Genomic DNA, 56,861 nt, shown 5'->3' with positions numbered 1-56,861 from the left:
TCCCGCTCCGGTCCCCGGCAAATCACGCCGCGCATCGCGGCGAACGCGACCATGTGCGCGGGCGCCTGCCCTTCGGTCTCGATCGGAACCCCCTCCGCGGCGAGCTCGGCCACCAACTCCGCCCGGGACAGCGCGCGGCCCCCGGCAAGGACGTCCCGGATCGCCGCCAGCCCTCGCTCGGCGGTGCAGTCGTCGATGCCGAGTTCGAGCCTGCGGCGCCGACCGCGTGCGGAGTACACGGGGCCCAGCAGGTCGACCAGCCAGCCGACGTCAGCGGCGGCGACCATGTGCAGAGTCCCGCGCATGGCCCACGTGCAGACCACCGAGCGCTCCCGCGCCACGGCCCCTCGCACGTCGCCCGCCGTGAGCCCCGCCGTCCGGGCGCGTACCGCCAGGCGCACGGCCCGCACGTCCTGGGCCTGTAGACCGGCCGCTCCGAGCACCGCCCGGCCGGCGTCCTCGGCCGGGGGGCCGGTCAGCATCTGCGCCCGCAGGCGCATCACGCGCAGGTGGTGGTCGGTGAGCACTGTGGACATGGATGTGTTCCCCTTCGCGGACGAGTCCGGTCAGGTCCACACACTGCCGCAATCGGCGGCGTTTGGAAACGAGGGGGGCGGGCAGTGGAAGGGCCGATGAGCGCATCGGGCGAGGTACACCGCAGCGACCTCAACGAACCGGGAATCACCCGGCGGCGGTGCGGCCGCGGTTTCCGTTACTTCGACCCCGAAGGGCGGCCGCTGCGCGAGGAGGAACGCGCCCGCGTCAAGGCGCTGGTGGTCCCACCGGCCTGGCGGAACGTGTGGATCTCACCGCACCCGGGCGGCCACATCCAGGCCACCGGCACCGACTCCGCAGGTCGGCTCCAGTACCTCTACCACCCTGACTGGCGCGCCCAGCGCGACCGGGAGAAGTACGACAAGGTCCTGGTCTTCTCCGAATGGCTGCCCAAGATCCGCGAGATCGCGCACTTCCACCTCCGCGAGCGGCGCTTCAGCCGCGACCGCGTCCTGAGTGCCGCCCTGCGCCTCATCGACCTCGGGTTCTTCCGCTCGGGTGGTGAGAGCTACGCGGAGAACAACGAGACGTACGGGTTGGCGACCCTGCTCAGGGAGCACGTCAGCTGTTCGCGCAACCGCGTGACGTTCCACTACCCGGCAAAGGGCGGCAAGCGGCGTGAGGTCGAACTACTGGAGGAGGACGTGTGCCGGCTCGTCGCCGGGCTCAAGAGGCGGAAGGGCGGCGGCGAGGAGTTGCTCGCCTACCGCGTCGGCGAGGGATGGCACGATGTCACCACCGACGACATCAACGCCTACCTGCAGGAACTCACCGGCGAGGAGTACACGGCCAAGGACTTCCGGACCTGGCACGCCACCGTGCTCGCCGCCGTGGGCCTGGCCGTCTCGACCAAGGCGGCGCAGAGCCGGACGGGGGAGAACCGCGCGGAAGCCCGGGTGGCCCAGGAGGTCGCCGAGTACCTGGGCAACACCCCCGCGGTCGCCCGCGCCTCCTACATCGATCCGCGGCTCTTCACCCTGTACGAGGAAGGGATCACCATCGCCCCGCGACTCGGCAAGATCGGCGCCGAAGCCGAGTACGGAGAACTGTCGACGCAGGGCGACATCGAAGACGCCGTCCGGAAGATGCTCCGGGAGAACTGAAAAAGGCGCAAAAAAAGAGGGGGGCGGGGCCGGCCAGACGATGCCTGGCCAACCCCGCCCCCTCTGCAAGAAAATGCGGCGGCGTCCTACTCTCCCACCCCACACCATGGAGGCAGTACCATCGGCGCTGGGAGGCTTAACGACCGGGTTCGGAATGGGACCGGGTGTGACCCTCCCGCCATCACCACCGCAAACCCCACACCCCAACAACCACAAACCATGGCCACCGGGGAAACCTAAGGGCCGCGCGGAAAAAAGCGCGAAACCATATGAAGAAATCAAACCAGTGTGTGCGATCCGTGCACCCCCTCCCGGGGGGGCGGATTCGTGTGCGCGAGCATCCAGTCATCTGCGGTGGACAAGCCCTCGGCCGATTAGTACCGGTCAGCTCCACACCTCGCAGTGCTTCCACACCCGGCCTATCAACCCAGTCGTCTACTGGAGGCCTTACCCACTCACGGTGGCAGGAGACCTCATCTCGAAGCAGGTTTCCCGCTTAGATGCTTTCAGCGGTTATCCCTCCCGAACGTAGCCAACCAGCCATGCCCCTGGCGGGACAACTGGCACACCAGAGGTTCGTCCGTCCCGGTCCTCTCGTACTAGGGACAGCCCTTCTCAAGTCTCCAACGCGCGCAGCGGATAGGGACCGAACTGTCTCACGACGTTCTAAACCCAGCTCGCGTGCCGCTTTAATGGGCGAACAGCCCAACCCTTGGGACCAACTCCAGCCCCAGGATGCGACGAGCCGACATCGAGGTGCCAAACCATCCCGTCGATATGGACTCTTGGGGAAGATCAGCCTGTTATCCCCGGGGTACCTTTTAGCCGTTGAGCGACACCGCTTCCACACGCCGGTGCCGGATCACTAGTCCCTGCTTTCGCACCTGCTCGACACGTCCGTCTCACAGTCAAGCTCCCTTGTGCACTTACACTCAACACCTGATTGCCAACCAGGCTGAGGGAACCTTTGGGCGCCTCCGTTACCCTTTAGGAGGCAACCGCCCCAGTTAAACTACCCACCAGACACTGTCCCCGAACCGGATCACGGTCCCAGGTTAGATGCCCGAAACAGTCAGAGTGGTATTTCACCAACGCCTCCACCCCCACTAGCGTGGCGGCTTCACCGGCTCCCACCTATCCTACACAAACCATCCCAAACACCAATGTCAAGCTATAGTGAAGGTCCCGGGGTCTTTCCGTCCTGCTGCGCGAAACGAGCATCTTTACTCGTAGTGCAATTTCACCGGGCCCATGGTTGAGACAGCGGGGAAGTCGTTACGCCATTCGTGCAGGTCGGAACTTACCCGACAAGGAATTTCGCTACCTTAGGATGGTTATAGTTACCACCGCCGTTTACCGGCGCTTAGATTCCCAGCGTCACCCGCCGAAACGGGCTGACCAGTCCTCTTAACGTTCCGGCACCGGGCAGGCGTCAGTCCGTATACCGCGTCTTACGACTTCGCACGGACCTGTGTTTTTAGTAAACAGTCGCTTCCCCCTGCTATCTGCGACCCCACCCAGCTCACACAGCACGTGTGCTCACCGGACAGGGCTCCCCTTCTCCCAAAGTTACGGGGACAATTTGCCGAGTTCCTTAACCATGGTTCACCCGAACGCCTCGGTCTACTCGACCTGACCACCTGCGTCGGTTTCGGGTACGGGCCGCCCACGCACTCGCTAGAGGCTTTTCTCGACAGCATGGGATCACTCACTTCGGCTCAACGCCTCGACATCACGCCTCACCCTCAACGGAGCACGGATTTGCCTGCACTCCGGGCTACACGCTTATCCCGGGACAACCACCGCCCGGTAGAGCTACCCTCCTGCGTCACCCCATCACTTACCTACTACCCCCTCAGGCCCCACGCCTCCACCGCCAGAAGCCCGAAGGCCACCAGCAGCTTCGGTGGTGGTTAGTCTCAGAGGCCCCGGTACGGGCGCACGTGAACGGGTACGGGAATATCAACCCGTTATCCATCGACTACGCCTGTCGGCCTCGCCTTAGGCCCCGACTCACCCTGGGCGGATTAACCTGCCCCAGGAACCCTTAGTCAATCGGCGCCGGCGTTTCCCACGCCGGTCTCGCTACTCATGCCTGCATTCTCACTCGCACACAATCCACCACACGGTCACCCCGCGGCTTCACCTCATGCACGACGCTCCCCTACCACACACACCCAACGGTGTGCATCCACAGCTTCGGCGGTGCACTTCAGCCCCGCTACATTATCGGCGCAGAACCACTTGACCAGTGAGCTATTACGCACTCTTTAAAGGATGGCTGCTTCTAAGCCAACCTCCTGGTTGTCTCAGCAACTCCACAACCTTTCCCACTTAGCACACGCTTAGGGGCCTTAGCTGATGATCTGGGCTGTTTCCCTCTCGACTACGAAGCTTATCCCCCGCAGTCTCACTGCCGCGCTAACTTCACCGGCATTCGGAGTTTAGCTGACCTCAGTAACCTTGTCGGGCCCATCAGCCAACCAGTCGCTCTACCTCCGGCAAGCAACACACGACGCTGCACCTAAATGCATTTCGGGGAGAACCAGCTATCACGGAGTTTGATTGGCCTTTCACCCCTACCCACACCTCATCCCCCAGGTTTTCAACCCTGGTGGGTTCGGGCCTCCACGAAGTCTTACCTCCGCTTCACCCTGGACATGGGTAGATCACCCCGCTTCGGGTCCACAGCATGCGACTCACACGCCCTCTTCAGACTCGCTTTCGCTACGGCTACCCCACCCGGGTTAACCTCGCCACACACCACGACTCGCAGGCTCATTCTTCAAAAGGCACGCCATCACCCCGAAAGGCTCTGACGGCTTGACAGCACACGGTTTCAGGTACTATTTCACAACCCCTCACCGGGGCACTTTTCACCTTTCCCTCACGGTACTCGTGCACTATCGGTCACCAGGACGTATTCAGGCTTGACAGGTGGTCCTGCCAGATTCACACGGAATTCCTCGAGCTCCGCGCTACTCGGGACCACACCAACGGCTAGACCGGGCCTTCACCTACGGGACTCTCACCCACTCCGGCGTCGCTTCCCAACGACTTCAGCTAACCCGACCATCACCGCGCCCAGCCGGCAGACTAGGCCAGATGCATCCCACAACCCCGCACACGCAACCCCTGCCGGGTCTCACACGCGCACGGTTTAGCCACCATCCCCTTTCGCTCACCACTACTCAGGGAATCACTATTGTCTTCTCTTCCTACGGGTACTGAGATGTTTCACTTCCCCGCGTCACCACCAACCACCCTATACATTCAGGCAGCGGCAACCTGCTATGAAACAGGCTAGGTTACCCCATTCGGAAACCCACGGATCAACGCCCGGTTGACAACTCCCCGTGGACTATCGCGGCCTCCCACGTCCTTCATCGGCGCCTGGTGCCAAGGCATCCACCGTATGCCACACTAACTTGGCCACCACAGATACAAGATGCTCGCGCACACTATCCACAAATCAAAACACACACCACACACCCGGCTAAAACAACCGGCAAACCCGAAACAACCCGGGACAACCAGCGTCTTCGCATGGGATGGCACCCGCGGAAAACAACCAGCGGTTGCTTCCTCAGACACCCAACAGCGCGCCCCCGGCCCTTCCAGACGACCAGGGGACTGCTCGTTCTCCTTCACGCCACCCCGACGACCTCCAGCAGAAACGCCAGAACATCGGGTCCACTCTCGAGTCCGTCAACCACGTCGGAAAAACGGCTGACTCTCACAGACTCCTTAGAAAGGAGGTGATCCAGCCGCACCTTCCGGTACGGCTACCTTGTTACGACTTCGTCCCAATCGCCAGCCCCACCTTCACGCACTCCCTCCCGCAAGGGGTTGGGCCACACGTTTCGGGTGTTGCCGACTTTCGTGACGTGACGGGCGGTGTGTACAAGGCCCGGGAACGTATTCACCGCGGCGTTGCTGATCCGCGATTACTAGCGACTCCACCTTCATGGGGTCGAGTTGCAGACCCCAATCCGAACTGAGACCGGCTTTAAGAGATTCGCTCCACCTCACGGCATCGCACGCCCTCTGTACCGGCCATTGTAGCATGTTTGCAGCCCAAGACATAAGGGGCATGATGACTTGACGTCATCCCCACCTTCCTCCGAGTTGACCCCGGCAGTCTCCCATGAGTCCCCACCACCACGTGCTGGCAACATGGAACAAGGGTTGCGCTCGTTGCGGGACTTAACCCAACATCTCACGACACGAGCTGACGACAGCCATGCACCACCTGTCACCCACCAACCAAATGACCCCGCATCTCTACGGGTACGTGGGCGATGTCAAACCTTGGTAAGGTTCTTCGCGTTGCGTCGAATTAAGCAACATGCTCCGCCGCTTGTGCGGGCCCCCGTCAATTCCTTTGAGTTTTAGCCTTGCGGCCGTACTCCCCAGGCGGGGCGCTTAATGCGTTAGCTACGGCACGGAGACCGTGGAAAGTCCCCACACCTAGCGCCCAACGTTTACGGCGTGGACTACCAGGGTATCTAATCCTGTTCGCTCCCCACGCTTTCGCTCCTCAGCGTCAGGTAAGGCCCAGAGACCCGCCTTCGCCACCGGTGTTCCTCCTGATATCTGCGCATTTCACCGCTACACCAGGAATTCCAGTCTCCCCTACCTACCTCAAGCCGGCCCGTATCCACTGCCCACCCGAAGTTAAGCCCCGGGCTTTCACAGCAGACGCGACCAGCCGCCTACGAGCTCTTTACGCCCAATAATTCCGGACAACGCTCGGACCCTACGTATTACCGCGGCTGCTGGCACGTAGTTAGCCGGTCCTTATTCCCCACCTACCGTCAACACCCGGAAAACCGGATGCCTGCGTGAGTGGTAAAAGAGGTTTACAACCCGAAGGCCGTCATCCCCCACGCGGCGTCGCTGCGTCAGGCTTCCGCCCATTGCGCAAGATTCCCCACTGCTGCCTCCCGCAGGAGTCTGGGCCGTGTCTCAGTCCCAGTGTGGCCGGTCGCCCTCTCAGGCCGGCTACCCGTCACCGCCTTGGTAGGCCATCACCCCACCAACAAGCTGATAGGCCGCGAGCCCATCCCCAACCGAAACAACTTTCCACACCGAGCCCATGCAGGCCGGCGTCGTATCCGGTATTAGACCCGGTTTCCCGGGCTTATCCCGAAGTCAGGGGCAGGTTACTCACGTGTTACTCACCCGTTCGCCGCTCGTGTACCCCGAAGGGCCTTACCGCTCGACTTGCATGTGTTAAGCACGCCGCCAGCGTTCGTCCTGAGCCAGGATCAAACTCTCCATCAAAGGCCAAACACCCCCCACCCCGACCAGGGCAGGAGGGAAACCTCGAAGAGAACAACCCCGACCAACCAACCCAACAAAAAGGGTCGGCCAATCAAAGGAACCCCACACCATCCAACGGACGATGCACGGGGCCAAAACAAACATGGCTATAAAGAAAAACAAACATCGCGCTGTTGAGTTCTCAAAAAACAACCGCTCATCCGACACAAGCCCGAAAGGCTCTTCTCAAGAGGCGGCGCTTCCGCTTTGTTATGTTCCCACACTATCAGGCTCTCAGTCCGGCGCCAAATCGGCACTTTTCGTGAGATCCCAATCAATATGGGATTCGGAATCCGGTTTCGGGCTTTTTGCCCGGCCCCTCGTTCCGTTGTGTCTTCACATTATCAGGCCGTTTCCGCTTTCGCCAAATTGACGTTTTGGAACTTCCTGACCACCGAACACGGTAAATGCCCACCGATTCTTTACGGGCACAGCGAGCATGCCAGAGCGAATCTGCGTTCAGGACCGTTGGGTGTCGGGCTCGGCCATCATCGGCTGATGTCCGTTGCGCCCGGAAGACGGCCGCCTCGGACGGGCCGAGGACCCGACCCGTTTCAGGCGACTCGATGAACTATAGTCCCGGCTCGCGACGACGCCAACTCGGACGGATGTGATCTGGGACACTCGCCCGCCGCTCGCCCACCGCTTGTCCGCCATTCGTCCCGAGTCGGCCGTTTGACCGCTTGACCGCGCGTCCGTGCACGGGTTCCCCCTCCCCTCCCTCCTCCCGAGTGTGAGAACGCGGTCGCCGGGTAGCCGGGCCCTCAGCGTCCCCGCCAGGGCTCCCGCAGCGGCGGGCGCGGTCGCGCGCCGATGACGCGGCGACGAAGAAGGACGACGAGAAGAGCTCCACCGCCATGGGAGGACGGGTCCATGAGGCACACGGACGAGGAGATCCATCGATACGCCACTTCGCTGCGCAGCGAAGCGGACCTCGACCCGCTGATCGAACGGGTGGGCGACGCGCGCTTCGTGCTCCTCGGTGAGGCGTCCCATGGCACATCGGAGTACTACGGACTGCGGGCGGAGATCACCCGGCGGCTGATCGAGGAGAAGGGCTTCACCCTGATCGCGGTTGAGGGCGACTGGCCCGACTGCCTCGCCATCCACTCCTGCGTCACCGGTTCTCCCGCCTCCCCCGAGGACCCGCGTGCGGTGCTGGACGACTTCGTCCGCTGGCCCACGTGGATGTGGGCCAACGAGGAAGTGCTGCATTTCCTGCGTCGGCTGCGCCGGCGCAACATGGAGGTGCCGATGCAGCAGCGGGTCGGCTTCTTCGGGATGGACGTCTACAGCCTGTGGGACTCCCTGCGCTCCGTGCTGGACTACCTGCGCGAGCACGAGCCGGAACACGTCGAGGCCGCGCTCGCCGCCTACCGCTGTTTCGAGCCCTACGCGGAGGATCCGCAGTCCTACGCCCGCTCGGTCGGCCTGGTTCCCGAGAGCTGCGAGCCGGAAGTGGTGTCGCTGCTGGCCGAGCTGCGCCGCGAGACACCGGCGCTGGAGCCGACCGACCAGCCGCCGCTCGATCCCCGGTTCGCCCGCTTCGCGGTCGAGCAGAACGCCGAGGTCGTGGCCGGTGCGGAGCGCTATTACCGCGCGATGCTGCGCGGCGGGCCGGACTCCTGGAACGTGCGCGACCACCACATGGTCAACACCCTCGACCGGCTGGTCCGTCACCACGGCGGCGACACGAAGGTGATCGTGTGGGCGCACAACACCCACGTGGGCGACGCCCGCGCGACCGACATGGGCTCGGTCGGCATGGTCAACGTGGGCCAGTTGGTGCGGGAACGGCACGGGGACGACAACGTGCTGATCGTCGGGTTCGGCTCGCACTCCGGCAGCGTGATCGCCGCCGACCGGTGGGGCGACCGGCCGCGGGAGATGTCGGTGCCGCCGGCCCGGCCCGACAGCATCGAAGCGCGGCTGCACGGCGCCGTCCCCGACGGGAACACGCTGTTCGTCTTCCCCTTCCCCGAGCGCGGCCACCCGCGCTGGCTGCGCGAGGAGGCGGAGCACCGCGCCATCGGCGTGGTCTACCGGCCCGGGCAGGAGCGCTGGGGCAACTACGTGCCGACCGTCCTGGGCCGCCGCTACGACGCCTTCGTGTACTGCGACCGCACCCGTGCGCTCACTCCCCTCCACGACTACGAGCCGGCGGTGGGGGAGCCGGAGACCTACCCCAGCGCCGTCTAACGCACCGGGTCGTCGTCGAGCGGCTCGGCGCGGGCGGCGCCCGCACCTGCGGAGGGGCGGTTGCGCCACGCGGCCCAGGCGCCCAGCAGCACGGCGCCCGCGAGGAACGCGGTGTTGTGCGCGTACTTGGCGAGCGGCGCGACGTCGCCCAGGGGAACGGCGAGGAACCCGATGGCGGCGCGCGCCAGCAGGGCGCCCGTTGCGAGCGCGGCGACGTGGCGGCCGCCCCAGCGTCCCGATCGGGACAGGTGGGCGACGGACGCGGCGCCGACCGCCGACACGGCGAGTGCGGCCGCGACGCCCGGCCAGGTCGGCGGCACGAGGTTGAACGCGAGGGCCGCGGCCAGGCCGAGGGTTCCGATGACGAAGGGCCCGGGCACGGCGGCGTCCCGGGACGGAGGGCGTCGGCGCCCGATGGTGAAGGCGAGGGCCGCCAGGAGCGCGACGGCGACGAGCGATCCGGTGACCTGCGCCGCCGAGGCGTGGTCCGCCTCGTTGTGGAGGTGGTCGGACAGGATCAGCGCCGCGGCCCCCAGGTACAGCAACGCCGTCACGGCGAGTCCCGGCGCGCGCAGCCACGGCCGCCGGGACGCCGCGGGGTGCAGGGACTCCACGAGCGCGATCGGGACGCCGTAGCTCCAGACGGCGTGGCCCACGACGAAGGCCACGGCGTTGTTCGCGCTGAGGCCCAGCGGCTCGATGAGCGTCGGCAGCAGCATGTCGTCCCAGTACTCGATGTCCCGGTAGGACGTGCTGAACAGCGACTGGTCCACCACACCGGCCTGGACGACCCCGAACGCGGCCGCAAGGGCGAGAATCCCCGGCCACCGCACCCCCAGGCGCCGCGCCGTCTCACGGATCAGCAGGGCGGGGGCGCCGTACAGCGGGGCGAGGATCAGCAGGCCGCCGGCGAGCGCCAGGGGATCTCCGGTGCTGGTGTCGTAGCCGGTGACGTACTCGGCGCACAGCGGCGCGAGGAGCAGAAGCCCGACGGCCAGGGGCCAGCGGGCCCTGCGGGGCGGTGCGCGGTGCGGGGACGGTGTCGAACGTGCCGACCGTGGCGGGCCGCTGTCGGACGTCACGACCGCCGGATCCGTTCCGCAGCGACGACCACGACGACGCCCAGAACCGCCAGGCTCAGGTTCGCGTAGAGCTCGTAGCCGGTCAGGAAGTCCACGCGGGGGATGACGAGGCGGTTGACGACGTTGAGGAACCCGAAGACGGGCTGGACGGCCAGGTAGTCGATGGTGCCGCTGACGCCCATGAGGGCGATGACGAACCCCACTGTCTGGATGACCTTGCGCATGCCTCGACGCTAGGGATCGGCCGCCGCTGCGCGGATCGGTCATCGGGACCTCCCTTCGCGGCCGGCGTAGCCGATCCCGGGCGTCGGAGCCGACGAAGGTAGCGGTCGCCGCGACTTCGGTATCGTCCGCCGCTCGAACCCGCGGAATCCGCCCTCCCGGTGGATAGGTTCGGGAGCATGGACGACGGTTCCGCGACCGCACCCGCGAGTGCCCCCGCGCCCGCATCCGCACCCCGGCGCAGCCTGCGCGACTGGCTCGTGGACATCGGTCTGTTCCTGCTGGCGGTGGGCTACGGGATCTTCACGTCCGGCCTGCGCATCGAGGCGTCGGCGGTACCCGACGTGATACCGGTGTGGCTGTTCAACCTGGACCAGCTCGTCGGCGCGCTGGGCTGCGCCGCGCTGTGGCTGCGCCGCCGTTGGCCGGTCGGGCTCGCCGTGGTGCTGGTGTCCCTGTCGGCGTTCTCGGAGATGGTCGCCGGCGCGATGCTGGTGGCGCTGTTCACGGTCGCGGTGCACCGGCCTCCGCGGACCTCGACGGCCGTCTTCGCGCTGAGCGTGCTCACCGCACTCGTCTACGTCGTGCTGCGCCCCGAGCCCGACACGCCCCCGCTCCTGCTGCTGCTGTTCGGCGTCACGGTCCAGGGCGCCGCGGTCGGCTGGGGCATGGTCGTCCACCATCGGCGCCGACTCGTGCTGTCGCTGCGCGATCGGGCGGAGCGCGCCGAGGCGGAGGCCCACCTGCGCGCCGAGCAGGCCCAGCACCAGGCCCGCGACGCGATCGCCAGGGAGATCCACGACGTGCTCGGCCACCGGCTGTCGCTGTTGAGCGTGCACGCCGGCGCGCTGGAGTACCGGCCCGACGCCCCGGCCGAGGACGTCGCCCGCGCGGCCGCGGTGATCCGGGAGAGCGCCCACCAGGCGCTGCAGGACCTGCGCGAGGTCATCGGGGTCCTGCGCGCCCCGGTCGGCGAGCTGCCCCAGCCCACCCTCGCCGACGTCGAGCGGCTCGTCACCGAGTCGGGCGGGGCCGGGATGCGGGTGGAGCTGCGGAAGGACGTCACGGGATCCGTTCCCGACCGGGTGGGGCGCACCGCCTACAGGGTCGTGCAGGAGGCGCTGACCAACGTCCGCAAGCACGCACCGGGAGCCGAGGTGTGCGTCGACGTGGCGGGGGAGCCGGGCCGGGGTGTGACCGTGGAGGTGCGCAACGCGGCCCCCGCTGAAGTGCCCGTTGGGGCGCCCGCGCCCGGTGGGCCCTCCGGTCAGGGACTGATCGGCCTGGCCGAGCGCGTCGCCCTGGCCGGCGGGCGCCTGGAGCACGGGCCCATCGATGAAGGCGGCTGGCTGCTGTCGGCCTGGCTACCCTGGCCGACATGACCTCTTCCTCGAGTTCCCCGGGATCCTCGGATTCCCCGGATTCCTCGGAGCAGCAGGCGGTCGGCGTGTGCATCGTCGACGACGACCCGCTGGTGCGCGCCGGCCTGGCGATGATGCTGGGCGGCGCCTCCGACATCCGCGTGGTCGCCGAGGCGGGTGACGGCACCGAGGTGCTGCCCCTGGTCGACCGGCACGCCCCCGACGTGGTCCTGATGGACATCCGGATGCCCTCGATGGACGGGCTGACCGCAACCGAGGCCCTGCGCTCCCGTTCCCGCGCACCGGAGGTCATCGTCCTGACCACCTTCGACGCCGACGCCCACGTCCTGCGCGCGCTGCGCGCCGGAGCGGCCGGATTCCTGCTCAAGGACACCCCGCCCGAGGAGATCGTGGCCGCGGTACGCCAGGTGGCCCGGGGCAATCCGGTGCTGTCCCCGGCGGTGACCCGGCGCCTCATCACCCGGGTCGCCGAATCCGACCGGGACCGGCGCCGCGCCCGGGCCAGGGAGCGTCTGGCGGTGCTGAGCGACCGCGAGCGCAAGGTCGCCGTCGCGGTCGGCCAGGGCAGGTCCAACGCCGAGATCGGGGCCGTGCTGCACTTCAGCGTCCCCACGGTCAAGACGCACGTCTCCGGCGTCCTCACCAAGCTCGGTCTCAACAACCGCGTCCAGATCGCGCTGCTGGTCCACGGCGCGGGGCTCCTCGACGACCGCTGAGGTCCGCAGTCCCTTCCGCGCCGGTCTCGCGCGTTCGTCCGCGCCGCCACCGGATCATCCGGCGTCGCGCAGCAGGCGGATGACCTCCTCGTCGGTGTTCTGCCGGAAGTCCTGGTACCAGAGGCCGACCGCCCGGAAGTCCGGCGGGGCGGACAGACAGACGACCTCGTCGCACTCCTCACCCAGGGAGCGCGCCGAATCGGCCGAGCACACCGGGACGGCCAGGCGCAGCGAGGCCGGGCGCAGCCCGCGCACGTAGGACAGGCCGGCCCTGGCGGTCACCCCGGTGGCCAGTCCGTCGTCGACGAGCACGACGTCGCGCCCGGCGAGCTCCGGCTCCGGGCGGCCGTCGCGGTAGGCGGCGAGCCGCCGGCGCGCCTCGGCGCGTTCGGTCTCGACGGCGGGTTCGAGGTCGCGGGGGTCGACGCCGAGCAGGTTCAGCTTCTCGGTGTCGAACAGCGCAGGCCCGTCGGCGGTCACCGCGCCCACCCCGAACTCGGGGTTGCCCGGCGCCCCGACCTTGCGGGCGACGACCACGTCCAGGGGAGCCTTCAGGACCGTGGCCACGACGTGGGCCACGGGCACTCCGCCGCGCGGCAGGGCCAGGACGAACGGGTCGGCCAGTCGCAGTCCGGCGATGCGTTCGGCCAACTGCTCACCGGCGTCCCGGCGGTCACGAAACGTCGTCATGGCCGGCCCGCTACCCCTGACTCCCCGTCGGCTAACGCGCGCGCCGGATCCCGGACCGGGCCCCGGATCCGGGCGGCCCTCCGGGGGCCGGGCCCGAGGCCCGCGCGGTGTCCGCGCGGTGTCCGTTCGAGGGGGCGAACCCTGGACCGGTGAATTCGCTCCGGCCGCCCCGAATCCCTTCTCATTCCGCTGAGAAGAGCAGCACCATAGATTGTCACAGCGGTGACAAAAACACTCTCCACCCCTTCAGGCAATGGCCTGTGGCGCACCCACCGTGAAGATCAGTCCCTCATTCGATTTACATAAGAGCAGGTCAGAGCCAATAAATAAGTCGACACCCCCTCGCCGAGCAAAAGCGGGAAAGAACCCGGGAAATTTCTGAAATACGTCGCTCAACCCCACTTGAAATCATGGCCGCATTTCCTCCACCATTATTCTCACTCGCGCTTGAACGCACTCGCCGGTCGGCTTCCCCGGTCATTCGTCATCGTCGACGCACCGAGGACCCGGCCCCTGGACCGTCTCGGGGGGACGGCCGGGATGACGGCGTGGCACATCGTCCGATGAGGAGACACAGATGCCGGATGAGTCCCCCGAGTCCCCCGAGTTCCCCGAGTTCCCCGAGCAGGCGACCGGGCACACCAACTGGGCGCGTTTCGCCCTTTTCACCGCTCCGGCCGCGGTCGGCGCCGCGGGGCTGCTGATCGCCATGGCGAACGGAGCGATCGCCGCCTCCTTCGCGGTGTCGGGTCAGCAGTTCAAGATCTCGGCGGACCGCCTCGACGGGACCGGATTCGCGATGTACGGATCGCTGGACCAGACCGTGCGCCAGGAGGTCCATCCCGTCGCCGTCGCGGCGATCAGGGAAGCCGAGCTGCAGAACCTCTGCCAGTCGGTGCTGACGGAGTTTCCCGTCCTCGGGAGCGTCTCCATGAAGCTCACGGCGGGCAGCGAGGACCGGCCGGTGGAGGCCGAGAACCTGTTCGTGGACATGGAGCAGATGGGCGGCGACGCGGAGTTCGACTCGATGGAGCTCGGCCGCGACGCCTCCACCCTCGACAAGGGTCCCGAAGGCGGCCAGGGCATGCAGGACCTGTTCGGCATGCAGTCCGACACCATTTCGGTCACGGGCCTGGAGCAGACGGCCTGGGCCGCCAACGCCGGCACGTTCCGGCTCTCCAACCTGAACCTGGCCGTCTCCCGCGGCGACTCCGAATGCTTCTGACCGGATATGCGGCCGTTCCGGCGGCCCCGCTGCGGCGGCGCCCGGCCGTCCGCCGTCCGCGCGCGACCGCGACCGCGAGCGCACCGAAGGGAGTGGAGAGATGACCAGGAGGACGCGGCGGGAGGGCCGCTCGGGCGCGCCCGTGCGGCCGTGGCGCCGGTTCCGGGCGTGGCGCAGGAGGCGCCCGTTCTGGGGCGGCTTCCACGCCGCCATGGCGGGGATCGTGATCTGCTCCCTGCCGCTGGCGCCCGTGGAGGTGATGATCCAGCAGGGGATCGCCGGTGTCCCCTCGGTCCTGATGGGGGTCTTCCTCATCGCCCTCGGCCTCATCGCGTGGGCGACGCCCCAGCAGCGCACCGTCACGGGGACCCTCACCATGCTGGTCGGACTCGCGGCCCTGGTGATGTCCAATCTGGGCGGGTTCGTCATCGGGAGCACGTTCGCCTTCATCGGCGGCGGACTGATGCTCGCCTGGCAGCCGACGCCCCGCCCGACCAGGAGGAACCGGAACAGGAAGAACCGGAAGGAGGAGAAGAGGAGACGCAAGGACCGGCGCGGACGCGCGGACGGCGGGGAAGGCGATGCCGCCCCCGGCCCGGCCCCCGAAGGCCCGGCCCTCGAACGGGAGCCGCCGCGGGACCGCGACGTCGACACCATCCACCCATAGAGCGTTCGGCCCCTCTCCCCGGAGAGAGCCGCGTGCGTCCACATGACCGATCCCGACCCGAAAGCGCCTCGGTGCGCCGGGGCGTCCCCTCACACCCGGAAAGGAGATCAGGATGCCGGGTGCCAAGAAGTCGAATGCCCGTTCTCACCGTTCCCTGCCGGTCCGCGGCGGCCTCGCCGTGATCGGCGCCGCGGGCCTGGCGATGGCGGCCGCGAGTCCGGCCGGCGCCGCCGCCGGACCCACCACGGTCGAACCGGCGGGGGCGTACTTCGCCGCCACCATGACCGGTTCGGCCACCTTCACGACCGGTGGCGTCACCGTCACCTGCGCCGTATCGGAGTCGGCACCGACCCAGCCGGTCGGCGCCGACGGCAACAACCGGATCCCGCAGGCCCCCGACAACAGCAACCCGGAGGGAGCGGTCGGCTCGACGATCAACCCTCCGTCGTTCGACGACTGCACCACCAACATGCCCCTGGTGAACGCGGAGGTCAGCACCTCCGGCGCCTGGGGGATCGGGATGCAGCACGGGGCGCCCACCACGGGCACCCTCACGATCCCCGCCGGAGGCATCACGGTGACCACCAGCGGCCTGGCCTCCTGCGACGTCACCGTGGCCCCGGGCGGGCCCGCGGAGGCGACCGGGGAGTGGGCCAACGGCGCGCCCTCCACGCTGGCCTTCTCCGGTGTGACGACCCCGGTCGAGGTGGAGGGCGGCTTCGGCTGCCCGACGTCGGCCACCGAGGGGACGTTCTCCGCGACCTACGAGGTCGGCAACGTCAGTGACCCGACGACACCCGTCACGATCACGGGCTGACCGGCGGGGGAGTGGGGCGCGACTCGCCGCCCCGCTCCCCTCGTCAACGGCGCGGGGAGGAGGAGACGGAACGGGGTAAGCCTGCTTGCCGGGTGGCGGGATGGTTTGGGATTGGGGGTCAGACGGGTGGCGACGAGCGGTGAAGGCCGGTAAGGCCGGTAAGGCCGGGGTTGCCTGCTGGGGGCGGGCGGCCGGGGTGGGCTTCGGGGTGGGCTCCGGAGTGGGCTTCGGGGTGGGCTTCGGGGTTGGGCTTCGGGGTGGGCTCCGGAGTGGGCTTCGGGGTGGGGCGTCCACGTGGGTTGTCCACAGGTTGGTGGGTGGGGGTTGGTTCTGGGTCTTGACAGGGTGAGGGTGGGGTTTACGCGGTTCTGCTGAGTTGGGTGGTCTGCCCCCGGATGGGGCGGGGCTTCGCCCGGTGGATTGGTGGAATGAAGGCGAGGGCTCTGCCGGGCGGCGCGGCTCCGGCCTGGTTGCCGGGCGGCGGGATGGTCTGCGGTCGGGGTGCAGGCGGGCAGCGACGGCCGGACGAGGGGCTGGGCCTACTTGTCGGGTGGCCGGTGGTTTGGGGTCGGGGTGCAGACCGGCGGCGACGGCCGGGGGGCGGGTTGGGCCTGCTGGTCGGGCAGTGGGATGGGCTGGGGCTGAGGCTCAGACGGGCGGCGACGGCGGAGCGGAGCTCGGGGTGCTAGTCGGGTGGCGGGGTGGTTTGGGGTCGGGGTGCAGGCGGGCGGCGAGGGTCGGGAGTGGGCTGGGTCTGCTGGTCGGGTGTTGGGTCTGTCGGGGGTGGCGGCTCTTCCCGCTTGTCTCGGCGGTCCGGAAGGGGCGGGGGCGTGCGAGGGCGGCGCTCAGTAGCGCCTTGTGCGGGGTGATGCGCGCGTAGACGCACCCTGCGGGGTGGATATGCGCCCTTTTGTCTGTTTCCCGGGGAGGCGGGCAAGGCCGCGATCCGCTTCGCGTAAGGAGACTTCCGGGATGCGGGACAAAATCACCGGACCGGTCGAGTGCGCGCGGCGCAATGCCGGTTTTGCCGCTTTTGGGTGGTCGGATCGGGCAACGACACCGCTCTGGTGACGCTTGGCGGCGCTCACGGCAGCAGTCTCGTTGCGCGCGGGCCGGTCCCGGCGGGCCCGCCCGCCACACCCGGGTCTCTGACCAGGCACGCAGCCCCGGCGGCACCCCTCCGCCTCCCCCGATTGGTCTAGACCAAACTCCTGGAGCGGCACCCGTGACCCCCGCCCCGCCCGAACCGGCCCCCGGCCCGGCCCCAGACCCGCCGGCCACCCGACACACCACCCCGAACCCCGCTCCGGCCCTCGCCGCCGGTCTGCACCCCGACCCCAAACCACCCCGCCACCCGACAAGCAAGCCCAGCCCGCCCCGCCCTCGCCGCCCGCTTGAAACCCCGATCCCAAACCATCCCGCCACCCGACCAGCAGGCCCAACCCCACCCGGCCCTCGCCGCCCGCCTGCACCCCCGACCCCAGGCGGGGAAGTCCGTCACCGTGTCGCCGTACACGGGAATGGCCGGCCGGTTGTCCACAGCCGTCCTCTCGGCACTGGCACCAAGGCTTGACAAAGGCCAGACTGGGAATCGCTCCGGCCTTGGGGGTGGTTGTCCCCCGGATGGGGTGGGGTGTCGGACGGGAACGGCTCACCGGATACCGTCTCGCTCGTCCCCTTCCTCCCCTCTGTCCCGCTCGTCCAGCATGGCCGAGACCGATTCGACCACCAGCCGGTTCCAGGTGCGCAGCCGCACCATGGCGTGCAGGTCGAACCGCACCGGCACGAAGGAACTGCTCGCGGCGACCGGCCGAATGCGCTCGGCGTGGGCGCGCGTCGCCCTGGGGCTGGTGGTCAGGTCCCACAGCCCGTGGGCCAGCACGACGTGCCGCCCGCTGATCTGGTCCGTCGGCTCGCCCTCCGGCAGCCATGGCGCGAGTCCGACCACGCCGCGGACCAGCGCGTCCCCGGCCGCGCGCAGCGCCACCCTGCCGCCCAGCGAATGGCCGATGAGCACGACGGGGACGGAGCCGTGTCTGCGGCGGACCTCGGCCAGCGCCCACCGTGCGTCATGCAGTGGCGCCTGAGCAGCACCGTTCCAACCGCGCACGCGGTTGCGCAGCCGCCACACCGCCAGGCCCCGGTCATGGCGGGCCCGGGTCAGTGCTGCGGCGAACGGGCGCATCCGCCGCACCGCGAGCCCGCTCTCCCCGGTCGGGACGGTGCTCGTCACCTGCCCGCCGTGCAGGAGCAGGGCGACGGCCCGGACCTCCCGGGGTTCGGATGCGGCCAGCCAGGGGCCCTGTTCGGTGGCCTGCCGTTTCTCTTCGCGCACTGGCGCCTCACCGCTCCGTCCTCTCGGCGCCCGCCGGATCGAACCTCTCGGCGCCCGCCGGATCGAACCTCTCGGTGCCCGCCGGGTCGAAGGGAACGGGGCACCGGCCCGCGTCCGGTCGGCACCGTGGATTCGGAGCCGGCATCGGAGGGGATTGGCGGCACAGCGGAGCCGTGCGAACCGATCGGCGGAGACGGCTCAATCGGGCAGGGAGAGGAGTCCTTCGACCACCTCGACGAGGCCGTCTCCGGTGACGTCCGGGGCGTCGAAGGCGCGGGGGAACCGGTCCTCCAGGTGGCTGGACCAGCCCGTGACCAGCCCGGCGGCGCGGGCGCCGTGCACGTCCCAGCCGTGCGCGGCCACCAGCGCCAGGCGGTTGCGGGCGACGCCGCATACTTCGGCCGCGTGGTGGTAGGGCTGCGGCGCGGTCTTCCACCGGCCGGCCTCCTCCACCGAGATCACCCGCTCGACGTGGGCGTCCAGGCCGGAGCGCTCCAGCAGTGTCCGGGTGGTGGCGGCCGCGCCGTTGGTGAGGGTCACCACGCGCACGCCGGCCTCGCGGGCCCGGCGCATCGCGGGTTCGGCATCGGGGCGGGCGTCCAGGGTCGCGAAGCCGTCCACGACCTCGGCCGCGGCCGCGCCGGACAGTCGGTGCCCGTTCAGCCCGCTCACGTCCTCCAGCGCCCCGATCGCGAGGTCGCGGAACGACCGGTACCCGCCGCTCGCCGCCACGGCGAAGCCGTCGCGCAGCAGCCGGTCGAACCAGTGCCTGCGCAGGCCGCGGGGCAGCCCCGCGCGTTCGATCAGGGTCTCCAGGGGATCCAGCGGGTACAGGGTCTCCACCACGTCGAACGCGATGACGTGCGGACGTCCGGCGGTGTTCGTGTTCATGTGCCCCCCGTTCCCGTGGTCCACGCGTGCCCGGACCTCAGCGCCAGCCGTACCGTGTCCGCAGGACCGCGCCGACCCGCCAGAACCGATCGGGGTCCAGGACCGCGCCCTCGCGGCGGATGTCGTCCTCACCGAGCTCGAACAGGCGGTCCAGTCGCACGTAGGAGGTCCTGCCGTCGCGGTCCCACGGGCCGGCGCCCAGCTCGAACCAGTCCTGCTTCTCCCAGTGGTCGGGCTCCTGGGTGGAGAGCATCAGGGCGTGCAGGGAGCCGCCGTTCCTGCCCACCACGAGCAGCGGCCGGTCCTTGCCGAGGGACGGGTCCTCCTCGTAGGGGACCCAGGTCCAGACCACCTCGCCCGCGTCGGCCCGCCCGTCGCGATCGGGCGCATAGGCCAGGGTCGTGGCGTTGCGGCCGGTCGCGACCTCGCGGACGGCGCCGTGGTGCGTGTGGTGGGAGGGGCCGCCTGCGGGGCCGCGTCGATCGAGCACGCGTGCATCCTAACCGCCGGGGAGTGGGACCGGTGGGAGGTTTCTCGTCGATTCGCGGCGCGGGCGTGTTCCCTTGTCGACTTCCCGCGTGGCCGTTTTCCCTTGCCGATTCGCCGCGTGGACTCGTCCCCTTGTCGACTTGCCGTGTGGACTCGTCCCCTTGTCGACTCGCCGCATCGACGTGTTCCCTTGTCGACTCGCCGCTAGGGCGAGAGCCATTCGACCAGCAGGATGGTCGCGTCGTCGGTGAGGCGGCTCCGCTGGTGGCCGAGGATGGCGTGGACGAGGCGGCGCAGGGTCTCGGGGGCCGGTTCACCGGCCGCGGTGGCGCGGATGATGAACTCGGTGAAGCTGTCCAGGCCGAACAGTTCACCGTTGTCGGCGCGGGCTTCGGTGACGCCGTCGGTGTAGAGCAGCACGCGGTCGCCGGGTTCGAGGGACACCTCGTGGACGCTGCGGGCCGGCTCGGTGAGGCGCGCGGGAAGGCCGAGGGGTGGCTCCGGGACGCCTTCGAGGGCGTGCTCGATGACGCGCTGCGCCCGGATGAGCAGCGGCGGGGGATGGCCGCAGTTGATCCAGCGCAGGCATCCGGTGGACAGGTCCAGGTGGAGGAAGACGCCGGTGCAGAACCGGTCGGGCAGCCACGTGGCAAGGGCCTGGTCGACGTTGTGGACCATGTCCACCAGGTCGGCGCCGTTGCGGCGGGCGTTGCGGCAGCCGGCCATGGCGACCGACGCGGTCAGGCCGGAGGCGAGGTCGTGCCCCATGGCGTCGAGGATGGCGGCGTGCAGGGTGTCCTTCGTCAGGGAGTGGTCGAATGCGTCCCCGCCGAGTTCGTAGGCCGGCTCCAGGACCGCGGTGCTCACGACCCGCTCGGTGCCGAGGGTGCGCGGCGGCAGGAAGGCCCGGAGCATCTCCGCGGTCAGCCGCATCGACTCGCTGCGCGTCTGCCGGGCGTAGCTGTCGCTGTAGGTCCGCTTGGACGTGATGACCATGGGGAGCAGGGCGGCCAGCATCCGGCAGCGCCGCAGCGTCGACCCGTCCAGCATCGGCGTCCGCACGCCGAGCACCCCGAGGCGCTCCGCGCCGTCGACCAGGGGCAGCCACGCGACCAGCTCGCCTCCGTCGTCGTTGGCCACCTGCAGGGAGACGGTGCGGTAGGACCAGCCCGCCAGGGAGTCGTCGACCCCCAGCACCGGTTCGCCCCGGGACAGCGGCACCAGCAGTCTCTGCTGCAGGTCGACCAGGTGGATGGTGACCCGCTCCAGCCCCAGTGACGTGGCGTAGCGGTCCGCCAGTTGCGGCACGTCCATGGGCGCCGCCGCGTGCGCGTCCATGAGCAGCTCCTCCAGCAGCCGCTCACCGGTGCCGATCGGCATGTCCTCGCCGTTCACCCCCCACCACCCCCGTCACCAGTCTCACACCGTGGCGGCGAATGGCGGAGCCTGCGGAACACGTGTGTCGAATCGCCTGTTGGGATGTTCGGCGCCGCAGGACGGGGGCGGCGCACGCCGACGCCGACTCCTGCGCGTGCGGTGCGACGGCGGCTCGCCGCGGACCGGGGCGCGGGGCCTCCGGTCCGCGCGCGAGGTGCTGACCTGGGCGGCCGGGACCGGTGCCGCTTCGGCTGCGGTCGTCCCGTCTTCCGATGTCGGAATGACAATGGTTATCATGTCATAAAATGAGCCGGAACAACCGATCCCGCCTCACCCTTTCCCGCACTACCCGAGGAGAGTCCCCCGTGTTCGAGCGCGCCAAGAAGGTCACCGCTCCGTTGGCCGGGCTGGTGGTGCCGCTGCTGGCGGTGTCGGCCTGCGGCGGCGCCGATGAGGCCGCCCCGGCCGACGGCGGCGGACTGCGCGTGGTCGCTTCGACCAACGTGTGGGGCGACGTCGTCCGGGCCGTCGGAGGCGACGCCGTCGAGGTGACGTCCATCATCGACGACGTCAACGTCGATCCCCACTCCTACGAGAGCAGCCCCGCTGAGGCCGCCGAGGTCGCAGACGCCGACCTGGTGATCTACAACGGTGGCGGCTACGACGCGTTCATGGAGAACCTGGTCGCCAACACCGACGCCCCGGTGATCCAGGCGGTGCGGACCGCCGAGGACGGCGCGGAGGAGGGCGAGGAGCGCCCGGCCCCGGCGCAGGGCGGCGAAGAGGAGCACGCCGGGCACGAGGACGGCGCCGAGGGCGGCGATCACGCGCACGACGGCGAGGAGCACGGGGACGAGGCCGGGCACGGCGAGGAGCACGGGGACGAGGCCGGGCACGGCGACGAGGGCGGTGACCCGCACGCCGGGCACGACCACTCCGGCAACGAGCACATCTGGTATGACGTCCACGCCGTCCACGACGTCGCCGAGGCCGTCTCCGCCGAGCTCGGCGAGCTGGTCCCCGATCAGGCCGAGGCGATCGACGGCCGCGCCCAGGACCTCGGCTCCGAACTGGAGGGCATCGAGGAGCGGATCGCGGCCGTCTCCGAGGCCCACAGCGGGGACGAGGTGCTGTCCTTCGATCCCATCCCCCAGTACCTGCTGGAGGAGGGCGGCCTCGACGACCTCGCGCCGGAGGAGTTCCTCACCGCGCTGGAGGCGGGCAACGACCCGCCGGCCTCGGCAGTGGCCGACGTGCAGGACCTCATCGACGAGGGCGAGCCGCGGGTCGTCCTGCACAACCCGCAGACCGAGTCGGGGGTCACCCGGCAACTGCGCGAGCGCGCGGAGGGCAACGGCATCCCCGTCGTCGAGATCTCCGAGCTCGTCCCCGCCGACACCGACTACGCGACCTGGATGGGCGGGCAGGTCGACGCCCTCGCGGAGGCGCTCGAATCATGATGACCACCACCGACGACGACACCGCAGCGGCCGCGCCGGTCTCGGAGACGCCCCCGTCGGCGGCCGTGCGCCTGAGGTCGGCGCGGCTGTCCTACGGCGAGCGCGTCCTCTGGGACGGGCTGGACCTGGACGTGCGCCGCGGCGAGTTCGTCGCCGTGCTCGGCCCCAACGGGTCGGGCAAGACCAGCCTGCTGCGGGTGCTGCTCGGGCTGCAGCGGCTCTCGGCCGGAACGGTCGAGGTCGCCGGCGCCCCCGCGCGGCGGGGCGGCAGGGAGATCGGCTACATCCCCCAGCAGCGGGGCTCCGACCCGCTGCTCACCCTGCGGGGGCGCGACCTGGTCGGGCTCGGTCTCGACGGCCACCGGTGGGGCCTGGGACTGCGCGGGCGCGGCGAGCGTCGGCGGCGCGTGGACGCCGCGCTGGAGGCCGTGGGCGCGAGCGAGTACGCCCGGATGCCCGTGGGCCTGCTCTCCGGCGGTGAGCAGCAGCGGCTGCGCGTCGCCCAGGCGCTGGTCGGCGACCCCGCCGTGCTGCTGTGCGACGAGCCTCTGCTGTCGCTGGACCTGGCCCGCCAGCGCATGGTCAGCCGCCTCATCGCCCAGCAGGCGCGCGAGCGCGACGCCGCGGTCGTGTTCGTGACGCACGAGATCAACCCGATCCTCGCCTGGGTGGACCGCGTGCTCTACATCGTGGACGGCCGCTTCCGCATCGGGACCCCCGATGAGGTGATGACGTCGCAGACGCTCTCCGAGCTGTACCGGACCGACGTCGACGTCGTCCGCACCCGCGGCCGCCTCCTCGTCGTCGGCGCCGAGGACGCGGGCTCGGGCGTGCACCACCCGGAAGGTCCGGAGGAGTCGTGACCGCGCTCAACGAGCTGGCCCGCGGGCTGTTCGACGTCCAGCAGACGCTGGACCTGGTGCAGTACCCCTTCGTCCAGCAGGCGCTGCTCGCCTCCCTGGTCCTCGGCCTGGTCGCCGGCGCGCTGACCCCGCTGATCGTGGCCCGGCGCATGGCGTTCGCGGTGCACGGCACCGCCGAGCTCGCCTTCACCGGCGCGGCCGCGGCCCTCCTGCTCGGCGTCGGCGTCGGCCTCGGCGCCATCGTCGGGGCCGTCCTGGCCGCGCTGCTGCTGGGTCTGCTGGGCAACCGCGAGGGCGAGCGCGACTCCGTGATCGGCGCGATCCTGGCCTTCGGGCTCGGCCTGGGCGTGCTCTTCCTCTGGCTCTACCCCGGCCGCGCGGCCAACAAGTTCGGGCTGCTGGTCGGCCAGATCGTCGGGGTCGACACCACCGACGTGCTGCTGCTGGGCGGCGCCGCGCTCGCCGTCCTGCTGGTGCTCGCCGTGGTCTACCGTCCGCTGCTGTTCGCCAGCCTGGACCCGCAGGTGGCCACGGCCCGCGGAGTTCCGGTGCGGTTCCTGGGTCCGCTGTTCGCCGTGCTCGTCGGCGTGGCCACCGCGCTGGGCGTGCAGACGGTCGGGGCGCTGCTCGTCCTCGCCGTGATGGTGACCCCGGGTGCCGCCGCGGCCCGCGTCACGGCGAGCCCGGTCCTGGCGACGCTGCTCGCCGTCGTGTTCGCCGAGGTCGCCCTCGTGGGCGGGATCCTGCTGTCACTGGCGCCGGGCGCCCCGATCAGCGGTTTCGTCACCGCGATCTCCTTCGCCATCTACCTCGCGTGCCGACTCGTCGGGGCGGCGAGGAGCCGGAGCGCGCGGCGCTCCGGGGCCGAGCGGGAGCCGGTCGAGCCCGAGCCCGCTGCGGCCTGACCCCGTCGGCGGGACCGCCGTCCCGGTCCGCCTCCGGACGCGGTGCGCGAAAGGGGTTCGCCGCCCGGAGGAGGGGACCGGTCGCCGCGTCCCCGTGCCGGTCGGCACGGGGACGAACGGCGTCCCCCGGTTTTCCCCGGCCCGGTCCGCATGCGCGCCGCCGTCGGCGGGGATGAATCCCGACTCGGGCGGGCATGCCGATGCCCGCCGGGATAAACCGGAAGAGAGGGCTTTCCGTGCACACCACGTCGGTTTCGCTCAACAACGGCGTCGCCATGCCCTCGTTGGGCTTCGGCACCTGGAGGGTGGGGCGCGGCGCCGTCGAGGCGGCGCTGGCGGCCGGGTACCGCTCCATCGACACCGCCGAGATGTACGGCAACGAGGAGGAGGTCGGCGCGGCGATCGCCGCTTCGGGCGTCGCGCGCGAGGACCTGTTCGTCACGACCAAGGTGTGGAACGACCACCACGGCCACCGGGCGACTCTCGACGCCTTCGACGCCAGCCGCCGCCGGCTGGGGCTCGACGTCGTCGACCTCTACCTCATCCACTGGCCGCAGCCGTCCCTCGGCCTGCACGCCGAGACGTGGCGGGCGCTGGAGGAGTTGTACGCCGACGGCGCGATGCGCGCGATCGGGGTGTCGAACTTCGCCCCGGAGCAGATCGAGGAGCTGATGGCCGGCGCGGAGGTCGTTCCGGCGGTCAACCAGATCGAGCTCAACCCCGGCCGGTCCCGGGTGCGGGAGCGCGCCTTCCACGCCCGGCACGGCATCGCCACCGAGGCGTGGGCGCCCATCGCCAGGGGCGGGCTGCTGGACGACGCCGCGATCACGGCCGTCGCCGAGGAGCACGGCCGGACCCCGGCGCAGGTCATCCTGCGCTGGCACCTTCAGCACGGCGTCATCGCCATCCCGCGCTCGTCCAAGCCCGAGCGCATCGAGCAGAACCTCGCCATCGGGGACTTCGAGCTCGACGAGCGGGAGATGAAGGCCCTGGACGCCCTGGACTCCGACGCGGACCGCTGAGGCTCGCGAAGGTTGCACCCGACCTGAACCGCATGCTCACCGGCGCCCGTCCTCACCGGGCTCCTGCAAGAACTCAGCAAGGCCCCTGGGCCGGGGTTTCGCAACTCCCTGTGATCGAGGGCCACGACCCGGGTCCGCCGTCGGCCGACACGGTGCGGAAGCCGCAGTTGCCGCTGCTGGAGTCGGGGGTGTTGCCGGTCCGCGCGGCGACGCGGTAGCGGTGGCAGTAGGAGTCGTGGCACAGGTAGGAACCGCCCCGCATGGCTCTGGGGCCGTCGTCGCGGCCGGCCGGGCCTTCCGGCCCCGTCGGGTCGCGCCTGGGCGAGCGCGCGTAGTAGCCGGAGTCGAAGCGGTCGGCGCACCACTCCCAGACGTTGCCCGCGACCTCGTGGAGCCCGAACCCGTTCGGCGGGTAGGTGCGCACCGGCGCCGTCGCCAGCCAGCCGTCCTCGCCGGTGTTGCGGTCGGGGAACCGGCCCTGCCAGATGTTGCACCGCCAGGTGTCGCCGGGCGTGAGCTCGTCGCCCCAGGCGTAGCGCCGGCCGGCCGCCCCGCCGCGCGCCGCGTACTCCCATTCGGCCTCGGTGGGCAGCCGGCGGCCCGCCCAGGAGCAGTAGGCGAGGGCGTCGGCCCATGACACGTGCACGACCGGATGGTCGGCCATGTCCGCCAGGTCGCTCAACGGGCCGAACGGGTGCCGCCAGTCAGCGCCCGCCACCTCCAGCCACCAGGGGGCCGAGGGCACCGCGCCGAGGAGGCCGCGCCGGTGCGCCCGCACGGCGAGGTGGAAGACGGCGGAGGAGCCGAACCGCTCGGCGTCGGTGCGGTAGCCGGTGGCGTCGGCGAACAGCGCGAACGCGCGGTTGGTGACCGCCGTGGCGTCGATGCGCATCGGCGCGACCTCGACCTCGTGCACCGGCGTCTCGCCGTCGGCGGGATAGCCCTCCCCGAAGGCGTCGCCCATGGCGAACACCCCGCCCGGCAGGGCGATGTCGTCGTGCGGGAGCGGAGGCCGACCGGAGGGGGCCGGACCGGTGGGTCCGGTGCGCGGGGGCCGGTCCCGCGCCGCGCCGCGGGAGCGTCCGCCGCCCGCGCAGCACGGCGAGGCGCCCTCGTGCCGATCGTCGGTCATCTGGAGGCACGTCTCCTTCCCGTGGGCGGCCCGCCGGGACGCGCCCGGCGGGGATTGACGGCCCTGTGCCCCGAATCATATAAAGACATGCACATAGGTGCTGGTGCACATAAGGGAGAGCGTGAAGCTCGAATACGCACTGCTCGGGCTGCTGTCCAGGCGGCCCTACAGCGGATACGACCTGAGCAAGTGGCTGGAGACCGAGGGTCGGTTCCTCCGGGACAAGGCCCACCACAGCCAGATCTACCGGCTGCTCGGCCGGATGGTGCGCGACGGGTGGGTGGAGTTCGACGTCGACCCGCGCGAGGGCCGCCCGGACGCGAAGGTCTACCGGCTCACCGACCTCGGCCGGACCGCGCTGCTCGACTGGGCGAAGGAGGAGTACCGGCCCTCCAGCCGCTTCCAGCGGTCGGAATTCCTGCTGCGCTTCGCCTTCGCCGGTCCCGTCGCGCCGGAGACCCTGGTGCCGATGGTGCGCACCGAGTTGGCCTACCGCCGCGACCAGGTCGCCCGCAACCGGGACCGCGACCGCACGGTGGCCGTGGTCGACCCCGTTCCCGAGCTGGACGTCCCGCTCACCCAGAAGCTGGCCGACCTGTCGCACGACTACGGCACCCGCGCGGTCGACGTGTGGATCGACTGGCTGGAGCGCGTCCTCGCCCGGCTGGAGGCCCCCTCGGCCGCGGACGCCACCCGCATCGGAGAGGAGCCGCGGGCGTGAAGGCGGTCATGGTCGATGTCCGACAGCCTGAACCGGCGGATGCCGCCGCCGGCCGCGGAGTTCGCCCGGCCCGTGGAGGGACCGAGCGTGTACGCGCCGCTGCGGGGCCTGCTCGACGATCCGCGCACCGAGGCCCTGCTGCGGGAGCGCGTGCCCCGGCTGTTCGACCATCCGGGCTCGTGGACATGGCCGGCGGTCTCTCCCCGTTCCAGCTCGCCGCCATGACGACCGGAATCTTCGGCGCCGACGCGCTGCGCGAGCTCGACCCGCCGCGCTGACCCCGACCTACCGCCCGTTCGCCGCGGACTCGGCCGCCCTCCAGCGCGAGCTCGACCGCCGACGGGCCGGTGCCCTGGGGCGGTGGGCGGCGCGCGCCGCCGCGGTGGCCGCCGAGCGCGCCCGTGTTCCACAATCTGTGGATGGCCCGCTGCCCCGGCAACCGCTCCCTCGACCCCGCGTGGGACGGGACCGGCGACAACGTCTACGGCGTCCTGCCCTCGGGCCCCGCACCGTCGGACGTGGCCGGACGCTTCGCCGGGGCCGGATGGCCGACCAGGCCGGCCTCCTGGTCCTCCTACGAGGTGGAGACCGGCTGGTGCCGCCTGGAAATCGACCGGGACGGCGCCGCCGTCACCCTGCTGAGCGGCGTCGTCGACCCGCGGCGCTTCGACGACCTCGCAGCGCTGCTCACCCGCCTCGATCTGCGCCACGAACTCGAACTCTACGGCGACCGCGGCGCCCTGGTCCGCGAGAGGAAGGGCTGACCGCGCTCTCGAACCCCGGACGCGACCGCGGAGGGCCCGCGCCGCCTCCGTCCGCGGCGGCGCGGGAACCGATCGCGGCCGCCGGGCGGCCGGAGCGGGTCAGGCTCCGCTGAGCAGGGCGTCGACCGCGGGGAACCAGCGGTCGGCGATCTTGCGGTCGCCCGACGCGTCGGGGTGCACCCCGTCGTAGGTGTCCTCGTCGGTGTCGAACCCGGTCCACTGGTCGACGACGACAACGGGGGACCGGTCGGTGCTCTCCGCCGCGGCCCAGGCCGGGATCGCGGCGTTCAGCTCCCGCACGCGCGGGCCGCACTGCGCGCAGCTCCGGGCGGAGTCCATGGGGATGATCTGCGCGACGACGACGTGCATGTCGGGGTTGCTCGCCCGCATCTGCGCCACCAGGGTGCCGTAGGCGTCCAGGATCGTCTCCGTGGGCACGCCGCTCCACACGTCGTTGGTGCCGAAGTGCATGAGCACGACGTCGGGATCGGTGGCCGCCAACCAGTCCACCAGGAGGCCCCGCTCTGCGGCGTCGGTGACGAGCAGCCCGCCGTGGCCCTCGTTGTCGCCGTCGTGCGGGACCCCGCAGCCCTGGGGGCCGAGCGTGCCGACGAAGTCGATCCCGGTGTGGCCGGCCTGCCGGAGGTCGTTCCACAGCAGCGCGCGCCAGCAGCCGGGGGAGCCGGTGATCGAGTCGCCCAGCGGCATGATCCGGACCGTCGAGGTTCCGGCGGGCGGCGCGTCCGTGGACCCGGTGGCCGCCGCGGCCGGGGAGGTGACGGCCGACACTGCGCCGGTGAGCACGGCGGTCAACGCCGGTGACGCGCACGCGCGCAGCGCGGCGCGGACGGACGTGCGGGACATCGGCGACTCCTTGATGCGGGGGCAAAGAGGGCTTGGGAGCGCTCCCACACCAACGTAGCCTCCGCCGAACCGGATGTAAAGGCGCGGACACCGCGAGTCAGACGCGCACGCGGCGGGCGGCACCGGCGAACGCGACCGCTGCGTCCCCGCCCATGGACGCGCCCCGGGCGACCACTTGGGCCTCGTGCCGCGGGCCGCCGACGGCTATGCTCCTGGGAGCGTTACCGAGCGGCACCGACCGGGCTCCGGAGGCACGCGCATGCGCATTCCGTTGACGACGCGGGCGCTCCTTCTCTGCGGCGGTGCATCGGGGCCGCGTTCGTCGCCGCCTTCCTGCTGGCGAGCGAGGGCTTCTCCCAGACCGAGGGCCTGGTCGAGGTCGGCGGCCTCTACCAGCGCGTCTCGGTCACCCTCGGCCTGGCCTGGTTCACCGTGCTCGCCGCCGTCCTGATGCGCGTGGTCCCCGAACCGCGCCGCCCGCAGGACGCGTTCGCTCCGGGGCCGCTGTGAAGCCGACGGCCGTCGACCGACTGCGCGGCCTCCGCGTGGAGTGGATCGCGGTGCTGGACCGGCTCACCGATGCCGACCTGGACGCCATCGCGCCGTTCCCGTGGCGCGGCGACCCCGAGATGACCGTCGCCCACATGGTCGGCTGGGTGAACTCCGAACTGATGAAGAACGCCGCCGAGATCGGCCGGCTCCGACTGCTGCGCACCGCGTCCGCGAGGTGAGGAGATCCGCGCCGCGAGAAAAGGCGTCTTTTTCCCGAATCGCCTGCCGCCGAGGCATTGTGGCCCTAGGATGCGCATCGAGGACGCCCCCCCTGTCGACCAGGAGCCCTGATGACCGACTTCCCCATGGATTCGCGCCCCGGCAATGGCGCCGCGTTCCCGCCGGATCTCGACACCGGTCAGCCGACCGCCGCACGCGTCTACGACGTCATGCTGGACGGCAAGGACAACTTCGCCGTCGACCGCGAGGTCGCGCACGGCAGCCTGGCGGTCATGCCGGAACTGAAGGAGATCGCGGTCCACAACCGCGAGATCCTGCACAGGGCCGTGCGCCACATCGTGGGCGAAGGCGGCATCACCCAGTTCCTCGACCTCGGTTCCGGGCTGCCGACCGTGAAGAACACGCACGAGGTCGCCCAGGAGACCGACCCCGATGCCCGCGTCGTCTACGTCGACATCGACCCGATCGTGCTCGCCCACGGCCGGGCGATCCTCGCCGACAACCCCAACACGACCGTCGTCACCGCCGACATCCGCGATCCCCGGACGCTCCTGGAGAACCCGGAGATCCGCGGGTTCCTCGACCTGGGCAAGCCGATCTGCGTGATGCTCGTCGGAATCCTGCACCACATCCTCGACGAGGAGAACCCCAACGGCATCGTCGCCGCGCTGCGCGACGCGGTGCCCAGCGGGTCCTACTTCTTCATCACCAACTTCACCCGCCTCAGCGACGAACCCGCGAGCATCGACCTGGAGAAGCAGCTCCTGGAGCAGCTCGGCACCGGACGCGTGCGCACCCCGGCGGAGCTCGAACGCTTCTTCGACGGGCTCGACCTGCTCACGCCCGGCATCGTGCCGCTCCCGCTGTGGCGCCCCGACAGGCCCATCACCGACGCCACCTCCACCGCGGTGCGCTTCATGACGGGCGGCGTGGCCAGGAAGCCCTGACCGTCGCCCGCCGGCCGCCCGTTCGGCTCGGTCCAGCTGCCGGACGGCGAGGTTCAGGGCGCCCGCACAGGTCACCCGGAGCGGATACCGGGTTTCGCATTGGCCGGGTGGTGCGCCCGGTGGGGATCGGTTGAGGTCCGGTGACCGGAGGTCGGTCGTGCGGCCTTGCCGCCGGAAGGACCCATAAGTCCAAGATCGCCGCAAGTGTGCCCGGTTCGCCGGCCCCACCGCCGCCCTCGCTGCCGCTCTTCCGCCCAAGACCACTCGCCGCCCGGGAGCGGACAAGGCGGCCGCGAACCCCGTCCTCACCAGGACGGCCCTCCCCGTGGAGGGCCGCCGCTCCCTCGGTCATGGTGTCCGCCCCTTTCGCGGCGTCGTCCCGCCGCCCCCGGTGGACGACTCCACGGAATGTCCAGCCTGCTGGACATCGGGTCGGCCCGTGCGCGGGACCGTCCGCGCAGGCCCCTTCTCCGTAGCGTCGACACCGACCGCAAAGGGGCCCGCCGATCGTCGCGGACCCCCGGCCACCACCGAGAAGCCGCCGTGTCCGACCCGTACCGCTTCGACCCCGCCGCCACCACTCCCGCGCCGACCACCGGCCACCGGCCACCGGCCACCGGCCCGAGTCCGGCGGCCGGATGCTGCGCGCCCTGCTGTGGGGCGTGTTCACCGTCTGCCTCGCCGGGAACGTCGTCTCGTCCCTGATGGGCGCGCCCGTCCTGGTCGACGCCGGCTTCGGCGTGGTCGCCCTCCTCTGCATCACCGTGCTGATCGTCCGGTACGTGAAGGGCCGTCGATGATGCGGCTGCTCCGCTTCGCCGTGCTGCTCGCGCTGCTCGCCGGGGAACTGACCGAGGCCTTCATGATCGTCCTTGATGATCTGACGCCGCCTCAACGAGTCGCGCTCAGACGGCGGACCAGCCGTTGTCCACGGGCAGGATCGCCCCATTGATGTTGCCGGCGGCGTCGGAGGCGAGGAAGACGATGGCGGCGGCCTGTTCGTCCCCCTCGCCGAGCCGACCGATGTTGCGCCCGTAGGAGCCGAGGACCGCGGGGCCGACCGCGCCTTCCGTGACCTCCACGGACATGTTGGTGGCGGTGCCTCCGGGGGCGATGGCGTTGGTGCGGATCCCCTTGTCGCGGTACATGACGGCGAGCGACTTGGTCAGCCCCACGACGCCGTGCTTGGAGGCGGTGTAGGCGGTTCCGGCGGCGCTCCCGCGCAGGGAGGCCTCGGAGGCGGTGAAGACGATGGAGCCCTTTCCGACTTCGAGCATGTGCGGCAGCGCCGCACGGGCGAGGAGGAACGGAGCCGTCAGATTGACGCGGACGACCCGCTCCCACTCGGCGTCGTCGGTGTCGGCGGCGGCGGACATCCGATCCATGATGCCTGCGTTGTTGACCAGGATGTCCAGGCCCCCGAACGTGTCCACCGCGGTCGCCACCACCTCGTCGACGACCCTCTGGTCACTGAGGTCGCCGACGACCACCCGGGCCGTGCCGCCCTCCGCGCCGATCTCCCGGGCGGCGTCCTCGGCGCTCGCGGCGTTGAGATCGGCGATGAGCACCTTGGCTCCCAGGCGGGCGAACCGCAGCGCGGCGGCTCGTCCGATGCCCGATCCGGCGCCGGTGACGATCACGCTGCGCCCTTCAAGGTCGCCGATGTCCATGTCGTGCTCCTTCTGCTCAACGGGCGAACGCGGGCGCGGAGCTCCGTCTTCCACCGGGAACCCCACCCTTTAATGACACTTGATGCCACAGTGGCATAGAGAGCCATAATAAGGGTATCGGCCTACGCTGGGCTCGGGAAAGGCCCTGACTGCAAGGCCCGGTGCAGGCCCTGAGTGCTACGGCTGGAGAATGAGCGAGATGCGAAGAGCGGCGGGGGCCGACGGTCCCCCGGCGGGCAGGCCGCCGCTGAGTGAACGCCGCAAGGCCGCCACCCGCAGGGAGATCGCCCTCGAAGCGGTGCGGCTGTTCGCGGACAAGGGGCTGGCGGCGACGACGGGCGAGGAGATCGCCCGGGCCGCGGGGATCTCGCCCCGCACGCTCTGGCGCTACTTCGCCGCGAAGGAGCAGTGCGCGGAACCGCTACTGACAGCGGGCCTGGATGCGATGGCGCGGCTGCTGCGGGAGTGGCCGGCCGACCGCCCGCTGCTCGCCGCGTTCGACGACGTCGAGTGGTGCGCCGCTTTCGAGACCGAGGACACCGCCATCCTGCGCGAACTGGTCTGCCTCGCCCGCAGCGAACCCGCCTTGCGTCTGGTCTGGTTCAAGGTCCATCAGGACGCCGAGGAGGTCTTCGCGGAGATCATCGCCCGGCGCACCGGACGGTCCGCCGACGATCTGGAACCGAGAACGCAGGCCGCCATGCTGAACGGGGCGCTGCGCATCGCCGCGGAGGAGTGGGCCCGGCGGCCCGAGGAGAGCGGGGAGTTTCCGCGCAGCACCGTCGTACGCCGGACCCTGCGGACCGCGGCGACCGGACTGTCCCTGTGACACACCACGGCCACCGGCCGGCCGCACTACAGCCGGGGACCATCCCCGCCCGCGCGGATGACGTCGTCATTCGCCGGGAGGCGACGTCGGCTCACGCACACGGAACCGCGCCGCTCGGGATACTGCTGTGGTGAGCACCGCGCCCGAGCCGCCCGAGATGGACATCCATGCCCGGATCACCTGGTGGAACACCGAAGGCGACCGGATCGTCGCGCTACTGCCCAACAGGGGCCAGAGCCACGGGCAGGCGTGCTGGGACGTCCTGGAACCGACCGGGTTGCCGGTCCCCCACCGCTCGGCCCCCGACTCCATGGAGGTCGCCCCGACCGTCCCCGGCTCCATGGGCTCCGCAGGGCCCCGCGGAGACGAACACGGCGTTCGTGCGCAGGCTCACCTCGAGCGCCGCGGGCGAGGAGATCGTCACCGTTCCCACCGAAGGGCCCGCCCACTCCGACCGGGTCTCCCGGAACGAGCTCGAGAGCGCCCGGAGGCTCGCCGTCGACCTGGTCGACCTGCTCGGCCCCATGGCGCACTGGCGGGCCAACCGCGACCCGGTCCGGCCGTCCCGTGGCGGCGGAAGCACACGTACGTGGTCGTCCGTCACCAGAGCGACCTTCGGCGCGGCCGTGGTCGGACGCGGAGCCGGCCACTGCGCCGTCGTCGTCGACACCGATGAGGACTGACGCGGTGACCGGCGACAGTCCGCCGCTGGGAGCCTCACCGTGCTCCGGCCCGTCGGATCGGCGTGCTCGCGTATTCGACGACGCGCCGAGCCGTCCCGTCCACGTCCCTGACCGCAGGAGCGACCGCTGATCGGGGACGCATCGAATCGGAGAGGGAAACAGCGTGCTGCCTCACGTCCACCGGATCAGCAAGTACGATCCCGCCGACCGCGACGAGCACGGCGGCTACACCGGTGCCGCGGACCCGGTCAGCGACCACGGCCCGGTCGAATCCGCCTACCTGCAGGCGGTCGTCGCCTTCGCCGAGGACACCGGTATCGATCGCCTGGCCATACGCGAACCGCAGATCACCGGCCTTGCCCACTTCGGCCTGGAGCCGGCGGTCGAGGGCCACGGTCTGGCCGGGCTCTTCCCACCCGATCTCATCGGATTCCACGACGGGGCGCAGGTGCCGCTCTCGGTCGGCCTGGACCTGGTCCGGGCCATGCTCCGCGACAGCGGCGCCTGGTGCCGCCTGGAGATCGAGGACAAGTTCGCCGTACACGTCGGTTGGGACCAGTACGTCTACGTCGGAAGCAGTGGCCCCTGCGACGATGCGTCGGCCCGCACCCGCGCACTCGGGCTGTTCCCGGAACGGCTGGACGCCTCCCCCTACGACGCGGCCTTCGACGATGAACCCGGCGAGCAGCGTCCCGCCGACGAGGTCTTCTGGGCGCGGCTGCGCCGGTGCGTCGCCATGCGCCAGGCGGCGATCCTGGAGGAGGGCCACGTCCACAACGCCTCCCGCTGGCACCGCCTCACCGAAGACACCCTCGACGCGGTACGCGCCCGGCTCGCCCCCCGCGCCCGGTTGGCCGTCTGGCCCGACCTGTCCACCGACGTCGACGCGGTTCTCGCCGCACTCCCCGACGAGGGTCCGGTGGAGCTCGTCTGGGAGGACGGCGACGGGCTGATCACCGGCACCATCGCCGACGAGAACCGGTACCGGGCACTGGCCGCGCAGGTCGCGGACGCCCGTGGCGCCGCGGCCCTCTCCCTGAACGTCGGCGAACGCCACCCCTTGTTCACCGCCGTCCTGCCTGACCCCGACGGCGTCCTGCGCGCCCGGTGGAGGACCGAGCCCACCCCGAGCGACCGGGACTGGGCAAGACCCTGCACCGCGGGCAGATCTGCACCGGCACGGTGACGGAGATCGCCGACTTCGGTGTCACGTTCGTGGACATCGGCGGCTGCACCGCGATGATCAACGTTCCCGAGCTGTCCTGGCGACGCATCGACCACCCGTCCGATGTCGTCGCCGTCGGTCAGAGAAACTCAGCCGAGATTCTCGACGTCGACCTGGTGTCCGAACGCGTGCCGCTGTCGCTCAAGGCGTTGCAGGAGGACCCGATGCTGGAGTTCGTGCAGCAGGTCGGCCGGATCGTCACCGGTCCTGTCACCAGGCTCGTACCGTTCGGCGCCTCCGTCCGCATCGAGGACAGGGACGACGGCCTCGAAGGGCTGGTGCACAACACCGAGCTGGCCGGGACACACGTGGACCGGCCCGAGGACGTCGTCCGGGTCGGCGACGTCCTCACCGTGAAAATCATCGATGTGGACCCTCGGCGGCGTCGGATCGTCCTCTCGCGCGTACAGGCTCTCACCCCCGGAAGTGCTTGACCGGCGCGGTCCTGCCCGTCGGTGCGAGAAGGCCGGTGCGGGGTCCGGCCGCGGGCCGGTCGGCGCCGTGCCGTGCGCCTCCCGTCGGCACCGCTCACGGCGTGAGTTGCCGATGGCGCTGGGTGGCCCACTCGACCAGCAGCACGGTGGCGTCGTCCTGGAGCCGGCCCTCCTGGTGCTCCAGAATGGTCTGCATCAGCCGCCGCAGGGTCTCGGGAGCCGACAGGCCGTCGGCTTCGCGGCGGATGATGAAGTCGGTGAAGCGCTCCAGGCCGAACAGCTCCCCATCGGGGCTGCGCGCCTCGGTGACGCCGTCGGTGAAGAACAGCAACCGGTCGCCTGGTTCGAGCTGGTAGCGGGCGGGCTCGGCGGAGAGCCCCAGCCCGATCCCCATCGGGGGCGAGGACGGGCTGTCCAGGGTGGCGACCTGACGACCGCGGCGCAGCACCAGTGGCGGGTGGTGGCCGCGGTTGATCCAGGTGAGCAGGCCGGTCCGGGTATCAAGCGTGGCCAGGACGCCGGTGGTGAACCGAGGGGGGTCGAACTGCTCCGCGACCGCTTCGTCGATCACCTCCCCGATCGTGACCAGGTCCTTGCCCTGACGGCGGCTGCTGCGCGAGGCGCCCATGGCGGTGCTGGCGGTCAGCCCCGCGGCGAGGTCGTGGCCCATGGCATCGAAGACCGACAGGTGCAGCACGTCGCCGTTGAGGGCGTAGTCGTAGGCGTCCCCGCCGACGTTGTAGGCCGGCTCCAACACGGCGCTGATCACGATCCTGTCGTTGGCCAGGGTGGTGGAGGGCATCAGGTTCCACAGCACCTCGGCGGGGACCGTCATCCGGTCGGCGCGCACCAGGAGTGCGTAGGCGTCACTGGTGTCGCGCTTGCTCACCATCAGCAGGGAGACCAGGGAGGCGAGCTGGTTCGCCCACTGCTGGGAGGTCTCATCGAGATCGGGCACGGTGATCCCGAGTACGCCGAGGCGTTCCGTGCCGTCCAGCAGCGGTATCCACAGTCGCCGCGGTTCCCGCTCCGCGGACGGCGCCGAGAACACGGTCGCCGAAGAGGCTGCGGTGTGCCAGGCCCGGGCGACGTCCACGTTGCGGAACGCCCATCCGGCCATGGTGGTGTCGATGCGGATCGGCTCAAGCGTTCGCCCGGACGCGTCGTACTGGCCCGGTAGCGGCAGCAGGGACTGCTGCTGCAGGTCCACCACATAGATCATCGTCTCGGAGAAGCCCACGAGAGCCGCGTGCTCGGCGACCAGGGTCGGCAGGTCCTCCAGCGATGCCAGGTGACTGCCCTGCAGCAGCCCGCCCAACATCCGCTCACTCCGGCTCTGCATGCCCACGCTCCCCTGACGGTTCCCCTTACCCGCGCCGCCCCCCGCTACCCCTGTTCACCCCCATTAGGCGTCCCCACCCCTGCGCCCGGCTCCTCCCCGCCCTCCACGGAACACGAAACCGGGCCGACGGTACTCACGTTGCACGGCTCCATCCGGGACATCCCCACGTGCGCGGGGAGCACCAGGACTACTACCACGGCAACGCGGAGGAGAAGGGACCATCCCCGCATGCGCGGGGAGCACTGCGGACGGATCCGAGTAAAAAATCGGGTCCTGGGACCATCCCCGCGTGCGCGGGGAGCACGATAAGCGTACGGCCATCATGTCTGAAGACCGGGGACCATCCCCGCGTGCGCGGGGAGCACCCGTCACGGATGCGTGGCGGGTCTTGACAGCCGGGACCATCCCCGCGTGCGCGGGGAGCACTTCAGGTCACCGTGGTTGGGAACGCCCGGGTAGGGACCATCCCCGCGTGCGCGGGGAGCACTGGCGTAACGGCGTGACCGTGGGATACACGCTGGGACCATCCCCGCGTGCGCGGGGAGCACTGGCACCGTTGGCGGCCCCGGGCGTTCGCGCGGGGACCATCCCCGCGTGCGCGGGGAGCACGCACCGCGCTTGGCCTCCTTGAGCGGGAAACCGGGACCATCCCCGCGTGCGCGGGGAGCACGACCCGGCCGTCGCGGAGGCCGTGGCCGGGATGGGACCATCCCCGCGTGCGCGGGGAGCACTCCAGGGACAAGCTCCGCTGTGCGTGGGGACGGGGACCATCCCCGCGTGCGCGGGGAGCACCCGTGTGTGCGTTGCGGGAGCTGCCGGACCTCGGGACCATCCCCGCGTGCGCGGGGAGCACTCTACGAGATGTTCGACGCCGAACGGCACGTCGGGACCATCCCCGCGTGCGCGGGGAGCACTCGCGGCGGGAGCTGTCCACGATGCGTGCGGCGGGACCATCCCCGCGTGCGCGGGGAGCACATCAGGGCGAAAACGATGATGAACACGACGATGGGACCATCCCCGCGTGCGCGGGGAGCACCCTGACTGTCCGGAATGGCCGGCATGGCAGGAGGGACCATCCCCGCGTGCGCGGGGAGCACGACATCCTTCCCGCGGACGTCAATCGGCGTCCGGGACCATCCCCGCGTGCGCGGGGAGCACCGGTCGGCGCTGGCCGACCTGCCCGCGCGCCTGGGACCATCCCCGCGTGCGCGGGGAGCACCTTCCTTAAGCAGGATTTGGCGAACAATTCGCGGGACCATCCCCGCGTGCGCGGGGAGCACTTCGCGCCGTAGTACTCGGCGAGCTGCTTCTTGGGACCATCCCCGCGTGCGCGGGGAGCACTCAGGTCAAGACGGACCTGGACGCCGGTGCCCGGGACCATCCCCGCGTGCGCGGGGAGCACTACCGCATCGAGATCCACACCGAATGCCATGTGGGACCATCCCCGCGTGCGCGGGGAGCACTAGTCCTCCCACCGGCCCCACGGCGAGGCCGCGGGACCATCCCCGCGTGCGCGGGGAGCACGTCGACCTCGGCCACACGAGGCTCGAGGAGCCGGGACCATCCCCGCGTGCGCGGGGAGCACTCGTTCAACACCACGTTCCCCGCCACGTGGCCGGGACCATCCCCGCGTGCGCGGGGAGCACCGCGGTGCCGTCCTTGCTGGCGAACTTCGACAGGGACCATCCCCGCGTGCGCGGGGAGCACGCCCGGATCGCGGTCGGCGCGGAGAACTGCGCGGGACCATCCCCGCGTGCGCGGGGAGCACCCGACTGTTTTCGGGCATGCGAAATCAGTGGCGGGACCATCCCCGCGTGCGCGGGGAGCACGACCTGAAGGGCCGGCCGGAGGCGTACCCGCTGGGACCATCCCCGCGTGCGCGGGGAGCACGCTTAATGACCTGCGTGTTCACTGACGCTAAGCGCTTGTTTCATTCACTTCAAGAGAATCCGACAAAATACCCATCGACACCAGAGGCGGCGCCTTACCGGCCTCCGAAGCGGCGGTACTTGGACGCCTTGCTCCAGCCTTTGGACTTCGCCGCTGAGGGACTGGTCTGCTGCTCGTTCGGGCGTCGGATGAGGGTCAGGCCTTCGTGGTCTACCGGGTGCCACTTGTGGTCGAAGGTCTTGAAGGTGAAGCCCTGCTCGTTGTCGGTGCTGTAGGCAAGCAGAGCCCTGCCGTTGCCGGCGTACTCCTGCACTTCCGCCCACAACGCTTCCCGGATCCGTGCAGAAGGGCCGCCGATGAAGACGCCCGGCGAGATCTCCAGCAGCCAGCGGGTGAGGAAGCCGCGTAGTCCCGCTGGGCAGTTGGTGAGCACGATGACGGTCACCAGATCAATCCGTCCGCATGGTTGCGGCCGGACTCGACGTCGGGACCTCGGTCGGTCTGCAGACCGACGCGGTCGAAGGTGTCATCTGTGACGTCGCTGCCCACGCCTTCTGGAAGCAGCAGACTCTGAATGTCGCGGACGCATCGGCCGAGGAAGCCGATCTCGTTGATGCGGTCGCGGATGGCCCGGCGGGTGCGTGAGCCGACTTCGCCCGGGCCTTCCGCCGCGACGTCGAAGGCGATGGGGATGCCGATCTCGGTCTTGTAGAGGTCGGCCACATCCAGAACGAAGGACAGTTCGTGGCCGGAGTGCACGAACCCCAGCCCAGGCGTGCATCCCAGAGCGGCGACCACCGCCTGGGAGACGCCGTAGAGGCACTGGGCGGCGGCGGTGATTCCCTGGTTGAGCGAGTCGCCGGAGTCGAAGTCCCCCGGCACGAAACGCCGGCCGTTCCAGGGCATGCCGACCCGGGCGGCCTCTTTGCGGTAGAAGTCCTTGACCCGCTTCCCCTCTTTACCGAGGAGCTGCTGTCGGGTAAGGCCCGCCGGGTCTTCATCGGGGAAGCGCATCTTGTACATGGCACGGGCCACCTCCAGCCGCGTGCCCCGGTTCGCCCACGCCCTTGCCTGGGCTTCGACCAGCGCGGCCGAGCGGGTCAGCGACCGGCCGCCCGCGTAGAAGCGGACCCCCTGCTCTCCGACCCACACCACGCCCGCCCCGCTCTCGCCGAGCACGCTCATGGCCTGGTGGGTGACGCGGGTGCCCGGGCCCAGGAGCAGGGTGCCGATGGCAGCGGAGGGAATGTGCGTGACGCCATCGCCGTCTTCGGCGGTGATCGCGTTGGCATCGCGGTGCACGGTGCACCGTTCCAGATAGACGAAGGAGAGTCGGTCTCCCACCCGGGTGAGTTCACGCGGCGTGGAGGCTTGGCGCCTGCCGACCGTCGCCATTCCTCAGCCCACCGGGGCCAGGGTCATCAGTCCGCATCCGTATGCCTTGGCCCGACCCAGTCCTGTTGTCAGGGTGCGGCGCAGCGCCTTGGGATCGGTCACCTCCAGGCGGCCGTCGAAGGTCGCGGTGACCAGGGAAACGGTCTTCTTCCCCCGGGACTCCCGCTCGGACTTGTCGAAGGTGCGGCCGCGGCGGTCGTGCACGACCAGCTGGTACTCGTCGCCTTCGGGCAGCCGACGCTGCTCCGGCGCTTTCTCCATTACCCGGAAGCCCGCGGCCTCCTGGCGCTGCAGCAGCCAGCCCATCTGATGGCGCGGGGTGACGTGCGCGGTGAGTTTGGTGGGCTCGTCGGCCTTGCGGCGGATGCTGTGCACCGGGTTGGCGGTGAGCCGGAACGCCCAGGTGTCCCCTTTGGTCAGGCGGGACAGGAACGGGGTGTAGTCGTAGGTCTGCCACTTCGGCTGGGTCGGCCAGCCGGCCTGCTCCACCATGTGGGTGAGGTCGGGTTCGGCCGGGCTGACCATGTAGAGGAAGACCTCGGCCTTGGCGTTGCGGTCGACGCGCCACAGTACCCGCGGAGTGTCGGTGTCACTGGGGAGCACGTCGGGGAAGGAGCTCATGACCGCAGCGTGCATGGCCTGCGGGGAGGACAGCAGCCTGCGCGCACCGCTGCGCACGGTGTTGAGGCGGAAGCGGGTGAGGTGCATCAGTCGCCTCCCAGGAGGATCGTCGGGTTGTGATCGGGGGGCGCGCTGCGGCGGGCTTTCGGGTTGGGCACGTCGACCGTGTCCGTCCGCACGCCGCGCAGGGCGTAGCGGCGGTGCAGGGGGTCGAAGCTGAGCGGCAGGTCGCGGACGCTGTCGTTGCGGCTGTCACCGGGAGTGGCGTCGACGAAGGTGGTGAGCGGGACCGTGGATTCCCGCTTCCGGCTGCGCTGATACCACCCGGCGGCGCGCCACTCCTGGTCGGCCAGCACCTGCTCCAGGCTCTGATCGCGGTGGACGCCGATATCGACCCGGCGCGCCGGCGGGCACGAACGCCGCCCCAGGTAAGGCAGGTAGACCGGCGCCTGCACCGCTCGGTGCAGGTCGTCGATCAGCGTGTCGTCGCCCTCGACGGCCGCGACGAAGACGGCGTCTGCCAGGTAGAAGCGCTCCGACACCGGCATGGACTTGCCCGTGTCGAAGTGCTTGGCGGTCTGGTAGTCACGGATGCGCGTGCCGGGCTGGTCGACGCGCACACCGAAGCGCAGTCCGGCGAGGTCGGCGAGGTCGGCGGTGCGCTCGCGCCCCTGGGCGGCGGCGAGCAGCCCGATGACGCCGCTCTTGGTGGGGGCGTGCTCGGTGGTGCGGCGGGCGAAGCGGGCCGATGCCCCCCAGGCTTGCAGGGGGCCGGCCAGCAGGAGCGCGAGGACGCTCATTTTGCGGGTGCCGGGCGCTGGGCCACCGCCGCGCCGACGGCGGAGACCAGGTCGGGCAGGGACAGTTCGGTGCCGAGTCCGGAGAGCTTCTCGGTGCTGCGGCCGATCCGCAGCACCCACGTGTCCGTGCCGTCTTCGGCGCCGTAGGCGAGCTCGACCTCGGGGATGTAATCGGCCAGCCGTCCGCTGGCCTCCTGGAGGTGGCCGTTGCCCAGCATCACCGGCTCCTCGAAGGCCCCGACGAAGCTGATGGGGCGCGAGGTACGCAGCTTGACGATGACCGCGTCGGGCAGCGTGTTGTTGCCGAAGGTGTTGAGCTTGCCGCTGGGCAGGGACTCGACGAAGCCGCGCACGAACGCCTCGACGGCGCGGCGCAGCGGCTCGGTGACCGGTTCGTCGTCGCGCAGTCCTTCTCCGAGGTTTTTGCGCAGCAGGTCGACGTCGAGAGCCGCGTAGCGGTACAGGGTGGCGGAGTTGAACTCGACGGTGCCGATCATGCCCGCGCCGGGTTCGGCGTCGGTGTTGCGGTCGTCGACGGCGGTGTAGTAGTCGGACTCGTTCTCGACCGCGTGCACACTGATGGCGTGTGCGACCTGGGCCGCGGCGTCGACGTTGATGTCGGCGCCGTCGGCGACCATTCGGCCGAACAGGGCGATGTCGACCGAGTGGCGGGTGTCCGCGATCTCCTTCGCCCTCTTCTTGTTGTCCTTGTCCTTGAGGAAGGCCTTGATGTCGGCGCGGCCTTCGACGGCGAGTTCGGCCAGGCCGTCGCGCTGCCGGGCGCTGAGGAACATCAGGTAGGCGGATTCGGGGGCCGGCTCGCCCTCCCCTTTCTTCTTCGCTGCGTCGGCCCTGCGCTTGGGCACCTCGATTTTGGAGCCGGTGGCGGTCTGGACGGTTTCGGCCGCCAGGGTCCAGGCCTCCCGCTCCTCGATCGAGGAGTCGAGTTCCCGGATCCGTTCGGCCAGCAGTTCGGCGACCCGCTTGGTGCGTGTGCCCAGCTCACCGGGGTCGAGCAGGCTGTCGAAGGCGAGCCGGGTGGCGCGCTTCCACGCCTGGCTGGAGACCCTGGCGCGGCGCACTCCGCCGTAGATCGCGGTCTTGGGCGCCCCGGTGTCATCGCGGTTGATGTTGCTGGGCGGGACGGTCTGCAGTACGTGCAGGTCGAGGATGGTGCGGCTCATGAGTCGTCCTTGTCGGTCGCGATGTCGGTGGCGGAGTCGTCGATCTCGGCGGGGTTCTCGGTGGACTTGGACCGGTAGGCGTGGAATCCGCGTCCCCACGTGGTGCGGACCCGGCTCGCCCCACTGGGTCGCTGGAACTCGTGGATCTCGTCGGCGAGCACCCCGTAGTCGAGGGGAACGGAGCCGCGGCGCAGCAGCACGGCGATCTCGCGCAGCCGGTAGGCGAGGGTGGCGGTGTCGGTGGCGCTGCCGACCTGCACGAAGCGCTTGCGCAGCGGCTCGTCGATGTCATTGCCGGGCATCAGCCTGCGCACGGCCTCGCCCAGCCCCCGCCCCCGCTGGTGCATCCTGTCGTCGCGGCGCGACTGCTGGTGCACGGCGTAGACGGTGAGCGCGATGTGGGCGGCGTTCTCGGCGCGGTTCATGGCGTCCTCGCCGATCCGCGGAGCACCGTGGTAGAAGCGCTCGTCGAGGGCGAGCCCCCACAGATCGGGGACCTCCTCGATTGTTTTGCCCGCCCCCCGCCGCAGCCGGGCCAGGGTCGCCACGGCGCCGGGCCGGTCCCGCCGGTATCCCTCCTGGATCTCTCGGACGCGTTCGTCGACGAACACTCCGACCCATTTCAGGGACGGCAGGCGCTTGGTGTCGGTTGCGGTCACGCTGGTGCCTCGCCTGTCTGCTCGGTGGTGGACATGGGGAGCGCCTTCCTCAGCTCGGCACGGAATCTCAGGTCGGCGCGGGACGCGGTGAGCCAGAGAGAACCGCTCTTGGCTTCGGTGACCCGTCCCGTCCAGGCGGCCTCGCCCGCCTCATTGACCAGGCGATCGGCGATGCGGCTGATGGTGCTGTGCACTCGGCACTGCCATTCGCGGCGATACTCCTCGGGGTCTTTGTCGGAGGTCAGCTTCGCCAGCCAGTCACGAAAGTGGCCGTCGAGTTTGCCGAAGCCAAGGTCGCGTGCCGTGGCCCGAGGCGCCTCGGTCTCGGCGCCGGCCGCCTGGGCCAGCCCGGTGGCGAGGTCGCCCAGAGCGGTGACCGCCTCCTCGGCGTCGTCGACCGCGCGGACCGCTGTATGGCCGAGTTCGGCGTCGCGCTCGTGCAGCACGACCACGGCCATGGCGATAGCGTCGTCGACGATCTCGTCGATGACCGACAGCTGGGTGCCGTAGACGGCGCCGAAGACCCGGGCCCGGATGAAGTGCTCGTCGTCCAGGAAGCCCTCGTTGGCGAGCCGGGCGACCCAGTCGAGGATGCGGGGCCGCACGACTTCGGCGGCCTCCCGACGCTGCTCTGCATTGCGCACCCGGCCCGTGACCAGTGCTCCCAGGCCGCGCCACGCGCTGCGGGTCGGGTCGTGCTCACGCGGCAGGTAGACCTGCGCCGCTCCCAGCTTCTTCTCCTGGGCCGGGCTGCGCCGCCAGGCGGTCATCGGCTCGCGGTTGTGCATGTTGCGTGCGGGGAGCGGATCGCCGTAGGCCAGCAGGACGCCGTGGACGCCCTCGGCGTCGTAGTGCAGCCGGAGCCGGCGGCTCTGCCAGGTGTAGAGGTCGCGGGGGCCGGTGGGGCGGGCGGCCAGTTCCTTCGGATCGGCCGCGGCGGCGCCGTTGGGGGCGCGTCGCCATGCGGGCCGGTCGTCCTCGTCGATTTTGAGGTTGTCGGTGTCGGCGGCGACGAGGTTGAGCAGCAGCGTCTCGCGCAGGTGATCTCCTTCGGCGAGCACCCCGCCCAGGTTGCCCGCCCAGCCCACGCCCTGCGGGTAGCCCTTGCCGCCTTTGGCCCGGGGGTCGCCCGCCGCGCCGGACTTGATGCCGGAGGGATCGTAGGCGTGGGCGTGCACGACCCAGCGGGCGGCCTCGGCGAAGCCGAGCCGGTCGGTACCGCGCGCCCGCATGGTGAAGAAGGGTTCGCCGTTGGGGACGTCGGCGACGATGCGGTCCAAGGAGGAGAACTCGTCCTTTGCCGTGCGCAGGCCGGCGACCTGGAAGAAGGGGGTCTGCGGGTGCAGCAGGTCGAAGCGGTCACGGTGCTGATGCAGGTAGGCCGAGATCCGGTCGACGGGCAGCCCGTCCTCCTCCCACAGTTCATGCCATTCCTCGGGATCGGCCGGGCCCTTGAGGGCGTCGTGCAGGATCGCCAAGAGCAGCCGCATGAGCGCGAACTCCTGGGTGGGGACGTCGCCGACGATGCGGCGCAGCTGCTCGGCCTGCTCGAAGACCTCCAGCAGCGACAACTCCTCCTCGGATCCGTTGAGCCGCTGCACCGGAATCCACGGTCGTGCGGTCAGGTCGAAGGAGAGGGCGGGGGATTCATTCGGCACGGTGCACCTCAAGACCGTCGGACCGGGTGTAGTGGAGATCGAAGCCTGCCAGGCGGGTACGGCACTGGTCGTCCAGGATCAGGACCAGCTCGCCGGCCAGCCAGTGCGACTCCTTGGCCTGCCAGGCCTCGACGCATTCGGCTTCGAGCTCGTCGATTGCCTGGTCGAGCCTTCTTGGATCGGCGAACTCGTAGGGCAGCCGCAGCCCGCAGGCCGCGGCGATGCGCGCGAGCCGGGAATCGGGCACCGCCCCAGTGGGCAGTTCCAGCCCACCCCGGTCCTCGCTCAGCCACGGGAGCGTGGCCAGGGTCCCATCGGCGCGCCGCTGCAGCACCAGGACCTCAAGGGTCTCCCTGATGTCGCGGACCTGGGCCTTGCCGCCCCGGGTGTCCTCGACGTCGCCGACCCCGGCCTCGACCCAGCCCACCAGAGCCTTGCCGGGTCGCCCCGCCTTGTTGAGCAGGAACGCCTCGGCCTTGGTGCGCTGCTGGATCCGGTGCTGTTCGTGCTCGTCTCGGGCCCGCTGCATGGTCTCCCGCCATTGCGGAGGCCCCGCCGCCTCTGAGCCGTAGGCCTCCTGCACCAGCGGGCTGATGTGGTCGGGCAGCCGCACAATGTGCCCCGTCTCAGCGGTCCCGTTCAGGTGGGGTTCCAGCACGGCGAGGGAGCGCAGCAGCGGGTGCGTCCGGTAGACGGTGTGCGATCCGCGGACCGGCCAGGGCATGGACGCCTCCCAGTCGACGCCGGTGATGAGGCAGCGGGCGGTGCGCAGCCGCGGCGGGCGGTCGCTCTGCTGTTCGCCGCGCTGGTGCCGGTGCAGCCGCCCCATGCGCTGCAGCACCAGATCGACCGGGGCAAGATCGGTCACCAGCAGGTCGAAGTCGATGTCCAGGGACTGCTCCACCACCTGGCTGGCGACCACGATGTGCGCCTCGTCCGGGCGCCGCCCCTGAAGCTCGACGACTTTCTCGGGAGGACCGAATGTGGCGAGCAGTCTGGCATCGTTGTCGGCGCGGTCCAGGTCCAGAAAGCGGGCGTGTGCGACGGTGATGCGGTCGTCGCCGAAGCGCTCCCGCAGGTGGGCGGCTGCCTCATGGACCCGGGCAACCGTGTTGCGCACGACCAGCGCGCAACCGCCCTCGCGGAGTTCGTCGGCCAATCGGTCGGCCAGCTTCGCCACGTCGTCGTCGAGGCGCTCCACCTCCACATCGGTACCGCGGCCGGAGGCGCCGGGGGCCGATAGCTGCGGGCTCGCCCCAGGGGCGACCCCGGTGAGCAGCGGATAGCCGTCCGCCGTCTGCACCGAGGCGAAACCGGCGTCCTGTTCCTTGCCCCCGGCGTAGGCCTCGACGAGCTCGCGGCGCCGTCGGGCCGGCAGCGTCGCCGAGAGCACCACCACCGGTACGCCGTAGGCACCCAGCCACGACAGCACCCGGTCGAGGTAGGAGCTCATGTAGGTGTCGTAGGCGTGCACCTCGTCGATCACCACGACCTTGCCGGCGACGGCGAGGTGGCGCAGCGCCAGGTGGCGGCTTTTCAGGCCGGCGAACAGCAACTGGTCGATGGTGCCCACCGCGAACGAGGACAGCATCCCCTTCTTGCGGCCGCGCAGCCAGTGGTGCGCGATCAGTTCCGCCGACGCGGTCCGCTCATCCGCGCGGTGTGCCCAGGCGTCGTCGGCGCCGTCCTGGTCGATGCCCGCCACCGGGCGCCGCCCCGTGCGCATCAGCTCGGCGAAGTCCTTGTTCAACGCGGCTTTGGAGTGCGCGAGGAACACCGAGTGCGCACCGGCTCCTGCCCGTTCGTCCGGCAGGCGGTCCAACCATTTGAGCAGGCGCGGGAACATCGCGTTCCCGGTGGCCATGGTGGGGAGTGCGACGAAGCAGCCGCCCGCTCCGGACCGGGCGGCGAAGATCTCCGCGACGGCCAGCGCGGCCTCGGTCTTGCCCTCGCCCATCGGCGCTTCGATCACCATCAGGCCCGGCTCGGCCATGTCGCGCGCCATGCGGACCGCTTCCTCCTGCACCGGCCGGATCCGGGCGCCGACGGGCAGCTCGAAGCGGGCGGTGAAGAGGTCTTCCGGCTTCTCCTCGGGCTCCACCGCAGCCCAAGGACGCGGCAGGTTCAGGCCGCGCCAGGCCGCTTCGACGCGTTCGGGGTCGCTACTGCGCTCGCCGGGAAAGTACGGGAAGAGTTCGGGGTTGCTGGCGATCCAGTCGGCGACGATGACCAGTGCGGTCAGCAGCACCTGTACCGGCTGCGGAAGCTTCACCTGCCGCCAGTCGGCCAGGCGCTCCCGCACACCGCAGGCCTCGGCAGCGGCGTCGAGCAGCTCGTCCTGCACACCGCGCCACGCGTCCTCGCAGCCGCGGGTGCGCAGCAGACCGCGGTGGACCTTCAGCTCGTGGATGTCGGACTGACTCGGCGGCACGCCGTGGTGGCCGCCGACGACGATGGTGAACTGCAGAGTGGCCGGCTTGGGCCAGCCGTGCCGCTCCATGAGCCACTGCTGGAGCAGCATTTGCCCGGCCAAGCCGTGCGGGGCGAGCTTGCGGTCGGCCATCTGCTTCTGCAGTCGCATTTCCAGCCCGGCCTTGCGCATGGAGTCGGCGAGCTCCTCCACCTGGCAGGCGAACGCAGGCGTGGCCTTGCCGATGTCGTGAGTGGCGGCCAACCACACCACCAGCCGCCGGGCGTCATCGGCATCGCCGGGCAGCGTGTCAGCGATGAGCCGCCGCACCTGACCGGGCACCCACTCATCCCACAGCCGCCCGGAGACAGCGGCGCTGTCGGCCATATGCCGCCACAACGGCAGCCAGCCGTCGGCATCACGGTCGTGCTTGGCCCACACGGAACGCGCGGCCACAGAAAGCCCACCGGGCCAAGGCGGCAAGGAGCCGTCGAAGGTCATGACCGCATTCAACTGGATAGACCTCGAGAAGGCACGGGAAGCCGAGAAAATTCCCCAATTGTGGGTAAATCTGGCAGCGAAGAGCGGCGAGAGGGGGAGCCGCATCCGCGACTCACCCCCGGGATCATCCCCGCGTGCGCGGGAGCAGTCACCTCGGCCGGGCTGCTGCAGATCGTCGCTGGGGCCATCCCCGCGTGTGCGGGGAGCAGAAGCCCAAGCTCACCCCGGTGGCCCGGCCGAAGGGACCATCCCCGCGTGTGCGGGGAGCAGCTGGATGACCTGCGTGTTTTCTCGCCTTGGACGCTGATTTTATTCACTTCTCAAGAATCGGGCAAAGCACCCATCAAGTAGAGCTGTTCATGCAGCAGCTCTACTCTCAGATGGATGGCGGTCGTAGGCACTCAGCGATCATCGCCGATAACTACGGTCAATGGCGAGCCGCTGGCTGAATACGTAACAGGCATATCGCGGCCGAGACGGCCGGGCGTAGCCGCGTTGCTGTCACCACTGCTGTCAAAGGCCCCCGCCGGAGATCCGACTGCGGCCCTGTCCGCTGCCGGGTGGCGAGCGGCCTTGGACGGAAAAAGCGACGCCAACCGAGCTTTGACGACTGCGTTCGTGGGGCAGGGGTGCGATTCCCCAGGCCCGGACCCGCTATGCCGCCGACGCTACGCGCACTGCGACAGCCGACCCCCTGTACGAACCCGATCCTCACACATCAGCAGGGCGACGGCGGGCCCGGACGGCGCGGCCCCTCTCCCGCCGAGGAAACCACCACAGAACGAACATGTGCGCCCGCCCGGATCCACCGCCGCCCTCGCTGCCGCTCCTCCCGCGCAGACCACCCGTCCCCCGGCCGACCACCCGGCCGCACAGCACACCTCGGCCGCCGACCACCACCCCCACGCGACCAAGAGAACCTCAGTGCCAGGCCCCGCACGTCCTCTTCACCCAGGGTTATGAGACTGTGCGGTTCGGGCGGGCGCGGAGAATGCCGGCAAGCACGACGACGAGTGCGCCTGCGATCGGGACGACCATCAGGCCGATGCGGAGCTCGGAGGCGTCCGCGACGAACCCGACGAGGGGCGGGGAGAGCAGGAAGCCCAGGCGCATGAGCCAGGAGACGATGGTCAGCCCGGTTCCGGGGCGCAGTCCGGGAAGCTCGTCGGCCTCGTGCATGGCGGCGGGCACGAGCGTGGCGACACCCAGGCCGGCGGCCGCGAAGCCGAGAACCGTTCCCGGGATCGTCGGAAACGCCAGCGCCAGGCCCATGCCCACTGCGGCGATCAGGCCGCCCGCACGCGCAACGGCGCGTTGTCCGAACCGGTCCACAAGCCGGTCACCGATGAGGCGGCCGACGAACTGCGCGCCGACGAGAGCGATGTAGCCCGTCGCGGCCAGCGCGGCGGGTGCGTTCAAGGGTCCGGACAGGTAGAGCGCTGCCCAGGAGTTGCCGGCGTCCTCGACGATTGTTCCGGCGATCGCGATGAGGACCAGGGCGATGATCACGAACACGATCCGAGGGCTGAGCGTGGCGCGCAGCGATGTGCGCGGCGTCTCGGCATCGGGCGCTGCTTTGTCCTCCGTCACCTCGTCGCGGCCGGGAAGACAGGACCGCAGCGCGACGACCGAGACGGTCGAGAAGACCGCAGCGGAGACGCCCAGGTGCACCCCGATGGGTAGGTCCAGCGCGATCGCACCGGCGGCCATAGAGCCACCCAGGACAGCGCCGATGGACCACACCGCGTGGAAGGAGTTGATGATCGAGCGGCCGTAGCGTCGCTGGACGCGCAGGCCATGGGTGTTCTGAGCAACATCGGTGATCGCGTCCATGGCTCCGGCGAAGAACAGACCCGCCGTGAACGCGACGATGGAAGGCGCGAGACCCGCAGCGATGACACCGAGGCTCGTGAGGATCGTGCCCGCTACGGCCACCTTCGCCGATCCGAATCTGCGAATCAGCGTTGCCGCGGCCAGGCCGGCGAGAATCGCACCGGTCGGGAACGCGGCCACGGCCAGTCCGTAGACCGCGTTCTCGATGCCGATACCGGCCTTGATCTCCGGATACCTCGGGATGAGGTTGGCGAACAAGGCCCCGTTCGTCAGGAACAACACCGCGACCGCGGCCCGCGCCTGCTGGTCGGCCCGCGCAGGCCGGACCCGTACGTCGATGCCCATGCGTACGATCGTACACATCGAGTCGATTACGATGATGCCTATGACAGTGGCGGATTACTTCGAAGGTGATCCCCAAACGAGCCGGTCACGGCACGTGAAAGGCCGAGCGGACGCAGGGAGGCGTCAGCCTCGCGGGTCGGCGACCCGACCGCAGAACCCGGAGTGTCTAAGCTGACCATGACCTCGACGCGCAGCTCCGATCCGACGCGAGTCCATCGCCGCCGCCACGACCCCGACCGTCGGGAGCGGATCATCGGCGCCTGTCTCGACGTGATCGCCGAGCGTGGCGTCGCCGGCACTTCCCACCGGCATGTCGCCGCCGCAGCGGACGTCCCGCTCGGCTCGATGACCTACCACTTCACCGGCATGAACGAACTGCTGCACGAAGCATTTGCCCGGTTCTCCCAGTCGGTCATCGAGCAGTTCGATCAGCGGATGGCTGCCGCTGTCGACGTCGACGAAGCCAAGCAAGCCGTCGTCGCGATCATCACCAACGACGTGTTCAGCACCCAGCGAGACCTCGTGCTGACCCATGAGCTCTACACCCTCGCTGCCCGCGATCCGGCCTACCGCGACCTCACCAACGCTTGGATGCGCAGCAGCCGCACCGCTCTGGAGCGGCACTTCGATCCGACCACGGCGCGTCTTATCGACGCACTTATCGAGGGACTGACCATCCACCGCGCTCTGGACACCGCCCCCCAGGACCGTGCCGTCGTGCTCTCGGCCGTCGAACGGCTCATGCAGACGTCCCGTTAGTCGGGCCTGAAACAGCACATCGGACTCTACGAAAACCGGGGCGGCTCAGGATCACCGTCTACGGCTGGAGTGCTCATGACCGACTTGCGGCAAGCTCACGATGCCACTCACGCGATCGCCGCAGCGGCCCCGGGCCTCGACCCTGGCCCCATGGCCACCGTCGAGAGCAGCTCCCACCACGTTTACGTCGGGTCGGGCGTCGTCGTGAAGATCATCGATGCCGCTGGCCACTCGCGACTGAACCGGGAGATCGCACTCGCGCCCCACCGGCCTGACGGCCCCTCTTCTCGACAGCGGGCTCCGTCGGCTGGAAACGCTTCTTCGAAGCGACCACCGGCCTCTGCTTATTCAGACTGACATCACCGAATTATGAATAAACCTCCTGGGCCCGGTCAGGCATCGAGGTTTCTCCGGACAAGGCTTCTGATGGCCAGGACACCGGCGGCGGGGCCAAGGGCTAGCAACACAAAAGTCCAGCCCCACCCGTCTGACTCGCGTATGATCGGAGTTAACCAGACCGCGGGCACTGTGACGGTATAACCGAGTGCCATCTGCAGTGTGAGCATACTCCCGACGTAGCGCTGGTCAGCTACCTTCGTAACCAGAGCCGAAAACTGCGCCGAATCAGGAATAACCCAGAACCCCCAGATCAGACCTAAGATCACGACGAGCCACACCGGTCCTGCGGAGAACCACCCGATGACAAGCGCGCACGAGCCAGATATCAGCATCGAAATGATGGCGGTGCGGGCACTACCGATCCGCTCCGCCATACGGCCCCCGACCCAGCAACCGACGGCACCCACACCAATGACGAGGAAGGTCACTAAACTGACCCATGATCCTGTCTGAGTGTCGTCTCCGTGAAAGAGCACTGATCCGAAGAAGACCGCGAACCACGACCACATTGCGTACAGTTCCCACATGTGCCCGAAGTAGCCCAGGGAAGTCAGCAGGACCGGGCGAGCGGAAAAGGCACGCAGCGCTTCGCCGACGCGGAACCGGCTGCCCGGGAAGGGATACGGTCCGTCTGTCGCGAGGAGCAGAGCCGTCAGTCCACCCAGCGCACTGAGAACACTCGTGCCGATGACGACGAGCCGCCAGTCCAGGCCGCCGACCGTGGCAACCAGATGAGGCGATGCCGACCCGAGCGTCAAGGCCCCGATCATCACCGCGATCGCCGTGGCTCTGGAAACCGGAAACCAGGTGGATATGGCTTTCATCGCCGGAGGGTAGACGCCGGCCAGGCAGGCCCCCGTCAGCAGACGCACAGCGATGGCCTGGCCACCACTGTCCACGGCGAGTAGTCCGAGGTTGGCCACTGCCGCCAGAACCGCACCCGCGCACATCAGGTGCCGAGGGCCGAAGCGATCCGCGGCACTGGTGAACGCCGTCGCGATCGCGCCGAACACGAAGCCGAGCTGGACCCCGATCGTGAGCCAGGCGGATGATGAGGCCGACAGCTCGAACCTGGCGGTGAGTTGTGGGACCACCGCGCTCGCGGAGAACCATGTCGCCATGCCCAACAACATGGCAAGGGCTAACCAGGCCAATCCTCGGTAGGCACCGCTAGGCAGGCTCGTGGGGGTGCCCACCGAGGACGCACCTCCCGACGCCGGGACGTCCTGGCCGGTTGGCGCCGGCTTCTCCGACCGCTTCCTCCACATCAGCTCAATCCACGGCTGACGTGTAGGTGACAGCCTCGCCCTCGATACACGTCTCGCCATCGGCATTGACGACGCTCGTATCGAGCGTGCAGATCGGTTTGTCTTCCCGCACGTTCGTGACGGTGACGATCGCCTTCATTGTTTCACCGAAATATGTGGGACGCCTGAATTTCCACGATACTGACAGGAACACCGTCCCGGGCCCTGGGAGCTTCTCTGCGACGACAGCGTTGAGCAGCCCTGATGTCACCCCGCCCTGGGTAATCAGCCCGCCAAACCGTGATGCGTTCGCCGCGTCCTCGTCAACGTGCAGGGGGTTGCGATCCCCCGTCATCTCGCTGAACAACTCGACCTCATGCTGGCCCAGCTTTTTCGTGATGCTCGCCGAAGCACCGTTCTCAGGCATTCCGAAACGCGTTCCGGACCATCCGTTGGAAGTGCTCATCGTGTTCTTACCACAATCCCTATCATCCCGTTGCAGGAAAACTAACGAAAAATCAGCTCGACACAGTCCTCAGATCCGTGTTGGCCCCCGTCCCGCACTCATCGCGTGTTCTCCAGAAGAACGGCGGCTCCTTGTCCCCCGCCTCCGCACAGGCTGGCCACGCCGTAACGTTCCCCGCGGCGGACGAGCTCCCGTGCAAGCGTCAACGCCAGCCGGAAGCCTGTGCCACCAAGGGGGTGCCCCAGCGCGATGGCCCCCCCGTTCACGTTGACGATGTCCAGGGGAAGGGAGAGCTCGCGCCGGCTGGCTTCGACGACCCCCGCGAAAGCCTCATTGATCTCGACTATCCCCACCTCGGCCAGCCGCAGTCCCGTTCGGGCCAGGACCTTCTCGATCGCGCGCGCGGGCTGCAGGTGCAGCCGGGCGTCCGGCCCGGCGACCTCGGCACAGGCTACGACCCGCGCCAGCGGCCGCACACCCGCGCGCTCTGCCACCCCCATCGAGGTGACGGCTCCGATCGCGGCCCCATCGGTCATCTGAGAGGCGTTGCCCGCGGTGATCGTGCCGGGATCGGAGAAGGCGGGACGCAGGCCACCCAGGCCGGCAAGACTGGCGTCGTCCCGGATTCCCTCATCGTTGAGGACCGTCTGCTCCCCCGATCCGATCGGCAGGATCTCGTCTGCGAGCCGCTTGTCGTCGCGGGCCTGTGCCGCGCGCTGGTGAGACCGCAGAGCGATCCGGTCCTGCACCTCACGGTCGATACCCAGATCCGCGTTGGCACGATCGGACAGGCTGCCCATCGACTCGTCCTGCAGAGCACACCACAGCCCGTCAGTCGACAACGTGTCGACCATCTCCAACGACCGCATCGATGCGCCGGCGCGCACGTACCCCGCGTGCATCGCACCGCTCATCGAGTCAACCCCGCCCACGACGTAGGAGCGTCCCTCGTCGCACCGGATCCGTCGTGAGGCGTCGGCGATCGCGGCCATGCCGCCCAGGCACACGTTGTTGAGCGTCAACGCCGGCACTCTCGTGTCGACACCCCCGCTCACGGCCACCTGGCGGGCCGGGTTCTGCCCGTGTCCGCCCTGGAGGACCTGCGCGAGTAACACGCCGTCGCAGGTGCGCAGCATTTCGTGCCGACTCACCAAGCCTTCGACAACGTGTGCGCCCAGCTGGCGGGCGCTCATTCCACGAAGGCTCTTCATGTACCTGCCGAACGGTGTGCGAAACCCATCCAGCAGAACGGGAACGTTGGACGCGGTAGAAGTCATGGTCATCTGTCCGTTCCTCTGTCGACACTGAAAAACAACGGCAGCGTCACTCCGTCGCTGTGCTCCCACCGCACCCGCAGCTGTGCGTCCACCGGGGTGTCCTCGTCCGCCTCGTCCACGACCCTGGAGAGCATCCGGAAGCCCTCCTCCAGGTCGACCAGCGCGAGCGTGTACGGCACCAGCGGCGCGAACGCGGGATGACCGGGACGGTGGACGACGGCTGTCGAGGCGAGAACACCACGTCCGCTGCTTTCGCACCACCGCAGTGAGGTAGCCCAGCACTCACAGCAGTGCGCCCGGGGCGGGAACACCGCCGACCGGCAACTCGTACATTGCTGGTACACCAGTCGATGCTCACGCGCGCTGTCCCAGAAGTACTGGCTCACCGGCGTCACCGTTGGTGCAGGGAAGGGGACCCGCGATGGCGACGGTCCTTCGAAGCGATGGGAGGGCGTCATCGGTGGTACTCCTCGTCAGTCGGCTCGTCGTAGCACAAGGGCGGTGGCCTCGCTCAGAGTCGCACCATTGCCGGTCACGAGCGCGCTGCCGACCCCACGCACCTGCCGGGCTTCTGCCTCGTGTCGCAGTTGCAGCACGGCCTCCGTTATGTGCGACATCCCGCCGGCCAGGTCGGCCTGCCCGAAGGACAGTTGCCCCCCATGGGTGTTGAGGGGCGTGTCTCCACGCCAGGTGAAATCGCGTTCAGCCATCCATGGTCCGCTCTCGCCGGGCCGACACAGACCGGCGTCCTCCATGGTGATCGCCAGCACGATGCTGTAGCAGTCATAGAACTGCAGCAGGTCGATGTCCCCCGGCCCCATTCCGCTCTGCGCGTATGCGTGCTCGATAGCGGGCTTCAGAGGTCCGGATGTCAACGAAGGCGCGGACGATATCGCGCGGTGTGTAACCTTCTCTCCCGCCCCGGCGATGCTCACCACCGGGTGGGGGAAAGAGCGAGCCCGTTCCTCCGATGTCACGATGAAGGCAGCCGCGCCCGCACACGGCATCACCACCTCCAGCAGCCTGAGCGGCTCTATGACCATCGGGGAACGCAACACGTCATCGACAGTCAACGGAACACCGCAAAACACGGCCTTCGGATTCTGTTGAGCGTTCTCACGCTGGGCGACGACCGGAATCGCCAACTGTTCGCTGGTCGTTCCGTACTCCGCCATATGCCTGCTCGCCAGAAAGGCATAGGACGTGTTCGCCCCGGACGCCCCGAACGGGACGTCGAACTCCCGGATCGGGTTCCGGTTCGGGGAGCGCCGCGCAACGCCCCTATCATTGACGTTTCCCAGAACGCACAGGACGGTTTCGCACATCCCGGACGCGATCGCGGCGGTCGCACGCCAGGCCATCCCCACCGCCGAGGCTCCACCGAGGTCGACGACGTTGGCCATCCTCGGGCGCAGGCCGAGATACTCGGCCACGGTCGCCGGCACATGCTGCGGTGTTTCCCCGACCTGCGGCCCGACGAGCAGCCCATCGATCGCGTCGGGAGTGATCCCGGCGTCGTGCGCGGCGAGGATGCTCGCCTCGGCGATCATGCTCAGGGTTGTCGACCCGCTCGAGTAGCGCTGGGGGGCGAGTTCTCCGATTCCGACAATGGCGCCGCCGGTCACAGCCCCACCTCGGAGGACGCGAGCTCATCGGGACAGTAGTGCTCGAGAGCGGCCGGGTCGGTCAACGACTCCCGGTTCCTGACCTCGCGGCCGAGGATGGTTTGCAGCACCGCTCCCTCGACCTTCTTTCCCGACAGGTTGTACGGCACCTGGGGGACTCGGAAGATGCGCTTCGGGACGTGTCTGGGGGACGCTTCACTGCGCAACCGGCTCCGAATCGTCTCCGGAGCGACGTCAGCGCCGTTGTCGGTCACCAGGAACAGCCAGATTTCCATGTCATCCTCGACCGGATATCCGACCACCACCGAGTCACTCACTCCGGGAATCGATTCGACCACCCGGTAGATCTCACTGGTGCCGATACGTATGCCTCCCGGCTTGAGGGTTGTGTCCGTCCTTCCCGAGATCACAACGCCTCCCGAAGCGCGGAACTCAGCAAGGTCCCCGTGGAACCACACCTCGTCCTTATCGCCGAAGTACGCCTTCAGGTACCGCTGCCGACCGCCCTCCCCCCAAAAAGTCAATGGCATGGACGGGAACGGTTCCGTGCAGACCAGGTCTCCGGCTCTTCCGACAACCGGGATCTGCCGCTCGTCAAGAGCGGCCACGCTCATTCCCAGCGCGGGTGACTGGATCTCGCCGCGGCGCACCGGCAGCAGCGGATTGCCGAGCACGAAACACCCGAGGATCTCGGCGCCACCGGAGATCGATGCGAGCACCAGTTCCGATTTCACGTGGCCGTACACCCAGTCGAACTGCTCCTCAGTGAGGGGAGCCCCGGCCGAGAAGATGAACCGGAGCGCCCGAAGTTCCACGGCGTCACACGGTCGCACACCGTCCTTTCGCATCACCGAAAGATATTTCGGGCTGGTACCGAAATGAGTTACGCCCAGCTCGTCGAGTAGCTCCCAGAGAACCCGCGGGTTGTCAGAGGGAATCGCGGCGCCGTCGTAAAGGACAACGCTCGCTCCACACCCAAGTGCGGCGATCGACCAGTGGTACATCATCCATGCGGTGTTCGTGTAGTAGAGCATCCGGTCACCGGGATGGACGTTCCCGTGGAGCAGGTGCTCCTTGAAGAGGTTGACCAGCACGCCACCGGTACGGTGCACGACCGACTTCGG

49 protein-coding genes, 3 rRNA genes and 1 CRISPR repeat array (2 of these 53 only partly in view) are annotated in these 56,861 nt (G+C 69.6%); of the genes, 22 read left to right on the top strand and 30 right to left on the bottom strand.

The window, feature by feature from the left end; genetic code table 11:
• Positions 1–536 carry the 5' end (the start) of a winged helix DNA-binding domain-containing protein gene (locus HDA32_RS29215; RefSeq protein WP_179646207.1) on the bottom strand. The gene continues 601 nt to the left of window position 1, outside the view, so 536 of the gene's 1,137 nt are visible here — the first part of the coding sequence; it begins with the start codon at positions 534–536; the stop codon falls past the left edge of the window.
• A 96-nt stretch (positions 537–632) separates the two neighbouring features.
• Between HDA32_RS29215 and HDA32_RS29210 the strand changes: the two genes are divergently transcribed.
• Positions 633–1,658, top strand: a complete 1,026-nt coding sequence (locus tag HDA32_RS29210) for a DNA topoisomerase IB (RefSeq protein WP_179646206.1) — start codon at positions 633–635, stop codon at positions 1,656–1,658.
• Between the two features lie 73 nt (positions 1,659–1,731).
• Here the strand turns inward: HDA32_RS29210 and rrf are convergent.
• The 3 genes from rrf to HDA32_RS29195 form a co-directional block, all read right to left on the bottom strand.
• Positions 1,732–1,850, bottom strand: a 5S ribosomal RNA gene (rrf, locus tag HDA32_RS29205).
• 161 nt (positions 1,851–2,011) lie between these two features.
• Positions 2,012–5,093: ribosomal RNA gene (locus tag HDA32_RS29200) — 23S ribosomal RNA — on the bottom strand.
• Between the two features lie 316 nt (positions 5,094–5,409).
• A 16S ribosomal RNA gene (locus HDA32_RS29195) occupies positions 5,410–6,944 on the bottom strand.
• Together the 16S, 23S and 5S rRNA genes form the textbook arrangement of a ribosomal RNA operon.
• A gap of 912 nt (positions 6,945–7,856) precedes the next feature.
• On the opposite strand from HDA32_RS29195, the gene HDA32_RS29190 reads away from it, so the two are divergent.
• Positions 7,857–9,182, top strand: a complete 1,326-nt coding sequence (locus HDA32_RS29190) for an erythromycin esterase family protein (RefSeq protein ID WP_179646205.1) — start codon at positions 7,857–7,859, stop codon at positions 9,180–9,182.
• Here HDA32_RS29190 and HDA32_RS29185 read toward each other — a convergent pair.
• Together HDA32_RS29185 and HDA32_RS29180 are read right to left on the bottom strand one after the other, a co-directional pair.
• On the bottom strand, positions 9,179–10,264 hold the full coding sequence (locus HDA32_RS29185; protein WP_179646204.1) for an AF_0692 family protein: 1,086 nt from the start codon (positions 10,262–10,264) through the stop codon (positions 9,179–9,181). The genes HDA32_RS29190 and HDA32_RS29185 overlap by 4 nt on opposite strands.
• Positions 10,261–10,488, bottom strand: a complete 228-nt coding sequence (locus HDA32_RS29180) for a hypothetical protein (RefSeq protein ID WP_179646203.1) — start codon at positions 10,486–10,488, stop codon at positions 10,261–10,263. Before HDA32_RS29180 ends, HDA32_RS29185 begins: the two co-directional genes overlap by 4 nt.
• Positions 10,489–10,665: 177 nt before the next feature.
• Here HDA32_RS29180 and HDA32_RS29175 point away from each other — a divergent pair, with 177 nt between their 5' ends.
• Entirely contained in the window at positions 10,666–11,868 is a 1,203-nt protein-coding gene (locus tag HDA32_RS29175) for a sensor histidine kinase (protein ID WP_179646202.1), read from the top strand.
• Complete coding sequence (locus HDA32_RS29170; RefSeq protein ID WP_179646201.1) at positions 11,865–12,584, top strand: response regulator transcription factor; 720 nt, start codon at positions 11,865–11,867, stop codon at positions 12,582–12,584. Before HDA32_RS29175 ends, HDA32_RS29170 begins: the two co-directional genes overlap by 4 nt.
• A gap of 54 nt (positions 12,585–12,638) precedes the next feature.
• Here the strand turns inward: HDA32_RS29170 and HDA32_RS29165 are convergent, their stop codons facing one another.
• Positions 12,639–13,274 (bottom strand): phosphoribosyltransferase, encoded by a 636-nt coding sequence (locus HDA32_RS29165; RefSeq protein ID WP_179646200.1) that lies wholly within the window; start codon positions 13,272–13,274, stop codon positions 12,639–12,641.
• A gap of 577 nt (positions 13,275–13,851) precedes the next feature.
• Between HDA32_RS29165 and HDA32_RS29160 the strand changes: the two genes are divergently transcribed.
• From HDA32_RS29160 to HDA32_RS29150, 3 genes are all read left to right on the top strand, one after another.
• Positions 13,852–14,499 (top strand): DUF6230 family protein, encoded by a 648-nt coding sequence (locus HDA32_RS29160; protein WP_179646199.1) that lies wholly within the window; start codon positions 13,852–13,854, stop codon positions 14,497–14,499.
• A 100-nt stretch (positions 14,500–14,599) separates the two neighbouring features.
• Positions 14,600–15,166 carry a DUF6114 domain-containing protein gene (locus HDA32_RS29155; protein ID WP_179646198.1) on the top strand — a complete coding sequence of 189 codons (567 nt, stop codon included), beginning with the start codon at positions 14,600–14,602 and terminating at the stop codon, positions 15,164–15,166.
• A 112-nt stretch (positions 15,167–15,278) separates the two neighbouring features.
• Entirely contained in the window at positions 15,279–15,983 is a 705-nt protein-coding gene (locus HDA32_RS29150; protein ID WP_179646197.1) for a hypothetical protein, read from the top strand.
• Between the two features lie 1,651 nt (positions 15,984–17,634).
• Here the strand turns inward: HDA32_RS29150 and HDA32_RS29145 are convergent.
• The 4 genes from HDA32_RS29145 to HDA32_RS29130 all read right to left on the bottom strand — a co-directional run bounded on the left by HDA32_RS29145 (position 17,635) and on the right by HDA32_RS29130 (position 21,093).
• A complete protein-coding gene (locus HDA32_RS29145) occupies positions 17,635–18,318 on the bottom strand; it encodes an alpha/beta hydrolase (RefSeq protein WP_179646196.1) in 684 nt (227 codons plus the stop codon).
• A 198-nt stretch (positions 18,319–18,516) separates the two neighbouring features.
• Positions 18,517–19,209 (bottom strand): HAD-IA family hydrolase, encoded by a 693-nt coding sequence (locus tag HDA32_RS29140; RefSeq protein WP_179646195.1) that lies wholly within the window; start codon positions 19,207–19,209, stop codon positions 18,517–18,519.
• Between the two features lie 37 nt (positions 19,210–19,246).
• Positions 19,247–19,699, bottom strand: a complete 453-nt coding sequence (locus HDA32_RS29135) for a type II toxin-antitoxin system PemK/MazF family toxin (RefSeq protein ID WP_179646194.1) — start codon at positions 19,697–19,699, stop codon at positions 19,247–19,249.
• A 203-nt stretch (positions 19,700–19,902) separates the two neighbouring features.
• Complete coding sequence (locus tag HDA32_RS29130) at positions 19,903–21,093, bottom strand: PP2C family protein-serine/threonine phosphatase (protein WP_376767004.1); 1,191 nt, start codon at positions 21,091–21,093, stop codon at positions 19,903–19,905.
• 347 nt (positions 21,094–21,440) lie between these two features.
• Here HDA32_RS29130 and HDA32_RS29125 point away from each other — a divergent pair, with 347 nt between their 5' ends.
• The 4 genes from HDA32_RS29125 to HDA32_RS29110 all read left to right on the top strand — a co-directional run bounded on the left by HDA32_RS29125 (position 21,441) and on the right by HDA32_RS29110 (position 25,325).
• Positions 21,441–22,535: a metal ABC transporter solute-binding protein, Zn/Mn family gene (locus HDA32_RS29125; protein WP_179646193.1), complete on the top strand. Its 1,095-nt coding sequence runs from the start codon at positions 21,441–21,443 to the stop codon at positions 22,533–22,535.
• The gene (locus HDA32_RS29120) at positions 22,532–23,398 is read left to right on the top strand and encodes a metal ABC transporter ATP-binding protein (protein WP_246334535.1); all 867 of its coding nucleotides are present in this window, start codon (positions 22,532–22,534) and stop codon (positions 23,396–23,398) included. The genes HDA32_RS29125 and HDA32_RS29120 overlap by 4 nt, the downstream gene beginning before the upstream one ends.
• Positions 23,395–24,303: a metal ABC transporter permease gene (locus tag HDA32_RS29115; protein ID WP_218882646.1), complete on the top strand. Its 909-nt coding sequence runs from the start codon at positions 23,395–23,397 to the stop codon at positions 24,301–24,303. Before HDA32_RS29120 ends, HDA32_RS29115 begins: the two co-directional genes overlap by 4 nt.
• Before the next feature lie 236 nt (positions 24,304–24,539).
• Complete coding sequence (locus tag HDA32_RS29110; protein WP_312863374.1) at positions 24,540–25,325, top strand: aldo/keto reductase; 786 nt, start codon at positions 24,540–24,542, stop codon at positions 25,323–25,325.
• 73 nt (positions 25,326–25,398) lie between these two features.
• Here HDA32_RS29110 and HDA32_RS29105 read toward each other — a convergent pair whose 3' ends face one another.
• On the bottom strand, positions 25,399–26,457 hold the full coding sequence (locus tag HDA32_RS29105; protein WP_179646191.1) for a formylglycine-generating enzyme family protein: 1,059 nt from the start codon (positions 26,455–26,457) through the stop codon (positions 25,399–25,401).
• Between the two features lie 121 nt (positions 26,458–26,578).
• Here HDA32_RS29105 and HDA32_RS29100 point away from each other — a divergent pair, with 121 nt between their 5' ends.
• From HDA32_RS29100 to HDA32_RS29090, 3 genes are all read left to right on the top strand, one after another.
• Positions 26,579–27,178: a PadR family transcriptional regulator gene (locus HDA32_RS29100; protein ID WP_179646190.1), complete on the top strand. Its 600-nt coding sequence runs from the start codon at positions 26,579–26,581 to the stop codon at positions 27,176–27,178.
• Between the two features lie 15 nt (positions 27,179–27,193).
• Entirely contained in the window at positions 27,194–27,403 is a 210-nt protein-coding gene (locus HDA32_RS29095; RefSeq protein WP_179646189.1) for a hypothetical protein, read from the top strand.
• A gap of 194 nt (positions 27,404–27,597) precedes the next feature.
• Positions 27,598–27,942, top strand: coding sequence for a hypothetical protein (locus HDA32_RS29090; protein WP_179646188.1), 345 nt, complete (start codon positions 27,598–27,600; stop codon positions 27,940–27,942).
• 99 nt (positions 27,943–28,041) lie between these two features.
• Here the strand turns inward: HDA32_RS29090 and HDA32_RS29085 are convergent, their stop codons facing one another.
• Positions 28,042–28,806, bottom strand: coding sequence for an SGNH/GDSL hydrolase family protein (locus HDA32_RS29085; RefSeq protein WP_179646187.1), 765 nt, complete (start codon positions 28,804–28,806; stop codon positions 28,042–28,044).
• 302 nt (positions 28,807–29,108) lie between these two features.
• Here HDA32_RS29085 and HDA32_RS32205 point away from each other — a divergent pair, with 302 nt between their 5' ends.
• From HDA32_RS32205 to HDA32_RS29070, 3 genes are all read left to right on the top strand, one after another.
• Entirely contained in the window at positions 29,109–29,537 is a 429-nt protein-coding gene (locus tag HDA32_RS32205) for a DinB family protein (RefSeq protein WP_179646186.1), read from the top strand.
• A 111-nt stretch (positions 29,538–29,648) separates the two neighbouring features.
• Entirely contained in the window at positions 29,649–30,485 is an 837-nt protein-coding gene (locus HDA32_RS29075; RefSeq protein ID WP_179646185.1) for an SAM-dependent methyltransferase, read from the top strand.
• Positions 30,486–31,123: 638 nt separating this feature from the next.
• Positions 31,124–31,285: a hypothetical protein gene (locus HDA32_RS29070; RefSeq protein ID WP_179646184.1), complete on the top strand. Its 162-nt coding sequence runs from the start codon at positions 31,124–31,126 to the stop codon at positions 31,283–31,285.
• A 105-nt stretch (positions 31,286–31,390) separates the two neighbouring features.
• On the opposite strand, the gene HDA32_RS29065 is transcribed toward HDA32_RS29070, so the two are convergent.
• A complete protein-coding gene (locus tag HDA32_RS29065) occupies positions 31,391–32,155 on the bottom strand; it encodes an SDR family NAD(P)-dependent oxidoreductase (RefSeq protein ID WP_179646183.1) in 765 nt (254 codons plus the stop codon).
• A 190-nt stretch (positions 32,156–32,345) separates the two neighbouring features.
• On the opposite strand from HDA32_RS29065, the gene HDA32_RS29060 reads away from it, so the two are divergent.
• From HDA32_RS29060 to HDA32_RS30375, 4 genes are all read left to right on the top strand, one after another.
• A complete protein-coding gene (locus HDA32_RS29060) occupies positions 32,346–32,984 on the top strand; it encodes a TetR/AcrR family transcriptional regulator (protein WP_246334533.1) in 639 nt (212 codons plus the stop codon).
• Between the two features lie 380 nt (positions 32,985–33,364).
• Entirely contained in the window at positions 33,365–33,667 is a 303-nt protein-coding gene (locus HDA32_RS29055) for a hypothetical protein (RefSeq protein WP_179646182.1), read from the top strand.
• A gap of 163 nt (positions 33,668–33,830) precedes the next feature.
• Positions 33,831–34,853, top strand: coding sequence for an RNA-binding protein (locus tag HDA32_RS29050; RefSeq protein ID WP_312863372.1), 1,023 nt, complete (start codon positions 33,831–33,833; stop codon positions 34,851–34,853).
• Positions 34,850–35,326 carry a S1 RNA-binding domain-containing protein gene (locus HDA32_RS30375; RefSeq protein ID WP_218882645.1) on the top strand — a complete coding sequence of 159 codons (477 nt, stop codon included), beginning with the start codon at positions 34,850–34,852 and terminating at the stop codon, positions 35,324–35,326. Before HDA32_RS29050 ends, HDA32_RS30375 begins: the two co-directional genes overlap by 4 nt.
• A 94-nt stretch (positions 35,327–35,420) precedes the next feature.
• On the opposite strand, the gene HDA32_RS29045 is transcribed toward HDA32_RS30375, so the two are convergent.
• From HDA32_RS29045 to HDA32_RS29000, 10 genes are all read right to left on the bottom strand, one after another.
• Positions 35,421–36,668, bottom strand: a complete 1,248-nt coding sequence (locus tag HDA32_RS29045; RefSeq protein ID WP_218882644.1) for a PP2C family protein-serine/threonine phosphatase — start codon at positions 36,666–36,668, stop codon at positions 35,421–35,423.
• Positions 36,669–36,821: 153 nt separating this feature from the next.
• Positions 36,822–38,558: direct repeats of the CRISPR family, unit length 29 nt; unit sequence GGGACCATCCCCGCGTGCGCGGGGAGCAC.
• Between the two features lie 94 nt (positions 38,559–38,652).
• The gene (gene cas2e, locus HDA32_RS29040; protein WP_179646181.1) at positions 38,653–39,003 is read right to left on the bottom strand and encodes a type I-E CRISPR-associated endoribonuclease Cas2e; all 351 of its coding nucleotides are present in this window, start codon (positions 39,001–39,003) and stop codon (positions 38,653–38,655) included.
• Positions 39,000–39,953, bottom strand: coding sequence for a type I-E CRISPR-associated endonuclease Cas1e (gene cas1e, locus HDA32_RS29035; protein WP_179646180.1), 954 nt, complete (start codon positions 39,951–39,953; stop codon positions 39,000–39,002). Before cas1e ends, cas2e begins: the two co-directional genes overlap by 4 nt.
• Positions 39,954–39,956: 3 nt before the next feature.
• Positions 39,957–40,661 (bottom strand): type I-E CRISPR-associated protein Cas6/Cse3/CasE, encoded by a 705-nt coding sequence (gene cas6e / locus HDA32_RS29030; RefSeq protein ID WP_179646179.1) that lies wholly within the window; start codon positions 40,659–40,661, stop codon positions 39,957–39,959.
• Positions 40,661–41,374 carry a type I-E CRISPR-associated protein Cas5/CasD gene (gene cas5e / locus HDA32_RS29025; RefSeq protein ID WP_179646178.1) on the bottom strand — a complete coding sequence of 238 codons (714 nt, stop codon included), beginning with the start codon at positions 41,372–41,374 and terminating at the stop codon, positions 40,661–40,663. Before cas5e ends, cas6e begins: the two co-directional genes overlap by 1 nt.
• A complete protein-coding gene (gene cas7e, locus HDA32_RS29020; RefSeq protein ID WP_179646177.1) occupies positions 41,371–42,558 on the bottom strand; it encodes a type I-E CRISPR-associated protein Cas7/Cse4/CasC in 1,188 nt (395 codons plus the stop codon). The genes cas5e and cas7e overlap by 4 nt, the downstream gene beginning before the upstream one ends.
• The gene (gene casB / locus HDA32_RS29015; RefSeq protein WP_179646176.1) at positions 42,555–43,217 is read right to left on the bottom strand and encodes a type I-E CRISPR-associated protein Cse2/CasB; all 663 of its coding nucleotides are present in this window, start codon (positions 43,215–43,217) and stop codon (positions 42,555–42,557) included. Before casB ends, cas7e begins: the two co-directional genes overlap by 4 nt.
• On the bottom strand, positions 43,214–44,875 hold the full coding sequence (gene casA / locus HDA32_RS29010; protein ID WP_179646175.1) for a type I-E CRISPR-associated protein Cse1/CasA: 1,662 nt from the start codon (positions 44,873–44,875) through the stop codon (positions 43,214–43,216). Before casA ends, casB begins: the two co-directional genes overlap by 4 nt.
• A complete protein-coding gene (gene cas3, locus HDA32_RS29005; RefSeq protein WP_179646174.1) occupies positions 44,865–47,786 on the bottom strand; it encodes a CRISPR-associated helicase Cas3' in 2,922 nt (973 codons plus the stop codon). Before cas3 ends, casA begins: the two co-directional genes overlap by 11 nt.
• 957 nt (positions 47,787–48,743) lie before the next feature.
• On the bottom strand, positions 48,744–49,964 hold the full coding sequence (locus HDA32_RS29000; protein WP_179646173.1) for an MFS transporter: 1,221 nt from the start codon (positions 49,962–49,964) through the stop codon (positions 48,744–48,746).
• Between the two features lie 177 nt (positions 49,965–50,141).
• Between HDA32_RS29000 and HDA32_RS28995 the strand changes: the two genes are divergently transcribed.
• On the top strand, positions 50,142–50,723 hold the full coding sequence (locus HDA32_RS28995) for a TetR/AcrR family transcriptional regulator (protein WP_179646172.1): 582 nt from the start codon (positions 50,142–50,144) through the stop codon (positions 50,721–50,723).
• Between the two features lie 392 nt (positions 50,724–51,115).
• Here HDA32_RS28995 and HDA32_RS28990 read toward each other — a convergent pair whose 3' ends face one another.
• The 6 genes from HDA32_RS28990 to HDA32_RS28965 form a co-directional block, all read right to left on the bottom strand.
• Positions 51,116–52,255, bottom strand: coding sequence for an MFS transporter (locus HDA32_RS28990; protein WP_281370557.1), 1,140 nt, complete (start codon positions 52,253–52,255; stop codon positions 51,116–51,118).
• Between the two features lie 139 nt (positions 52,256–52,394).
• Positions 52,395–52,835, bottom strand: coding sequence for a MaoC family dehydratase (locus HDA32_RS28985; protein WP_179646170.1), 441 nt, complete (start codon positions 52,833–52,835; stop codon positions 52,395–52,397).
• Positions 52,836–52,933: 98 nt separating this feature from the next.
• A complete protein-coding gene (locus tag HDA32_RS28980; protein WP_218882641.1) occupies positions 52,934–54,118 on the bottom strand; it encodes an acetyl-CoA C-acyltransferase in 1,185 nt (394 codons plus the stop codon).
• Positions 54,115–54,570, bottom strand: a complete 456-nt coding sequence (locus tag HDA32_RS28975; RefSeq protein WP_246334532.1) for a Zn-ribbon domain-containing OB-fold protein — start codon at positions 54,568–54,570, stop codon at positions 54,115–54,117. The genes HDA32_RS28980 and HDA32_RS28975 overlap by 4 nt, the downstream gene beginning before the upstream one ends.
• 15 nt (positions 54,571–54,585) lie before the next feature.
• The gene (locus HDA32_RS28970; RefSeq protein ID WP_179646168.1) at positions 54,586–55,737 is read right to left on the bottom strand and encodes a thiolase family protein; all 1,152 of its coding nucleotides are present in this window, start codon (positions 55,735–55,737) and stop codon (positions 54,586–54,588) included.
• Positions 55,734–56,861 carry the 3' portion of an acetoacetate--CoA ligase gene (locus HDA32_RS28965; protein ID WP_218882640.1) on the bottom strand. The gene runs 822 nt beyond the window's last position, so 1,128 of the gene's 1,950 nt are visible here — the last part of the coding sequence; its start codon lies off the right edge, out of view; it ends in the stop codon at positions 55,734–55,736. Before HDA32_RS28965 ends, HDA32_RS28970 begins: the two co-directional genes overlap by 4 nt.

The organism is Spinactinospora alkalitolerans (assembly GCF_013408795.1).
Classification (GTDB): domain Bacteria; phylum Actinomycetota; class Actinomycetes; order Streptosporangiales; family Streptosporangiaceae; genus Spinactinospora; species Spinactinospora alkalitolerans.
Note: the sequence above shows the minus strand (reverse complement) of the source record. Positions and strands in the feature narration are given on the sequence as shown.

What these genes read in the sequence shown, in the direction of transcription:
- HDA32_RS29155 (WP_179646198.1), top strand. Translation starts at nt 14,600, where the DNA reads ATGACCAGGAGGACGCGGCGGGAGGGCCGCTCGGGCGCGCCCGTGCGG.
- HDA32_RS28990 (WP_281370557.1), bottom strand. Translation starts at nt 52,255, where the DNA reads ATGTTGTTGGGCATGGCGACATGGTTCTCCGCGAGCGCGGTGGTCCCA.
- HDA32_RS29000 (WP_179646173.1), bottom strand. Translation starts at nt 49,964, where the DNA reads ATGGGCATCGACGTACGGGTCCGGCCTGCGCGGGCCGACCAGCAGGCG.
- HDA32_RS28980 (WP_218882641.1), bottom strand. Translation starts at nt 54,118, where the DNA reads ATGACCATGACTTCTACCGCGTCCAACGTTCCCGTTCTGCTGGATGGG.
- cas6e (WP_179646179.1), bottom strand. Translation starts at nt 40,661, where the DNA reads ATGCACCTCACCCGCTTCCGCCTCAACACCGTGCGCAGCGGTGCGCGC.
- HDA32_RS29170 (WP_179646201.1), top strand. Translation starts at nt 11,865, where the DNA reads ATGACCTCTTCCTCGAGTTCCCCGGGATCCTCGGATTCCCCGGATTCC.
- HDA32_RS29045 (WP_218882644.1), bottom strand. Translation starts at nt 36,668, where the DNA reads ATGCAGAGCCGGAGTGAGCGGATGTTGGGCGGGCTGCTGCAGGGCAGT.
- cas5e (WP_179646178.1), bottom strand. Translation starts at nt 41,374, where the DNA reads ATGAGCGTCCTCGCGCTCCTGCTGGCCGGCCCCCTGCAAGCCTGGGGG.
- HDA32_RS29140 (WP_179646195.1), bottom strand. Translation starts at nt 19,209, where the DNA reads ATGAACACGAACACCGCCGGACGTCCGCACGTCATCGCGTTCGACGTG.
- HDA32_RS29095 (WP_179646189.1), top strand. Translation starts at nt 27,194, where the DNA reads ATGTCCGACAGCCTGAACCGGCGGATGCCGCCGCCGGCCGCGGAGTTC.
- HDA32_RS29165 (WP_179646200.1), bottom strand. Translation starts at nt 13,274, where the DNA reads ATGACGACGTTTCGTGACCGCCGGGACGCCGGTGAGCAGTTGGCCGAA.
- HDA32_RS29075 (WP_179646185.1), top strand. Translation starts at nt 29,649, where the DNA reads ATGACCGACTTCCCCATGGATTCGCGCCCCGGCAATGGCGCCGCGTTC.
- cas3 (WP_179646174.1), bottom strand. Translation starts at nt 47,786, where the DNA reads ATGACCTTCGACGGCTCCTTGCCGCCTTGGCCCGGTGGGCTTTCTGTG.
- HDA32_RS29070 (WP_179646184.1), top strand. Translation starts at nt 31,124, where the DNA reads ATGCTGCGCGCCCTGCTGTGGGGCGTGTTCACCGTCTGCCTCGCCGGG.
- HDA32_RS29085 (WP_179646187.1), bottom strand. Translation starts at nt 28,806, where the DNA reads ATGTCCCGCACGTCCGTCCGCGCCGCGCTGCGCGCGTGCGCGTCACCG.
- HDA32_RS29105 (WP_179646191.1), bottom strand. Translation starts at nt 26,457, where the DNA reads ATGACCGACGATCGGCACGAGGGCGCCTCGCCGTGCTGCGCGGGCGGC.
- HDA32_RS28985 (WP_179646170.1), bottom strand. Translation starts at nt 52,835, where the DNA reads ATGAGCACTTCCAACGGATGGTCCGGAACGCGTTTCGGAATGCCTGAG.
- HDA32_RS29065 (WP_179646183.1), bottom strand. Translation starts at nt 32,155, where the DNA reads ATGGACATCGGCGACCTTGAAGGGCGCAGCGTGATCGTCACCGGCGCC.
- cas1e (WP_179646180.1), bottom strand. Translation starts at nt 39,953, where the DNA reads ATGGCGACGGTCGGCAGGCGCCAAGCCTCCACGCCGCGTGAACTCACC.
- HDA32_RS29090 (WP_179646188.1), top strand. Translation starts at nt 27,598, where the DNA reads ATGGCCCGCTGCCCCGGCAACCGCTCCCTCGACCCCGCGTGGGACGGG.
- cas7e (WP_179646177.1), bottom strand. Translation starts at nt 42,558, where the DNA reads ATGAGCCGCACCATCCTCGACCTGCACGTACTGCAGACCGTCCCGCCC.
- HDA32_RS29190 (WP_179646205.1), top strand. Translation starts at nt 7,857, where the DNA reads ATGAGGCACACGGACGAGGAGATCCATCGATACGCCACTTCGCTGCGC.
- HDA32_RS29060 (WP_246334533.1), top strand. Translation starts at nt 32,346, where the DNA reads ATGAGCGAGATGCGAAGAGCGGCGGGGGCCGACGGTCCCCCGGCGGGC.
- HDA32_RS29120 (WP_246334535.1), top strand. Translation starts at nt 22,532, where the DNA reads ATGATGACCACCACCGACGACGACACCGCAGCGGCCGCGCCGGTCTCG.
- HDA32_RS29160 (WP_179646199.1), top strand. Translation starts at nt 13,852, where the DNA reads ATGCCGGATGAGTCCCCCGAGTCCCCCGAGTTCCCCGAGTTCCCCGAG.
- HDA32_RS29180 (WP_179646203.1), bottom strand. Translation starts at nt 10,488, where the DNA reads ATGCGCAAGGTCATCCAGACAGTGGGGTTCGTCATCGCCCTCATGGGC.
- HDA32_RS29210 (WP_179646206.1), top strand. Translation starts at nt 633, where the DNA reads ATGAGCGCATCGGGCGAGGTACACCGCAGCGACCTCAACGAACCGGGA.
- HDA32_RS28995 (WP_179646172.1), top strand. Translation starts at nt 50,142, where the DNA reads ATGACCTCGACGCGCAGCTCCGATCCGACGCGAGTCCATCGCCGCCGC.
- HDA32_RS29150 (WP_179646197.1), top strand. Translation starts at nt 15,279, where the DNA reads ATGCCGGGTGCCAAGAAGTCGAATGCCCGTTCTCACCGTTCCCTGCCG.
- HDA32_RS28975 (WP_246334532.1), bottom strand. Translation starts at nt 54,570, where the DNA reads ATGACGCCCTCCCATCGCTTCGAAGGACCGTCGCCATCGCGGGTCCCC.
- HDA32_RS29175 (WP_179646202.1), top strand. Translation starts at nt 10,666, where the DNA reads ATGGACGACGGTTCCGCGACCGCACCCGCGAGTGCCCCCGCGCCCGCA.